Origin of the sequence: Burkholderia sp. AU31624, assembly GCF_020420065.1 — a bacterium.
Classification (GTDB): Bacteria; Pseudomonadota; Gammaproteobacteria; order Burkholderiales; family Burkholderiaceae; genus Burkholderia.
This window is the reverse complement of sequence record NZ_JAIZRT010000003.1, coordinates 112,617-166,885: the sequence shown is the minus strand read 5'-3', so window position 1 is coordinate 166,885 and position 54,269 is coordinate 112,617. Positions and strand designations below refer to the sequence as shown.

The following is a 54,269-nucleotide window of genomic DNA, read 5'->3' as shown; positions in this document are numbered from 1 at the left end:
CAACCTGTTGTTCCCGGTGTTCGTGATCGTGATCGCGCGCTTCCACCTGAACGCCGATATCTGGCTGTCACCGCTGATCGTGCTCGGCACGCAGTGGTATATCCTGTTCAACGTGATTGCCGGCGCGACGTCCTACCCGAACGACTATCGCGAAGCCGCGACGAACTTCCGCATCCGTGGCTGGCAGTGGTGGCGGCAGGCGATCCTGCCCGGCATCTTCCCGTACTACGTGACCGGCGCGATCACCGCATCGGGCGGCGCGTGGAACGCGAGCATCGTGTCGGAAGCCGTGCAGTGGGGCAATACCAAGATCGAGGCGCACGGCCTCGGTGCCTATATCGCGCAGACCACCGCCGCCGGCGATTTTCCGAAGATCATCCTGGGCATCGCCGTGATGTCCCTGTTCGTTACCCTGTTCAACCGCCTGCTGTGGCGTCCGCTGTATGCCTTCGCCGAAGCGAAGCTGCGGCTCGACTGAGACCGATTGAGAGCGAAACGCGATGCACAATCCGAATGCTGTAAACGCCCCCGTCCAGACGAACCAGCCGCCGCGCCTCGGCGAGGAAATCCTGCGTGTCGATCACGTCTGTCGCGGCTTCAACAAGACGCAGGGCGAACTGCTCGTGCTCGACGATGCGAACCTGTCGCTGCGCGAAGGCGAGATCGTCGGGCTGCTCGGCCGTTCCGGCTCGGGCAAGTCGACGCTGCTGCGCATCATCGCCGGGCTGATCGAGCCGACCGGCGGCGAGGTGACCTATCTCGGCCAGCCGCTGCGCGGCCCGGCCGAAGGCGTCGCGATGGTGTTCCAGACCTTCGCGCTGTTCCCGTGGCTCACGGTGCTGCAGAACGTGGAAGCCGGCCTCGAGGCGCTCGGCGTCGGCGCACGCGAGCGGCGCGAGCGCGCGCTGGCCGCGATCGACCTGATCGGTCTCGACGGCTTCGAGAACGCATACCCGCGCGAGCTGTCGGGCGGCATGCGCCAGCGCGTGGGCTTTGCGCGCGCGCTCGTCGTCGATCCGACCATCCTGCTGATGGACGAGCCGTTCTCCGCGCTCGATGTGCTGACCGCCGAGACACTGCGTACCGACCTGCTCGATCTGTGGACGCAGGGCCGCATGCCGATCAAGTCGGTGCTGATCGTCACGCACAACATCGAGGAAGCGGTGTTCATGTGCGACCGGATCCTCGTGCTGTCGTCGAACCCGGGCCGCGTGATCGCCGAGATCAAGGTGCCGTTCAAGCATCCGCGCAACCGGCTCGACCCGGCGTTCCGCAAACTCGTCGACGACATCTACGCGAAGATGACGGCCCGCCAGACCGGCGAGGCGACGAAGAAGGGGCTGGAGCTCGGCAGCTGGCTGCCGCAGGTGTCGACCAACCTGATGGCCGGCCTGATCGAAACGCTTGCGATGGCGCCGTACCACGGTCGCGCGGACATGCCGGAAATCGCGCGCACGTTGCATCTGGAAGTCGACGACCTGTTCCCGATCGCCGAAGTGCTGCAGTACCTCGGCTTTGCCGACGTGCGGGAAGGGGACGTGTTCCTGACGCCGCCGGGGCGCGTGTTCGCGGAATTCGGCACGCAGGAGCGCAAGCTGATGTTCGCGGATCACCTGCTGAAGCACGTGCCGCTCGCCGCGCGGATCAAGAAAGTGCTGAACGAGCGTCCGGGCCATCGTGCGCCGCGGGTGCGCTTCGAGCAGGAGCTGGAGGATTTCCTGTCGGACGGCGCCGCCGAGGAGACGCTCGACGCGGTGATCGACTGGGGCCGTTACGGCGAGATCTTCTCGTACAACGACCAGACCGAGATTTTCAGTCTCGAGGACGTCGAGTCCTGATCGACGTGCCGGGCCGCGTGGCCCGGCATGCGTGTGCGCCGCGCGTCATGCGCGGCGTATCGCGCGATTACTGCAGATTCCCCCACCGGTCGACCGCCGGTTCCGCCGACGCCCATTTCCAGTGCGTGCCTTGCTGGCACGCATTCGCGAAATACCAGTCGGCCTTGTCGCCATCCTTCACCGAGAACGCGAATTCCTTGCAGATCGCGAGCGCCGACGCGTACGCGCGCGTGACGCGCACTTCGCCTTCGCCGTTTTCGAGCGGCAGCGTGTTCTTCACCTTCCACGGCTTCACTTCGCCGACGGCCAGGCTGCCGGCCGTCTTCGCGATCGCGTCCTGCTGGTTCTGATGGAGCTGTTTCATCGTGCGGTTGACGGCTTCGTCGGTCGCGGCCTGCACGGCAATCCCGACGCCGACGCCGACCGCCGGGTTCGCGGTGACGAGGCCCGTCGCCGCGCCGGCGAGGGCGCCGCTCGCCGCGCCGACCGACCCGCAGCCCGACAGCGTGGCCGTTGCCGCGCACAGCGCGCCGATGGCCGCGATACGGAGCGCGACGCTCATTGCAGCGCACCCCAGCGTTCGGTCGCCGGCTCGGCCGATGCCCATTTCCACACGGGGCCGTCGCGGCAGATCGTGGCGACGTAGAAGGCCGATTGCGCGGCTTTGTCGGGTTTCGCGGGCGTATCGACCGCGAACACGATTTCCTTGCAGTCGAGCGGGCCGATGCTGATCATCCGGCTGACCGTCACGCGACCCTGCTCGTCGTCCTCGATCGGGAACGAGTGGTGCGTCGACCACGGCGCCACGCCGCCCACGTCGAGCGGGCCCGCAGCCTTCGCGATCTGTTCCTGGGTGTAACGGTGTGCGACCCGCTGCGAGTACTGGACGCCCGCCCGCGCCCCGGCGACGGCGCCGAGGCCGATGCCCGTCGCAACGGCGGCGTTGTTGGTGACCTTGGAGGCGATCGCGGCGCCCGCGATACCGGCGCCGGCAGTTGCGCCTTCGCTGTACAGCGAGTTGCAGCCCGATAGCAGCGCGGCCGTGGCGATGATGGCCAGCACGACGCGCGCCGGCGTGGCCCGGCGCGGCGATTCGAAACGAATGTTCATCCCTGAGTGCAAGTCCTGTCTGGGTGAGCGGCGACGCGTGCACGCCCTGATGCCGCGTCATTGTTTCGCAATTGTCATAGGAAAACTGCAAAGCTTTGACAAATCGCCGTGCGGCGGGCCGCGTGCGCGCGAGCGGCGTTATTGTCGGATAGATGCTTGCGGAGGGGTCGAAACGTTACAAATTGAAGGTAATTGTTACCTTCGGATGCGATCAGGCGACCTAGACTGTTGTGCTATGGAATGTTTCTACGACGGCCTCGGGCCGCGCCGCATATGAGACACCCAGCTATGCGCCGTTCGAAACGGCTATCACCTCGGCCGCCTGACGGGGCGGCCGTGCGTCCGGAAGACCGCCCGCGTCCGCGGACCGACGCGCCATCGGCGCCGCCGCCGGGCGCGCCCGACGACACGCCGTCGGACGGCGATCACAACCAGGGCGGCGCCCGCCCGGAAGGGCTCGACTATCAACGTGACCTCGGTCAGGAGCAGGACGCGTGATTCCGTCGTAGCCGCATTCCACCACCGTATTTCATTGCAATTCTCGGAACTGAGTCGCCGCACGGCCGCCTTCGGGCCGCCGTGTCCGCTTTGGCGCGCGCCGCGCGCCAGCCAATCGAATCGAGGAGGGGAAGTCGCATGAGCAGATTGATCGTGGTATCGAACCGTGTCGCCGCCGGCGAGGACACGCGCCCGAGCGCGGGTGGCCTGGCGGTCGGCGTGATGGACGCGCTGAAGGAAACGGGCGGCGTCTGGTTCGGCTGGAACGGCGAGATCGTCGACGCACCCGACACCGCGCCCGCAATTCAGCGGGACGGCAACGTCACCTACGCGACGGTCGGGCTGACCCGGCGCGACTACGACCAGTACTACCGCGGTTTCTCGAACGCGACGCTGTGGCCTGTGTTCCATTACCGCGGCGATCTCGCGCGCTTCGACCGCCAGGAGTACGCGGGCTATCTGCGCGTGAACGCGATGCTCGCGAAGCAGCTCGCCGCCTTGTTGCGCCCCGACGACCTGATTTGGGTGCACGACTATCACCTGTTGCCGTTCGCGCATTGCCTGCGCGAGCTCGGCGTGAAGAACCCGATCGGCTTCTTCCTGCACATTCCGTTTCCGTCGCCCGACATGCTGCGGCTCGTGCCGCCGCACGAGGAACTCGTGAAGTTCATGTGCGCGTACGACGTCGCGGGTTTCCAGACCGAGGCCGACAAGCAGGCGTTTACCGACTACATCGAGCGGCGCGGGATCGGCGCGGCAAGCGACGACGGGATGCTGCACGCGCATGGCCGCGTCGTGAAGGTCGCCGCCTATCCGATCGGCGTGCATCCCGACGCGATCGCGCAGGCGGCCGTCCAGTACGGCACGCGCAAGCCGGTGAAGATGCTGCGCGAGGCGCTCGACGGCCGTAAGCTGGTGATGAGCGTCGACCGCCTCGATTATTCGAAGGGGCTCGTCGAGCGCTTCCAGTCGTTCGAGCGGATGCTCGCGAACGCGCCAGGCTGGCAGGGGCGTGTGTCGCTCCTGCAGATCGCACCGCCGACGCGTTCCGACGTGAAGACCTATCAGGACATCCGCGAAACGCTCGAGGGCGAGGCCGGCCGCATCAACGGCCGCTTCTCGCAGCTCGACTGGACGCCGATCCAGTACCTGAACCGCAAGTACGAGCGCAACCTGCTGATGGCGTTCTTCCGGATGTCGCAGGTGGGCTACGTGACGCCGCTGCGCGACGGGATGAATCTTGTCGCGAAGGAGTACGTCGCGTCGCAGGATCCGGCCGATCCGGGCGTGCTCGTGCTGTCGGAGTTCGCGGGCGCGGCAGCCGAGTTGACCGGCGCGCTCCTCGTCAATCCGTACGACCTGTCGCAGATGGCGGAGGCGCTCGAGCGCGCGCTGTCGATGCCGCTCGCGGAGCGGCAGGCGCGCCACGAGGAGAACCTCGCGCGGCTGCGCGCGAACGACCTGTCGGTCTGGCGCGATACGTTCGTTGCCGACTTGCGCAGCGTCGCGGCGGCCGCGTCGGTCACGCGGCGCGCGGGCCGGCGGGTTGCGCATGCGTGAGGTCGTGCAGGCGCCCGGCGCCGCCGCCGATGCGGGCGAGGAAGCCACACGCCGCTTCTTTATCGTCACCGGTGGCCCGGGCTCGGGCAAGAGCACATTGCTCGACGCGCTCGAACGCGCCGGTTTCTCGCGCTCGCAGGAAGCCGGTCGCGGCGTGATCCGCGACCAGATGGCGATCGACGGCCAGGCGTTGCCGTGGCGTGATCCGGCGGCGTTCGCCGAGCTGATGCTGAGCTGGGAGATGCGCTCGTACGATCTCGCGCGCCACGCGCGCGGGCCCGTATTCTTCGATCGCGGCGTGCCGGACGTGGTCGGCTATCTACGGCTGACAGGGCTCGCGGTGCCCGCGCATGCGGAAGCCGCGGCCCGCCGTTTCCGCTACCACCGGCGCGTGTTCATCGCGCCGCCGTGGCCGGACATCTATGCGCAGGACACCGAGCGCCGGCAGGATTTCGCGGAAGCCGTGCGCACCTACGACGCGATGGTCGAGTGCTACACGTCATATGGCTACCGGCTGATCGAACTGCCGCGCGACAGCGTGCAGGCGCGCGTGCGCTTCGTGACGGACGCGCTCGACGCGGCATGACGGGCGGGACCGAGGACGGTGAGCGATGTGTCAGGTCGCCGTGTCCGGCCGCGGCGACGTGATGCGCAGCATGCTGACGACCGCGGCCACCGCCGCGAATGCCGCGGCGACATAGAGCGCGATCGTCGGCCCGCGGTCCGGCACGAGCCCGAAAATCAACGCGACGAGCGCGGCGCCGAGCGTCTGCCCGGTCAGCCGCGCGGTGCTCAGCATGCCGCCCGCGCCACCGCTGCGTTCGCGCGGCGCCGACGACAGCATCGCGCGGTTGTTCGGCGACTGGAACAACCCGAAGCCCGCACCGCACAGCGCCATCCGCCACACGATGTCGACGGTGCCCGGGTGCGCGCCGATCGTCGCGAGCGACAAGAGCCCGGCCGCGAACAGCGCGAGCCCGATCCCGCCGAGAATGCCGGCTGAATAGCGATCCGACAGCACGCCCGCGAGCGGCGCGGCGAATACGATCACGAGCGGCCACGGCGTCATGTACAGGCCCGTCTCGACCTGCGAGAAGCCGAGCGAATTCTGCAGCCAGAACGGCAGCGCGACGAACGCGAGCATCTGCGACGTGAACGACGCCGTCGACGTATAGACCGACAGCGCGAACATCGGGATGCGCATCAGGTCGACCGGCAGCAGCGGCGCCGGCTGCGACAGCTGGCGCTTCACGAAGAAGTAGCCGACGACGAACGCGACGGCCAGCTCGGCCGCGACGTACGCATGGCTTTCGCCATGGCCGAGCCCGTCCACGGCCGTGATCAGCAGCCCGAACACGCACGCGTTCATCAGCGCGCTCGCGAAATCGTACGGCGCATCGTGCAGCGGGTTGGCCGGCAGCGCGCGCAGGCTGCCGAATACCGCGGCGATGCCGATCGGCACGTTGACCGCGAACAGCCATGGCCACGATGCGAACGACAGGATCGCGGATGCGACCGTCGGCCCGATCGCCGACGACAGCGCCACCACCATCGCGTTGATCGACAGCCCGCGCCCGAGCATCGACGACGGGTAGATCATCCGCACGAGCGCGGCGTTGACGCTCATGATGCCGGCCGCGCCGAAGCCCTGGATCACGCGCATCACGGCCAGCATCGGCAACGAGCCGGCGAGCGCGCAGCCGAGCGACGCCGCGGTGAACAGCGCGAGCCCTGCGATGTAGATGCGGCGATAGCCGATGCGCTCGCCGAGCGACGCGAGCGGCAGCAGCGTGATCGTGACCGCGAGCTGGTACGCGTTGACGATCCAGATCGAGGCGGCGTCGGATGCGTGCAGGTCGCGCGCGATCGTCGGCAGCGCGACGTTCGCGATGGCGCCGTCGAGCACGGCGAGCGTGATGCCCAGTGCGACGCAGACGATCGCCCAGTAGCGTTGCGGAAGCGGCAGGCCGGTATCGGCGTTCATGGCGGGAGCAGAGGCGTGGTTGTCCGCGCGCCCGGTTGCCGGTTGCGTGCGCAACCATGCGCAAGGGTGGAGGCGGCGATGAGCGGCCCGGCCGGCGCAACGGCACCGGAGCGGGGCCGGTCGAGTGTATCACCGGGCCGCATCGCGCGACGCCGGCGCTCAGCCTTCGAAGTCGAGGCCGCCGAGCCGCACGAGCGGGTCGGCCTGCGTGCGCGACAGGAGATCGATGTCGCGCGCGCTCTGCCATGCCCCCAGCTTTTTCGGCAGCGCGGCGAGGTAGTGCTCGAAGCGTTGCGGGCCGTCCGGCTCCATCAGCCGCTCGATTTCGTCGGTGTCCCAGGTCAGTTCGAGGTTCAGCGGATGGTCGAAGCCGCTGACGTGCTCGTGCGGCGCGCTGCGGATCTGCACGCGCGTCGGGTGCCCGTGGCCGCCATACGGGACGACGTTGGTCAACACGTGTTCGGCGAAGAAGGCGGCGATCGCCTGTGCGATGCGCGGGGCGAATTCGGTATCGAAACGGCGGGCGGTTTCCGGCTGCATGACGGCGTCTCCTGTATGCCGAAAATCGTAGCACGGCGACGGCGCATTTCGATGGGCGTGATACCGGTAATCGCGCGTTACCACTTGCTGCATCTATTACGGCCGCAAGCCGCCACAATGCATCGCATCCAGTACCACTTCGCGTGGGAGTCCATCATGAAAAAAATTGCCGCAGTGTGTGTCCTCGCCGGTTCGCTTGCCGTGGCAGGCCCGGCGTCCGCGCATGGTCGCGACGGTGGCGCCGTCATCGGCGCGTTGATCGGCGGCGCGGTGCTCGGCGCGATCGTGACGTCCGCGATGAATCCGCCCGTCGCGTATCAGGCGCCCGCGTACCAGGCGCCGGCCTATCAGCCGCCGACGTACTACCAGGCGCCCGCGTACCAGCAGCCTGCGTATCCGACCTACCAGCAGGCGCAGTACCAGGACGACGGCCCGAACTATTGCTACGACCGCTACCAGCGCGCGTATGTGTGCGGCGCGCCCGTCTCGGGTGGCTACGCGCAGCCGGCCGGCTGGTGAGCAGGCTGACGCTCGAAGCGTGAGCAGGCGGCGGTGGCGCCGTTCGCTTCACCGCACCGAACGACAAAAAGGCCCTCGCTTCGTGCGAGGGCCTTCGTCTTTTGCGCGGCCGTCCGTTGGTCTGCGTGACGCGTCGGCCATCGTGGCGCGCGGCACGCGGATACAAACGGTTGCAAATGCGCGTCAGTGGCGATGGCCGCCGCCTCCGCCGCCATCGTTCCAGTCGCCACCGCGGTGTCCGCCGCCGCGCCCCCAGCCGTTGCCGCGGTTGCCGCGATCGCCGTCCCAGCGATGGTAGTCGCGCCGGCCGCGATCCCAGTCGCGTCCGCCGCCACCGCCCCAGATATTGACCGTGCCGTACACGGGCGACGGGGCGTACGCGTAGCCGGGATCGGAATAGTAGGGCTGCCCGTAGCCATAGCCGTATCCGGCGTCCGGGGCGACGACGCAGCCGGCCAGCAGTGTGGCGACGCCGGCGGCAGCAATGAGCTTCAGCATGATGTTCTCCGTTGGTTCCCGTATAAGTACCGCGCAAGGGGATTGCCAGCTGTTTGCAATTGTGTCGTCAAATTACAGCCGCGTAAGGTCGTGTGACGGAAGTGTTAGCATCCGGGGCTCATTTTGTTTTTCAGGAGTACATCGATGAAATTCGCGATCCGGGCCGCACTGGCCGCCTTCTGCGTGACGACAGCCGCCGCCTGCGTGGCGGGGCCCGCTTCGGCGCCCGCCGTGACTGCCGAGTCGATCAAGATGTTTCCGCAGGCAGCGTCCGGCCAGCAGCGCGTCGTGATCGCGCTGCCCGCGCTCGAGAACGAAGGCGATGCGCGCGTCGAGCTGATGATCGGCAAGACGCTGCAGACCGACTGCAACCAGCAGTGGTTCGGCGGCGAGCTGACCGCCGAGGACGTGAAGGGCTGGGGCTATACGTACTACCAGCTCACCGACGTGAAGGGGCCGGCCTCGACGCTGATGGCATGCCCGGGCCAGGCGCCGCAGCAACGGTTCGTGCAGGTGCGCGGTGACGGCCAGCTGCTGCGCTACAACAGCCGCCTGCCGCTCGTCGTCTATGTGCCGGACGGCTTCGAGGTGCGCTATCGCGTGTGGCATGCGTCGAAGGACGTGCAACACGCGGCAAAGCAGTAACGTTACGGCGCGGCCGCGGCGTCCTGCCGCTACGCGTCGCCTCTACCGACGAGCGCTGGCCATGCGGCCAGCGCGGCTTGCGCGACGGCCTCCAGATCGCGACGGTTCGCACCGTCGCGCGCCTGGATCGACATCCCCTGCTGGACCGTCACGTAGTACCGCGCGATTGCATCGAGGTTCGCTTGTGCGGCGATCTCGCCGGTCTCGACCCCTTGCCTGAGACGTTCGCGCAGGTTCTCGACCGTGCGTTCGCGCATCGCGATCAGCGTTTGCCGGACCGTATCGGAACGTTCGGCCGGATGCAGTGCCGACAGCACGATCAGGCAGCCGGCCGGCTTCGAGCGCCGCGTGAACACGCGTGCGGTATCCATCAGGTAGTTCCGTACGGCGTCGTGCGCGCTGCCGGCCTGTTCGACGCCCCCCCAGATTTCCCGTCCCTCCGTTGCGCTGTAATGCTCGAGCGCCAGCCGGAACAACGCTTCCTTGCTGCCGAACGCCGCATACAGGCTCGGCGACGCGATGCCCATCGCGGCCGTCAGGTCGGCCATCGACGCGCCTTCGTAGCCGAGGCGCCAGAACACCTCCATCGCGCGATCCAGCGCCGCTTCCTTGTCGAAGCTTCTCGGTCGGCCCCGTTCAGCCATTGCGTCCGTTCCTTCATCGATTTCTGTATCGATCGATAAATTAAATCAATTGACTGTGTCGCGCAACTTGCCACATTCTGTGTCGGTCGTTACATAAATGAGGAAAGGAACCGACATGAACCGACTTCAGGGCAAGCGTGCACTCATCACGGGCGGCAGCCGCGGCATCGGGGCGGCGATCGCGAAACGGCTGGCGGCCGAGGGCGCGGACGTCGCGATCACCTATGAGAAATCGGCGGAGCGGGCGCAGGCCGTCGTCGCCGGCATCGAGGCGCTGGGCCGCCGCGCCGTTGCGATCCAGGCCGACGGCGCCGATCCGGTGGCCGTGCGCGACGCGGTCGATCGTGCGGCGGAGGCGTTCGGCGGTCTCGACATTCTCGTCAACAACGCGGGGATTTTCCGGGCCGGCGCGCTGGACGACCTCACGCTCGACGATATCGACGCGACGCTGAACGTGAACGTGCGCGCGGTGATCGTCGCGTCGCAGGCGGCGGCGCGGCATCTCGGGGAGGGCGGGCGCATCGTGTCGACCGGCAGTTGCCTCGCCACGCGCGTGCCCGATGCGGGGATGAGCCTCTATGCGGCGAGCAAGGCCGCGCTGATCGGCTGGACGCAGGGGCTCGCGCGCGATCTCGGTTCGCGCGGCATCACGGTCAACATCGTGCATCCGGGGTCGACGGATACCGACATGAACCCGGCCGGCGGTGAGCATGCCGATGCGCAGCGCTCGCGGATGGCGATCCCGCAGTACGGCAAGGCCGACGACGTCGCGGCGCTCGTCGCGTTCGTGGTCGGGCCGGAAGGGCGGTCGATCAATGGCACCGGGTTGACGATCGATGGCGGTGCGAACGCGTGAGTGCGTGAATGCCGACGCCCGGCGTGATTGTTCGACCGGGCGGCGTTGCGTTCGCTATCGGCAGCCGAGCCGGTGATGCTCGGTTTCGAGATCGGCGCGCTTGTCGTAAGCGCGCAGCTCGTTGCGCGGCTTGCCGTCCGGGCCCATTCCGCGCACGACCTTCTGGCCGCGGTCGGGGGCGTGCGTAACGGCGTCGATCCCGGCGGCCAGTTCGCGGCAGCGTGCGTCGGGGGAGGGGTTTTCCGCGTGCGGGGCTGCGGCATTCGTGATGTTGGCGATGCCGGGGCTGACGTAGCGCGGCTTCGCGGGTGCGGTAAGGGTGTCGGCGGCGTTTGCCGTGCCGGCCATCGCTGAAAGCGCGGCGAGTGCCGCAATCGCTCGAATCATTGCGGGAGTCCGGATGCTGAAGAAGGTTCGGAATTCTACGCAATATGGGGCGCAGGGCCGTGGCGATCCGGTGAGATGCGATCGTGTGTCGCAGGGGACGTCGGCGGCTGAATGCTCCTCGACCCGTATGTGATGCTGGCGGGCCTTGAGCACGCAGCAGTGCATGCGGAAAGCAAAAAGCCCGCTTGCTTTCGCAGAGCGGGCTTCGGTATTGGTTGCGGGGGTAGGATTTGAACCTACGACCTTCGGGTTATGAGCCCGACGAGCTGCCAGACTGCTCCACCCCGCGGCGCGAAGTGTACTAGGGCTGATGTGGAGAGTCAACGATCTTTGATCGCGAGTCGAACGGAACCCTCGGTTTGCCGAGCGCGACGATTCGATTTGGCGTGTGCGTTGATTGCTTGTGCTTCCCGATCGGCTTCAACGTCAGGCGCTTTTCGTCGCCGCCGTTGCGGTATTTGATCGTGGGAAAGTGGATGAGGCCATGAGGATGGCTGGTCCCCCCGACAGGAATCGAACCTGTATCTAGCGCTTAGGAGGCGCTTGTTCTATCCATTGAACTACGGGGAGCGCCATGTCCGGGGAAACGCAGAAAAACGCGAACCGGACGGCAGTGTGGACAGCGCGCAGAGTATAGCAAACGCGCGGCGCGTCGGCGGGGCGGAATGCACGACGACGCGCGTGATCGCGCAATCAGCCGCGATCGGAAATCAGCGCGTCAGCGAATCAGAAATCGACGACGACGAAATCTTCCTTGCCCACGTCGCACAGCGGGCAGCGCCAATCGGCGGGAATGTCGGCGAAACGGGTGCCAGCCGGAATGCCTTCGTCGGGCAGCCCTTCCGCTTCGTTGTAGACCCACCCGCAAATCAGGCAGACCCAGCTCTGGTATTCGGTTACTTCGCTCATGTAGCGCTCGGGAAAATGGAAATCCGGTGATGCCGTCCGCAGCTTGGCCGGCGGACGAAAGGCGCAATGGTACCGGAATTTCGTCGAACGGCTCCACAACGTCGTTTTAAACGTACGCATCGCGAACAACGCAACCGAGACACGCCTGCCGTGCGTGCGGTGTATGCTTCCGAGGCTGTCCAATCATAAGGAGAATGCGATGCTGAACAGAAAGTGGATCGCAGGTGCGGTATGCGTGGCGGCGATGGCCGTGTCGACGATGGCGCGGGCCGAGGCGCGCGTGTATTTCGAAGCGCCGAGCGAGGGAGCGACGGTGTCGAACCCGGTGCATGTGAAGTTCGGGCTCGAAGGAATGGAGCTTCGACCGGCCGGCGACATGACGCCGAATACCGGCCATCATCACCTGCTGATCGACGGCCGGCCGATTCCGAAGGGCGACGTGATCCCCGCGAGCGAGCGTTCGCTGCACTTCGGCAAGGCGCAGACCGAGACCGAAATCAAGTTGCCGCCCGGCCAGCACACGCTGACGCTGCAGTTCGGCGACGGCATGCACCGCTCGTACGGCCCCGAATTGAGCTCGACGATCACGGTCAACGTGAAGTAATCGCATGTGCCGCGTACGGACGCCCGAGGCGTCCGGCGCGGAATGGTCGATCGGCCGGCCGCAGGCGTCCGGTCGACGCAGGCGTTTTGCCCGGAACGCATGCCCGGCGTCCGCGACCGGAAGCCGGGCGCACCCGGCGTGCCATCGAAGCGCATTGTGTCGATGCGCGTCGAGCGACGCCCCGCCTGCCGGCCGCCAAAAGCACGTTCCAACCCGCCTCCCCACCCGTTTGCCGGCCTTATCCGTCCGGCCATGCCGGTAACGCCGCCCGCGACCGGTACAATGGGCGCTTCCGATTCCTCTCTTCGCCGTCTCCCCATGTCGCTCTATTCCATTTCCGGCGCGCAGCTCGCGTTCGGTCACGTCGCGTTGCTCGATCACGCGGATTTCTCGCTGGAAGCCGGCGAGCGCGTCGGCCTGATCGGCCGCAACGGCGCGGGCAAGTCGTCGCTGCTGAAGATCGTCGCCGGGCTCGCGAAGCCCGACGACGGGCTGGTCACGCGCCAGCAGGAACTCGTGACCGTCTACGTGCCGCAGGAGCCCGAATTCGAGCCGGGCGCGACGGTGTTCGAGGCAGTCGCATCGGGGCTCGCGCACACACGCGAACTGCTCGAGGAATACGATTCGATCGCGCACCGTCTCGCGGATATCCCCGAAGGCGCCGAGCACGATGCGCTGCTCGCGCGGATGAACGCGCTGCAGTCGTCGCTCGATGCGCACGACGCGTGGAGCTGGCGCACGCGCGTGTCGATGACGCTCGCGCAGATCGGCCTGGCGGACGTCGATGCCCCCGTCGATGCGTTGTCGGGCGGGATGCAGAAGCGCGTCGCGCTGGCGCGCGCACTGGTGCTGCAGCCCGACGTGCTGCTGCTCGACGAACCGACCAACCACCTCGACTTCGACGGCATCCGCTGGCTGGAAGAACTGCTCGTCGCGCAGCGCGCGGGCCTGTTGTTCATCACGCACGATCGCGCGTTCCTCGACCGTGTCGCGACACGCATCGTCGATCTCGACCGCGGCCGGCTGCTGTCATACCCGGGCAATTTCTCCGCGTACCAGACGCGCAAGGCACAGCAGCTCGAAATCGAGCGCGTGGAAAACGAGAAGTTCGACAAGCTGCTCGCGCAGGAAGAAGTGTGGATCCGCAAGGGCGTCGAAGCGCGCCGCACCCGCAGCGTCGGCCGCATCGCGCGGCTCGTGCAGATGCGCAACGAGCGCGCGGAGCGCCGCAACACGCTGGGCAACGTGAAGCTGGATGTCGCGCAGGGCGAGAAGTCCGGCAAGATCGTCGCGGAGCTGACCGACGTGACGAAGCGCTACGGCGGCCGCGCGGTCGTCGATCGCTTCTCGACGACGGTGATGCGCGGCGACAAGATCGGCTTCATCGGCCCGAACGGCGCCGGCAAGACGACGCTGCTCAAGCTGATTCTCGGCGAACTGAAGCCCGACGAAGGCACGGTGCGCATCGGCACCAACCTGCAGGTCGCCTATTTCGACCAGATGCGCGCGCAGCTCGACCAGGAGAAGAGCCTGGCGGATACGATCAGCCCCGGCAGCGAATGGGTCGAGATCGGCGGCGTGCGCAAGCACGTGATGAGCTATCTCGGCGATTTCCTGTTCGCGCCGGAACGCGCGCGTTCGCCGGTGAAGTCGCTGTCGGGCGGCGAGCGCAACCGGCTGCTGCTCGCGCGCCTGTTCGCGCGTCCGGCCAACGTGCTGGTGCTCGACGAACCGACCAACGACCTCGACATCCAGACGCTCGAGCTGCTCGAGGAACTGCTGGCCGACTATGACGGCACGGTGCTGCTCGTCAGCCACGATCGCGCGTTCCTCGACAACGTCGTGACGTCGGTGATCGCGGCCGAGGGCGACGGCAAGTGGCGCGAATACGTGGGCGGTTTCAGCGACTGGCAGATCCAGAGCGCGCGCGCGGATCAGCTCGCGCAGCAGGAAGCCGCGAAGCGTGCGGTCAAGGAAGCCGCGCCCGTCAAGGAAGAGGCGGCGAAAAGCGCCGCGGGCCGCAACACGCAACGCACGGTGAAGCTGTCGTTCAACGAGCAGCGTGAGCTTGATGCGCTGCCGGAGAAGATCGCGGCACTGGAAGAGGAGCAAAAGACGATCAATGCGCGGCTCGAGGACGGCTCGATTTTCGCGAAGGATCCGCAGGAAGGCACGCGCCTGACCGAGCGATTCGCGGCGATCGACGACGAATTGCTCGAAGCGCTCGAACGGTGGGAAACGCTCGAAGCGAAGCGCAAGCCCGCGTAAAACGCAGGCGCGTCGCGCGGCCGGCGGGCCGCTGCGCGCGATTCCGCGATTGGCGTGCCACGCGGAACCAGTAAAATACCGCGCGTCCCGGGCAGCGCAGCGCACGCCGCGCGCCCGCTTTCGGAGCAGTCCAAGCACACCGTTGTTTCGATTCGCTTTTTTACGGAACTCAACGTTTTGTCCACGACGTTATCCACACGAGGTGTGGACAACGTCCCGATGAATGACGAAATTCAGCGCCTATGTCAACGAAGAAACCCAGCGCGGCCTATAGCGAAGCATCGATCAAGGTGCTCAAGGGTCTCGAGCCGGTCAAGCAGCGGCCCGGCATGTACACCCGTACCGAGAATCCGCTGCACATCATCCAGGAAGTCATCGACAACGCGTCCGACGAGGCGCTTGGCGGCTACGGCAAGCAGATCACGGTCACGCTGCACGCCGACCAGTCGGTATCGGTCGAGGACGACGGCCGCGGCATCCCGTTCGGCATGCACCCTGAAGAGGGCGTGCCGGTCGTCGAGATCGTATTCACGCGCCTGCACGCGGGCGGCAAGTTCGACAAGGCCGCGGGCGGCGCCTACACGTTTTCGGGCGGCCTGCACGGCGTCGGCGTGTCGGTGACGAACGCGCTGGCCACGCGCCTCGACGTGACGGTCTGGCGCGACGGCAAGATCGCGGAACTCGGCTTCGCCGAAGGCGACGTGGTGAAACCGCTCGCGACGCAGGGCGCGGGCCGCGGCGAGAAGAAATCCGGCACGCGCGTGCAGGTGTGGCCGAATCCGAAGTATTTCGATTCGCCGAACCTGCCGCTTGGCGAACTGCAGCGCCTGCTGCGCTCGAAGGCCGTGCTGCTGCCGGGCGTCGAGGTCGTGCTCGTCAACGAGAAGTCGGGCGAGCGCCAGACGTGGAAGTATGAAGACGGCCTGCGCGGCTACCTGCTCGACGAAATGAACGGCAGCGAGCTGCTGATCCCGCTGTTCGAAGGCGAGCGCTTTGCCGATTCGCGCTCTGGCGACGACACCTTCGCCGAAGGCGAGGGCGCGTCGTGGGTCGTCGCATGGAGCGAGGAAGGCTCGCTCGTGCGCGAGTCGTACGTGAACCTGATCCCGACGCCGGCCGGCGGCACGCACGAATCCGGCCTGCGCGACGGTCTCTACCAGGCAGTGAAAAGCTTCGTCGAACTGCACAACCTGCAGCCGAAGGGCGTGAAGCTGCTCGCGGAAGACGTGTTCGCGCGCGTGTCGTTCGTGCTGTCCGCGAAGGTGCTCGATCCGCAATTCCAGGGGCAGATCAAGGAACGCCTGAACAGCCGCGACGCGGTGAAGCTCGTGTCGTCGTTCTCGCGTCCGGCGCTGGAGCTGTGGCTGAACCAGCACGTCGAGCACGGCAAGAAGCTCGCCGAACTCGTGATCAAGCAGGCGCAGGCGCGTACGCGCGCGGGCCAGAAGGTCGAGAAGCGCAAGAGCTCGGGCGTCGCGGTGCTGCCCGGCAAGCTGACCGATTGCGAGACGGAAGATATCGCGCGCAACGAGCTGTTCCTGGTCGAGGGCGACTCGGCAGGCGGCTCCGCGAAGATGGGCCGCGACAAGGAATACCAGGCGATCCTGCCGCTGCGCGGCAAGGTGCTGAACACGTGGGAAACCGAGCGCGACCGCCTGTTCGCGAACAACGAGGTGCACGACATCTCGGTCGCGATCGGCGTCGATCCGCACAGCCCGGATGAAAGCGTCGACCTGTCGAACCTGCGCTACGGCAAGATCTGCATCCTGTCGGACGCGGACGTCGACGGTTCGCACATCCAGGTGCTGCTGCTCACGCTGTTCTTCAAGCATTTCCCGCAACTGATCGAGCGCGGCCATGTGTGCGTCGCGCGCCCGCCGCTGTTCCGCGTCGACGCACCCGCGCGCGGCAAGAAGGCCGCGCAGAAGCTTTATGCACTCGACGAAGGCGAACTCGAGGCGATCCTCGACAAGCTGCGCAAGGACGGCGTGCGCGAGACGCAATGGAGCATCAGCCGCTTCAAGGGTCTCGGCGAAATGAGCGCCGAGCAGCTGTGGGATACGACGATGAACCCCGATACGCGCCGCCTGATGCCGGTGAAGCTCGGCGAGCTCGACTACGAGGCGACCGTCGCACGCATGACGATGCTGATGGGCAAGGGCGAGGCAGCCGCGCGGCGCGGCTGGCTCGAGGAAAAGGGCAACGACGTCGAAGCCGACATCTAAGCCGAACACCTGCGCGGCCGGGATTGACGCCCGGCCCGGCCTCACGCCACTTACGAATACGGAATTCAGATGGACGACAACACTTCCGATCTCTTCGCCAGCTCCGATGCACCGGACGCCGACGCGCTGACGCTCGGCAACTACGCGGAGCAGGCGTATCTCAGCTACGCGGTCAGCGTCGTGAAGAGCCGCGCGCTGCCCGACGTGTGCGACGGCCAGAAGCCGGTGCAGCGCCGGATTCTCTACGCGATGAACGAAATGGGCCTCGGCCCGGACGCGAAGCCGGTGAAGTCGGCGCGCGTGGTCGGCGACGTGCTCGGTAAATACCACCCGCACGGCGACCAGTCGGCATACGACGCACTGGTGCGTCTCGCGCAGGATTTCTCGCTGCGCTACCCGCTGATCGACGGGCAGGGCAACTTCGGCTCGCGCGACGGCGACGGCGCGGCGGCGATGCGATACACCGAAGCTCGCCTCACGCCGATCGCGAAGCTGCTGCTCGACGAGATCGACCAGGGCACGGTCGACTTCATGCCGAACTACGACGGCTCGTTCGAGGAGCCGAAGACGCTGCCGAGCCGCATGCCGTTCGTGCTGCTGAACGGTGCGTCGGGCATCGCGGTCGGTCTCGCGACCGAAATCCCGTCGCACAACCTGCGCGAAGTCGCGGGCGCGGCGGTCGCGCTGATCCGCAATCCGAAGCTCTCGCACGCGGAGCTGATGAACCTGATTCCCGGCCCGGATTTCCCGGGCGGCGGGCAAATCATCTCGAGCGACACCGAAATCGCGGCGGCCTATGAAACCGGCCGCGGCAGCCTGAAGGTGCGTGCGCGCTGGAAGATCGAGGATCTCGCACGCGGCCAGTGGCAGCTCGTCGTGACCGAGCTGCCGCCGAGCACGTCGGGCCAGAAGGTGCTCGAGGAAATCGAGGAGCTGACGAACCCGAAGCTCAAGCTCGGCAAGAAGACGCTGACGCCCGAGCAGCTCAACACGAAGAAGGCGATGCTCGACCTGCTCGACGCGGTGCGCGACGAGTCGGGCAAGGAAGCGGCGGTGCGGCTCGTGTTCGAGCCGAAGTCGCGCACGATCGACCAGACGGAATTCGTGAACACGCTGCTCGCGTACACGAGCCTCGAGTCGAACGCGACGCTGAACCTCGTGATGATCGGCGCCGACGGCCGGCCGGGCCAGAAGGGCCTGCTGACGATCCTCGACGAGTGGGTGAAGTTCCGCCAGCTGACGATGACGCGCCGGTGCCGTCATCGTCTCGCGAAGGTCGACGACCGCATCCACATCCTCGAAGGGCGGATGATCGTCTTCCTGAACATCGACGAGGTGATCCGCATCATCCGCGAGTCGGACGAGCCGAAGGCCGCGCTGATGAGCGCGTTCGGGCTCAGCGAACGGCAGGCGGAAGATATTCTCGAAATCCGGCTGCGCCAGCTCGCGCGGCTCGAGAAGATCAAGATCGAGAAGGAACTCGAAGCGCTGCGCGACGAGAAGGCGAAGCTCGAGGAACTGCTCGCGAACGAAAGCGCGATGAAGCGGCTGATGATCAAGGAGATCGAGGCCGACGCGAAGCAGTACGGCGACGATCGCCGCACGCTGATCCAGCAGGAGAAGCGCGCGACGTTCGAGGCGAAGGTGGTCGACGAGCCGGTCACGGTGGTCGTGTCGCAGAAGGGCTGGGTGCGTGCGCTGAAGGGCCACGGGCTCGACCCGGCCAGCTTCTCGTTCAAGGCCGGCGACCATCTGTACGCGGCGTTCCAGTGCCGCACGCCGGATCGCCTGATCGCATGGGGCAGCAGCGGCCGCGTGTACTCGGTGGACGTGTCGATCCTGCCGGGCGGGCGCGGCGACGGCGTGCCCGTCACGTCGCTGATCGAGCTCGAATCGGGCTCGCACCTGATGCACTACTACGCGGCGCCGGCCGACCAGCAACTGCTGCTCGCGTCGAGCAACGGCTTCGGCTTCCTCGCGAAGGTCGGCGACATGGTGAGCCGCGTGAAGGCCGGCAAGGCGTTCATGACGATCGATGCGGGCGCGGTGCCGCTCGCGCCGATGCCGGTGCTGCCGAACGCGACGCAGGTCGCGTGCCTGTCGAGCGGCGGCCGCCTGCTCGTGTTCGGGATGGACGAGATGAAGACGCTGTCCGGCGGTGGTCGCGGCGTGATCCTGATGGCGCTCGACGACAAGGAAACGCTCGTGCAGGCGCTCGCGATCGATCCGGCCGGCGTCGTGCTGATCGGCACCGGCCGCGGCGGCAAGGCGATGGACGAGACGCTGTCGTATGCAGGGCTGGCGCCGCACGTCGGCAAGCGCGCCCGCAAGGGCCGCGCGCCGGACACGAAGCTCAAGGTCGTCAGCGAACTGCGTCCGCTGCTCGGCTGACGCTGCGCACGTTCGGTCGCCCGGTTCAGCCGCGATCGAAGGCCGCACCTCCGCTTCGGCGGACGTGCGGCCTTTTCTTTTGGAGGGGGATTCGGGTAAGCAAGCGTGGCGCTGTCACGCGGAACTTGCAAAATAATGTGAAATCGCGCCTGGGGTCTGAACCGCTCGGCGACAATCCGGTCGAATGTCGCTCGATGCCGCGTGCGACGCGGCCGTTCGCCGCATCCCACTCCTCACAGGATTGCCGTCATGTCCCATGCTGTCTCCGTCGCGCTGTTTCTTCATCTGCTGGCCGTCGCCGTGTGGGTGGGCGGGATGGTCTTCGCCAACTTCTGCCTGCGTCCGGCGCTGTCCGACCTGTCGCCGCAGCTTCGGTTGCCGCTGATCGAAGGCGTGTTCGGCCGCTTCTTCAACTGGGTCTCGGGTTCCGTGATCGTGATCCTGCTGACCGGCGGCTTCCTGTTGGTGGAATTCGGCGGCGCGCACGCGACGTGGTCGCTGCACGCGATGGCCGGGCTCGGCGTCGTGATGATGCTGATCTTCGGGCATATCCGGTTCGCGCTGTTCCCGCGCATCCGTCGTGCGGTGCAGGCGCAGAAGTGGCCGGACGGCGCGCGCGCGGTGAATACGGTGCGCCTGCTCGTGCTCGTGAACCTCGTGCTCGGCGTCGTCACGATCGGCGCGGCGGTGTTGTCGCGCGGTTTCTGATTGACCGCAGCCGGCCGGCCCGCGCGCAGCCGCGGGTGCGCCGGCAAGCGCCGCTACGCGGCCAGCATCGCATCGAGCAGCCATGAGCCGACCGGGCCGAGCGGCCGGTTGCGCGACCAGACCGCATCGACCCGTACACGGCGCGGCCAGCCGCGCGCACGCAGTTCGCACAGGCGATCGCGCGCGAAGTGGTCGACCATCCAGCGCGGCAGTTCGGCCCAGCCGAACCCCAGCACGGCCATCTCCAGCAGCATCAGGTAGCTCGGCGCCAGCCAGTGCTGCGTGCCGACGACGATCCGGTCGTCGGCGCCGCGGCCTTCCGTTTTCACATAGGTATTGAGGCGCAGTTCGCGCACGTCGCGCAGCGCGGCGTGCGGCACGTCGGCGTCGCCGTATTCGGCGAGCGCGTGCGTGCGGCCGACGAACAGCCCGATTTCCGATTCCTCCGCAATCGTCGCCGCGCCGATATCGGCCGGGTAGGCCGCGCGCGCGGCCATCAGCCCGAGCTGCGCGCGCCCCTGCTGGATCAGGTCGAGCACGTCTTCGTGCTCGGCGATCTGGCATTCGAGCTCGAGCGCCGGGAAGCGCCGTTCGAGCGCCATCAACGTTTCCTCGTAGCGCTTCGACTGGTACGTATCGGACACGACGAGTGTCAGCCGCGCTTCCTCGCCACGCGCGAGCCGCGCGGCCGTGCGGTCGATCGCCGCGCCGGCTTCGAGCGCGCGCTGGACTTGCGGCAGCAGCGCGCGCCCGGCATCGGTCAGGGTCGGCGCCCGCGTCGAGCGGTCGAACAATTGCACGCCGAGATCGATCTCGAGGTTCGCGATCGCCTCCGACACGGTCGACTGGCGCTTGCCGAGCTTGCGCGCGGCGGCCGTGAACGAGCCGAGCAACGCGGCTTCGGCGAAGGCGAGCAGGGCTTCGGGGGCGTGGCGCATGCGGCGCTCCTGGTGGCGATATATCGGTGAAACCGATGATATCAAACTGGAATCATACGGTTACGCCGATCAAAATGGCGGCCATGAACGAAGTAGACGAATCGGAGGGAATCATGAAACAGGTCAACAAAACGGTAACGGAACGGCTGCTGCATGCACTGACGTTCGAGCTGGTCGCGATCGCGCTGTGCGCGCCGATCGGCGCGTGGCTGCTCGACATGCCGGTGTCGCACGTCGGCGTGCTGACGGTGATGGTGTCGCTGATCGCGATGGCGTGGAACATGGCGTTCAATACGCTGTTCGACCGCTTCGAGCGGCGCGCGGGGCTGACCCGCACGCTCGGCATGCGGATCGCGCATGCGGTCACGTTCGAGCTCGGCCTCGTCGCGATGGTGGTGCCGGTCGCCGCGTGGTGGCTGAACGTGAGCCTCGTCGAGGCGCTGTTGCTCGACCTCGGCATCGTGCTGTTCTTCCTGCCTTACACGTTCTGCTTCAACCTCGCTTACGACGCGCTGCGCGCCCGCTGGATGGCACGCCGGGTCGCGGTGCAGGCAGGTTGAGGACGGGCTGGACGGGCGAATGCCGGTAGAACCCGGCGGGGCGGTGGTCGCCGCCCGTCAGCGCGCGGCGGCCAGCAGCCACACGCCGCAAGCCACTGCGACCGTGCCGTACACGGCATAGACGGGCACCTTGAAGCGCGCGAAGCACAGCGTCGCGAAGGCGCCCGTCAGCCAGTAAACGGGGTCGACGGGTTCGCGGTACAGGATCCTCACGACGGCGACGACGAGAAAACCCGTGGTCGCCGCACGCAGCAGGCGCATTCCGTGCTCGAAGCGCGAATGGCGCTTGAGCCGGGACAGGTGGTTCTGCGCAAACACGACGAGGCATCCCGACGGAATGAACAGCGCGGCCGTCGCGAGCAGCGCGCCGACCCAGCCGTCGGTCAGGTAGCCGAGAAACGGGACGACGTTCAGCAACGGCCCCGGCGCGACTGGGGACAGCGCGAACGCCAGCGTGAAGTCGTGATCGGAGATGCCCGTCGCGGGCGTGACGAACAGCGTCTTGAGCACGGGCAGCGCGGAAAAGCCGCCGCCGAACAGCGTCATGCCGGCACCGGCGAGACGCGGCCACAGCAACGTCGCCTGGTAATCGCCGGGCAGCGGCACCGCGAACAGCGTGACGAGCACGCCGAGCAGCACGAGCAGGTTGCGGTCGCGGGTCGACAACCTGAAATCGACCGCGTCGCGTTGCGGCGGCCCCGTGAGCCAGCCGGCCGCGAATGCGGCGAAGAGAATCCCGACGAAGGCGGCCGGATTATGTGCGAAACCGAGCAGAATCGTCGACAGCGCGGCGATCAGTTGCTCGCGCCGTGTGCGCGCGAGCGAGCGCAGCTGCTTGACCCACGTGACGCCGATCAGCGCGGCGAGCACCATCCCGAAGTGATTGATCAGCATCGGCGCGGCGAGCGAGCGCACGAGTGGCGTGCGATAGAAGATCGCGAACAGCGTCATCAGGATGGAAAACGGCAGCACGCTCGCGATGCCGGCGATCCACGCGCCGATGCGGCCGTGCAGGATCTGGCCGACCTGCACCGCCACGTTGCAGCCGACGGGGCCCGGCACCAGCCAGGCCAGCGCGACGAGGTCGCCGAATACGTTGGGCTCGATGCGCTTCAGCCGCTCCACGTAGTGGCGTTCGAGCTGCGCCATCATCGACAGCCCGCCCCACGAGACCGCCGAAATGCTCGCGACGACCTTGAACAGGTCCCACAGGGAAGCCTGCGCCTGTTCGATATCAGCGGTCGCTTCGATTTCGACGGTAGTCATGTTGGTGGTGTGAGCGCGGGGCCCGATCTCTCGCGTGTGGCCATGCCGGCGGCCCGCCGACACGTTGGCCCTCCCAATTGTCCGCCGCGCACCGTGACACTGCCATGCGCGAAAACGCTAGTTCACGAACTAAACAATCGGATCGGAAAACGAAACAGTGACGGCGCGCGCAACGCGCGCCGCGGTGCGCTTACGCGCCCGTGCTGCCGGTCGCGCGATGCGCGATCACGTTCGGCGCGTCGCCGCGCACGCCGAAGCGTGCGATCAGCGCGGGAATCGCGTCGGCCGGCACCGGTCGCGAGAACAGGAAGCCTTGCGCCTCGATCTCGCCGAGCGCGGCGAGCCACGTGATCTGCTCCTCGGTTTCCGTGCCTTCGACGACGACGGTCAGGCCGAGCGAGCGCGCGAGATGCACGATCGACGACACCATCACGCACACGCTGCGATCGTTCGGAATCGCCTGCACGAACGAGCGGTCGACCTTCAGCGTGTCGACGGAGAAGCGGTGCAGGTACGACAGCGACGAATAGCCGGTACCGAAATCGTCGAGCGCGATTCGGATGCCGAGCTTCTTCAGCGCGACGATCTTCTCGGACACGAGCTCCGGATATTCCATCATCGCGGTCTCGGTGATCTCGATCTCGAGCCGGTTCGCGTCGATGCCGGTGTCCTGTAGCGCCTGCGAGATCGTCTCGATCAGGTCGCCGCGCCAGAACTGCACCGGCGAGATGTTGACCGCGAGCGTCAACGTGTCGTGGCCGTCGTCGCGCCAGCGCGCGATCTGCTCGCAGGCGGTGCGGATCACGAAGTCGCCGATCGGCACGATCAGGCCGGTCGATTCGGCGATCGAAATGAATTCGTTCGCGGAGATGACGCCGTGCTCCGGATGATCCCAGCGCGCGAGCGCCTCGAAACCGGTGATGTGGCGGTGCGTGAGGTCGATCTTCGGCTGGTACGCGAGGAACAGCTGCCCCTCGGCGAGCGCGACGCGCAGTTGCTGCTCCCAGCGCATCAGGTGGTCGGCGCGGTGCGACAGGTGCGGCGCATAGAACTGGTAGCAGTTCTTGCCGGCGTCCTTCGCGCTGTACATCGCGAGATCGGCCTTCTTCAGCAGGTCGATCTCGCTCTCGTTCGCCACCGTGTGCAGCGCGATGCCGATGCTCGCATGCAGCACGAACGAGCTGCCGCGCACGTCGAACGGTTCGCCGAACATCCGGATGATCGCTTCCGCGAGCCGCACCGCGCGCCGCTCCACGTCGTCGCCCTTCATCACCACGACGAATTCGTCGCCGCCGATGCGCGCGAGCGAGCCTTCGTCGCCGACCGCATCGGACAGGCGCGACGCGGTCATCTGCAGCACGATGTCGCCGGCGTTGTGGCCGAGCGTGTCGTTGACGGTCTTGAAGTTGTCGAGATCGATGAACAGCAGCCCGAGCCGCGACAGGCTCGCCGGCATCGACACGTCGTTGCGCAACCCGCGCAGCGTCGCATAGCGGTTCGCGAGGCCGGTGAGCAGGTCGTACTCGGCGAGCTGCGTCATTTCGCGCTCACGGCCGAGCAGCTTGCCGATCAGGCCCGTCGCGACGCCGAAGAACGCGAGCATCGCGAGCGTGATGAAGCTCGTCATCAGCAGGTAGACGTTGCGTGTGTGGTAGTAGTCCGCGAATTCCTCGGTTTGCGACAGCCCGACCATCACCGCGAGCGGGTAGCCGTCGAGGTGGCGGTACGACACGATGCGCGTCACGCCGTCGATCGGGTCGATGATCGTGCCCGTCACGCGCTCGGCGATCGGGTAAACACCCGACGCGGAAAACGCGCCGGGCGCGTTGCTGACCGAGCCCGTGCGCCGCGCGAGCACCGCGCCGGTATCCGACACCACCGCGATCACGCCTTCCTTGCCGATCGCCGCGTTGTTGTAGAAGTCGTTGGTGAAGTAGCTCGGGTCTTCCGACACGACGACGATGCCCGCGAAGCTGCCGTCCGGGTTGTTCAGGCGCCGTGTCATCTGCAGCGTCCAGTGGCTCGACACGCGGCCGAGTACGGGCTTGCTGATGAACAGGCGGTCGTCGTTGTGCGCGAGGTGGACCTTGAAGTGCTCGCGGTCGGACAGGTTGATCGGCTGCGGATGCAGCTCGGCCGTGTTCGCGAACAGGATGCCCTTCGCGTTGACGAGCGACACCTGGATCAGCGTGTCGCTCGGCACGACGCCTTTCTCGACGGCGCTGGCGAGGTTGAAGCGGGCGGGCGACTTCTCGAATTCGAACTTGACGAAGCGGGTGATCTGGTCGACCTGGTGGATCGCCTTGACCGTATGCTGCTCGAGCGCGGAGGACAGGATCGCCGCGGAAGCCGCTGCTTCCTTGTACGCGCTGTCCTTTTCCACCGACAGACGCGCGATGATCACGGCCCACAGCAGCGCGAGCGCCAGCATCCCGAGCAGCGGGATCGCAAATAGCGCACGCCGGCGCGATTTGCGCGGCGCGCGTAGCGGCCGGGTCGGCGGCGTATGGTTGGACCGGGCGGAGCTCATCGAAGCGGGTGGCGTCCTGCTCGCGTGCGCCATCCGTCTGGATGGCTGATTATTGGTCGGGGTTGTCCCGACGTCTGTTCGTTCGCGGGACACGCAACCATGGACAGACCTCCGAAACAACGGATTAGGCCCGATATTACTGGTTGGAACGTTTTTGCGATAGTTGGGCGAATCGTAGGGGGCGCCGGACGGGCCGGCGCCATCGCACATCGCGAAATGTCAGGCGGGTGACAGGAAAGTGCCGTCGACGACGGTGACGACCTGGCCGCCGATCCAGGTGGTGCCGTCTTCGTCATAGCTGACGAAGACGCGGCCGTCGCGGCCGATCGCCGTACCCTGGCGGGCCGTATACGACTGACCGGGGCGGCGTCCCTGCCGCGTCAGCAGCCCGGCGAGCGCGGCGTTCGCGCTGCCGGTGACGGGATCCTCGCCGAAGCCGAAATTGCCGCCCGTCATCAGGCAGCGGATTTCGAACGTCGCGGGGCCGCCTTCCGCGTGCGGCGCGTAGACGGCGACGCCGTCCGTGCCGTAGCGGTGCGTGAGCGCCGCCAGCGCGGCCGGATCGGGCGTCAGGCCGATGCAGGCATCGGCCGACTTCAGCCGCACGACCAGCCATGGCGCGCCGTTGTCGACCGCGCACGGCTCGGCATCCAGGTCGAGCGCGTCGCTGCGCAACGCGGCAGCCAGCGCCGCGTAGTCCGAGCGGTCGAGCGGCGTGACGCGTGCCGGCGGCGCGGCGAACGCCCAGCCGTCGGCCTGCTCGCGCAGCGCGACCCGGCCGACCCCGCACTGCTGGATCAGCCGGCCCGGCGTGCGCGGCCGCGCGCCGCTTTCCAGGAAGGCATGCGCGGTGCCCAGCGTCGGGTGGCCGGCGAACGGCAGTTCGCCCTCCGTCGTGAAGATCCGGACGCGGTAGTCGGCTTCCGGATCGGTCGGCGTGCAGAGGAACGTCGTTTCCGACAGGTTCGTCCAGCGGGCGATTGCCAGCATGTCGTCGTCGCCGAGCGAATCGGCGTCGAACACCACGGCGAGCGCGTTGCCCTTGAACGGCACCGACGTGAACACGTCGACCTGCTTGAAACGGACGAGACGGCCACGCATCGTGCTGCGTTCGTTACGCAACTTCGGCGATCAGCTCGATCTCGACGCACGCGCCGAGCGGGATCTGCGCGACGCCGAATGCCGAGCGCGCGTGCTTGCCGGCGTCGCCGAACACTTCGGCGATCAGTTCCGACGCGCCGTTCGTCACGACGTGCTGTTCGGTGAAGTCGAGCGTCGAGTTGACGAGGCTCATCAGCTTGACGATGCGCGTGACCTTGTTCAGGTCGCCGGTGTGCGCGTGCAGCGTCGCGAGCAGGTCGATCGCGATCGAGCGGGCGGCGGCCTTGCCGTCTTCCGTCTGCAGATCCGCGCCGAGCTTGCCGGCCCAGACCTTGCCGTCCTTCTTCGCGATGTGGCCCGACAGGAACACCGTGTTGCCGGTTTGCGCGCTCATCACGTAGGCGGCGGCCGGTGCGCCGGCGGTCGGGAGCTCGATGCCGAGCGACTTCAGCTTGTCGTAGACGTTAGCCATGGATTTGATTCCTCGTAGAGAGTCGTGACAGGAAAAAAGGGGATCAGAGACGTTCGCGCAGCAGCTTGCCGAGGCGCGCGACGCCTTCCTCGATCTTCTCGGGCGGCACCGTCACGAACGACAGCCGCAGCGTGTTCTGCTGCGCGTTGTCCGCGAAGAACGGCGCGCCCGGCACGAACGCGACGTGGTTGTCGACGGCCGTGGCGAGCAGCTTCATGCTGTCGATCTGCGCCGGCAGGTTCACCCAGATGAACATCCCGCCTTCCGGGCGGTTCCACGTGACGCCTTCCGGCATGTGGCGCTCGAGTGCGCCGAGCATCGCGTCGCACTGCGCGCTGTACAGCTCGCGGATCGTCGGGATGTGCTCGTCGAGGAAACCGTCCTTGATCACTTCGTGCGCGATGCGCTGCGTGAGCGTCGGCGTGTGCAGGTCGGTGGCCTGCTTGGCCTGCACGAGCTTGAAGTGGAGTTCCTCGGGCGCAATGATGTAGCCGATCCGCAGGCCCGGTGCGAGCACCTTCGAGAACGTGCCGAGGTGCACGATGTGATCGGGCGCCATCGACAGCATCGTCGGCAGCGGCTCGCCGCGGTAGTTCAGCGCGCCGTACGGATCGTCTTCCAGCACCGGGAACGGGCTCGACTGTGCGAACGCGGCAAGCGCGCGGCGGCGCTCGACGGGCAGGCGGCGGCCGGTCGGGTTCTGGAAGTTCGGCTGCGCGTACAAGAGGCGCGCGCCTTGCGTGAGTTCGGGCGTGAGGCCGTCCGGCAGCAGGCCCTGCTCGTCGGTCGGCACCTGCACGTAGCGCGGCTCGTACAGCGAGAACGACTGCAGCGCGCCGAGGTAGGTCGGGGTTTCGACGAGGATCGGGCTGCCCGGATCGACGAGCGCCTTGCCGAGCAGGTCGAGCGCCTGCTGCGAGCCGGTCGTGATCAGCACCTGCGACACGCGCACGCTGTAGCGCTCGGCGATCCATTCGCGCAGCGGCAGGTAGCCTTCGGTCGCGCTGTACTGGAGCGCGGCGGCCGGCGCGTCGCGCAGCACGCGATCGGCCGCCGCGCGCATGCGCTCGGCCGGGAACGTGGCAGGGGCGGGCAGGCCGCCGGCGAACGAGATGACCTCGGGGCGTTCCGTGACCTTCAGGATTTCGCGGATGGCAGAGCTCGTCAGCTTGCGTGCGCGTTCGGAAAGCTGCCAGTGCGGCGGATGCAGGTCGCTCGGATTCATAGTCTCCTCGTTCGGATATCGTGGTCAGTCAAGAAAGGTCGTTCGGGCAAATCGCGTCGACGCCGCCGGGTGGGCAGGCACGAGCGCGATCGAGCCTTCGCGGCCGGGTGGGCAAACCGATCAGGCAAAACGTCCATTATGGCGCAGCTGTTCAGCCGGCGCGAGCCGGTTGCGCGGCGGTGGCGACCGCCGAGCGGCGCCCGAGCACCACGGTGGCGATCACCGCGGCCGCGAACAGCCACGTCGACGGCGTCACCGTTTCGCCGAACAGCAGCGCGGAAAGGGCAATCGTGAAGAAAATCTGCAGCAGTTGCACCTGGCCGACGCGCGCGATGCCGCCCATCGCGAGCCCCGCGTACCACGCGAAAAAGCCGATGAATTGCGAAAAGAGGGTCACGTAGCCGAACGCGAGCCACGTGCGCAGCGCGAGCGGGCCCGGATGCGCGGCATGCTGCGTCCACGCGAGCCAGCCGACCGGCAGCACGAGGAACGGCGCGGACACGACGAGCGCCCAGCAGATCACCTGCCAGCCGCCGATCTGGCGCGCGAGCCGCGCGCCTTCCGCATAACCGAGCGCACCGATGCCGACCGCGACGAGCATCAGCGCGTCGCCGGCCTGCACCGTGCCGCCGCCGTCGCGCAGCGCGAACGCGATCACGAGCGCGCTGCCGGCCACCGCGCTGGCCCAGAACGCCTTCGACGGCCGCTCGTGCGACAGCCAGGCCGCATACAGCGCGACGAACAGCGGCTGCAGGCCGTTGACCACCGCGCCGTGCGAAGCCGGTACGGTTTTCATCGCCCATGCGGAGAACACCGGGTACGCGATGATCACGCCGAGCGACGTGGTCGCGAGGCTTTTCAGCTGCGCGCGGGTCGGCAGCGGCTCGCGGCGCCACCACAGCAGCAGGCCGGCCGGCACCGCGGCGGCGAGCGCGCGGCCGAGCCCGTTGAGCAGCGGATGGAGTTCGGAGACGACGATCCGCGTCATCGGCAGCGTCAGGCTGAAGATCATCACGCCGATGAGGCCGAGCAGCATGCCCCGGGTTTCGCGCGAATTCATGAAGTGGGTGTCTCCGTGTTGCCGGTATTAGATGTAGTCGGGGGCGGCGTGGCGCTCAGCGCAGCGTGCGTGCGCCCTGCGGCGTGTCGAATTCGGCGACCAGCGCGGGCGGGCCGTCGATGGTTTCGAGGTCGAGCAGGTGGGCGGCGCCGAGCCAGTCGAGCTGTTCGCGGAGCGCGTCCGCGCGCGGGTGGGCGCCCTTGAGCGCCTTCAGCGCGATGCCGTCGCCCGGCAGCGATTCGGCCGGGTGGCGCGCGCTGTCCCACTGGATCAGCGAAGGCAGGAGGCCGTCGCCCGCGCCTTGCCATGCGGGGAACGCGCCGTCGTCGGGCACGGTGAGGCCCCAGCTCAGGTCGCCGCGCCGCATCGCGACGACCGGCGGGATGCGCGCCGGGTACTGGCTCTGCCACAGCGCGAGCTGGCGCGGACGATCGACCCGCGCGACCCAGTGCGCGAGAAACGGGCCTTGCGCAAGCCGCGCGTGCATGGCCGGATCGTCGAGCCCGAACAGCCGCGCGTGCGGCGGTTCGGCGCCGGCGTTCGGTGCAGGCGCATCGGGATCGATCGCGATCACTTCGAGGTAGAGCCCGCCCCACACGCCGAACAGCGCATTGTGGGTCCGCATCAGCGGGTGGCGGCCGCCGCCGGCAGGTTCGATGCCGAGCGCGTCGGCGACGTGGCGGACGCCTTCGTCGAGCGTGCGCGCGGCGATCACGAGATGGTCGAGTGTCAGGGAGCGGGCTGGCATGAACGTCGGTCGGAAAGCGAAAGTGTCATGGTGGGCAGGCGATGCGCCGGGCGGTGGCCGGACCGGCCGGCATACCGGCCGCGATGCGGGCCGGTAGGCGCGGTGCCAGGTGCGGCGGGGCCGGAACGGTGGCCGCACGGTCGCCATTCCGGTCAACTGTAATCGTCGCTACCGGCACAGTAACGGTACAATCGGCGCGATAGCCTTCGGTACAGTTGGAGCTGCCGCCCATGTCCACCGTCCCACTCGCCCAGATTCCCGTGCCGCACGACACGGCCACGCTCACGCTCGTCGACCAGCTTGTCCAGTGGGCGCGACGGCGCATCGACGAACGCGTGTTCCGGCCCGGCATGCGGATGCCGTCGATCCGCAAGCTCGCGCTCGACAAGAGCGTGTCGCGCTTCACCGTCGTCGAGGCGTACGAGCGTCTCGTCGCACAGGGTTACCTCGACTCGCGGCGCGGCTCGGGCTTCTACGTGCGCGAGCGCACGGCCGCCGGCCCGCAGCCGGCCGACGGCGTCGCACGCGTGGCCGAGGCCGCGCCGGTGCACAACACGATCGACGTCGTCTGGCTGCTGCGCAACATGCTGCATACCGTCAGCCCGGAAAAGGGGCCGGGTCTCGGCTATCTGCCGGGCCGCTGGCTCGACGGCGAACTGATCACCGGCGCGCTGCGCGCGCTCGGGCGGCAGTCCGGCGCGCAGATGCTCGGCTTCGGCACCGCGCAGGGCTTCCTGCCGCTGCGCCAGCAACTGCAGACGCGCCTCGCCGAAGTGGAGATCGGCGCGAAGCCCGAACAGATCGTGCTGGTGTCGGGGATCACGCAGGCGATCGACCTGATCGCGCGGATCTACGTGAAGCCCGGCGATGCGGTGATCGTCGGCGATCCGGCCTGGTTCCAGATGTTCGGGCGCTTCGCGGCGCAGGGCGCGCAGCTCGTCGGGATGCCGTACACGCCGGACGGCCCCGATCTCGACGCGCTCGAAACGCTCGTCCAGATGTGGCGGCCGAAGATGCTCGTGATCAATTCGGTGCTCCAGAACCCGACCGGCACGTCGCTGTCGGCCGCGCAGGCGTTCCGGATCCTGAAGCTCGCGGAGGCATACGACTTCCTCGTCGTCGAGGACGACGTGTACGGCGACCTGTGCCCGCCGAGCTATCCGGCCACGCGCCTCGCGAGCCTCGACCAGTTGAAGCGCGTGATCTACCTCGGCAGCTATTCGAAGACGCTCGCGGCGAACCTGCGGGTCGGCTATGTCGCGTGCGCGCCGGAGATCGCGAAGGCGCTCACCGACCAGAAGATGCTGGTGGGGATGACGACGCCCGAGCTCAACGAGCGCGTGCTGTACAAGATCCTGACCGAAGGGCATTACCGGCGCCACGTCGAGCGGCTGCGCGCGCGGCTCGACGGCGTGCGCGACAAGACCGCGCGGATGCTCGAGCGCACGGGGCTCGGCCTGTTCACGATGCCGGCGGCCGGGATGTTCCTGTGGGCCGACACGGGCGTCGATTCGGACGCGCTCGCGGCGGTCGCGCACGAGGCCGGTTTTTTGCTGACGCCGGGCAGCCTGTTCTCGCCGCAGCAATCACCGTCCACGTGGATGCGCTTCAACGTCGCGAACTGCGGCGATCCCGCGTTGCCGGCGCTGCTGTCACGCTATATCGATTCCGCCGTGCGCCGCGCATCGTGACGCGGCGCGGCACGCCCGCCCTTGAAATCGGGCGTGCCGCCTCCAGATACGCGCGCAAACCGCTAGCGCCGGGCGGTCGTCTTTCACGGGCCGGCCGGCATCGCGCGCCGGGCGCTCGCGGCACCCCATTCAAGTTCAAGTAAGAGGAAACAGCATCCATGGCACATGAAACGATGAGCTTTCAGGCAGAGGTCAAGCAACTCCTCCACCTGATGATCCATTCGCTCTACAGCAACAAGGAAATCTTCCTGCGCGAACTGGTGTCGAACGCGTCCGACGCGGCCGACAAGCTGCGTTTCGAAGGGCTCGCGGACAACGCGCTGTACGAGAACGATCCGAACCTGCGCATCCGCATCGGCTACGACAAGGCCGCGCGCACGATCACGATCGACGACAACGGCATCGGCATGAGCCGCGACGAAGCGATCGCGAACCTCGGCACGATCGCGCGTTCGGGCACCAAGGAGTTCTTCACGAAGCTGTCCGGCGACCAGCAGAAGGATGCGGCGCTGATCGGCCAGTTCGGCGTCGGTTTCTACTCGGGCTTCATCGTCGCCGACAAGATCACGGTTGAAACGCGCCGCGCGGGCCTGCCGGCGAGCGAAGCCGTGCGCTGGGAAAGCGCGGGCGAGGGCGATTTCACGATCGACGCGATCGAGCGCGCGCAGCGCGGCACGACGATCACGCTGCACCTGCGCGAAGGCGAGGACGACCTGCTGTCGTCGCACCGGCTGAAGTCGATCATCCAGAAGTATTCCGACCACATCGCGCTGCCGATCCTGATGCAGAAGGAAGAATGGGATCAGGAAAAGGGCGAGATGGTCCTGAAGGACGAGGACGAGACCGTCAACCAGGCGAGCGCGCTGTGGACGCGGTCGAAGAGCGACGTCACCGACGAGCAGTACACGCAGTTCTACCAGCACATCGCGCACGACCACCAGGATCCGCTCACGTGGACGCATAACCGCGTCGAGGGCCGCAGCGAGTACACGCAACTGCTGTTCGTGCCGTCGCACGCGCCGTTCGACCTGTGGAACCGCGATTACCGCGGCGGCCTGAAGCTGTACGTGAAGCGCGTGTTCATCATGGACGACGCCGAGCAGCTGCTGCCGCAGTACCTGCGCTTCGTGAAGGGCGTCGTCGACTCGGCCGACCTGCCGCTGAACGTGTCGCGTGAAATCCTGCAGGAAAGCCGCGACGTGAAGGCGATCCGCGAAGGCGTGACGAAGCGCGCGCTGTCGATGCTCGAAGAGCTCGCGAACGCGGAAGAGGATGCCGGCAAGGAGAAGTACAAGACGTTCTGGAGCGCGTTCGGCCAGGTGCTGAAGGAAGGCCTCGGCGAGGATCACGCGAACCGCGAGCGCATCGCGAAGCTGCTGCGCTTCGCGTCGACGCACGGCGACACCGACGCGCAGGACGTGTCGCTCGCCGACTACGTGTCGCGCATGAAGCCCGAGCAGAGCAAGATCTACTACGTGACCGCCGATACGTGGCAGGCCGCGAAGAATAGCCCGCATCTGGAAGTGTTCCGCAAGAAGGGCGTCGAGGTGCTGCTGCTGACCGACCGCGTCGACGAATGGATGCTGTCGTTCCTGCACGAATTCGACGGCAAGCCGCTCGCGAGCGTGGCCCGCGGCGATCTCGATCTCGGCGAGCTGAACGACGAGGAGAAGAAGGCGCAGGAGCAGGCGGGCGAGGCGATCAAGCCGGTCGTCGAGAAGATGAAGGAAGCGCTCGGCGACAAGGTGAAGGAAGTTCGCGTCACGTTCCGTCTGACCGATTCGCCGTCGTGCCTCGTCGCGGACGACAACGACATGAGCGGCTACCTGCAGCGCATGCTGAAGGCGGCCGGCCAGAACGCGCCGGCGATGCAGCCGATCCTCGAGATCAACCCGGAGCACGCGCTCGTGAAGCAGCTGAATGCCGACAGCGCCGATTTCGGCGACTGGTGCCATCTGCTGTTCGACCAGGCGCTGCTCGCCGAAGGCGGCATGCTCGACGATCCGGCAAGCTTCGTGAAGCGGACCAACGCGCTGCTGCTGTCGCGCGCCGCGTGAACGCGCGGATGCGATTCGACGGCGGTCAGGCCGGCTGGCGCGAGACGCCGCGGCCTGGCTGCACGCTCGATCAGCGTGACTGGTTGACGCGCGGCGGATCGCTGACCGCGCACCTCGCGCGGCTCGGCCGCGTGAACGTGCGCGTGACGCGCGAGGCCGTCGACTGTCCGTGGTTCGACGAGCCGGACGCGCTCGCCAGTGCGCCGCGCGCGCCGATGTGGGTGCGCGAGGTGATCCTGTCGGTCGACGGCATGCCGTTCGTCGCCGCGCACAGCATCGCGCCGCTCGCGGCCAGCAAGGGTGTGTGGCAGGCGATGCGGCGGCTGCGCACGCGGCCGCTGGCGGAGCTGCTGTACAGCGATCCGCAGGTCGAGCGTTCGGCGCTCGTCAGCCGGCGCGTGATCGCCGGCCATCCGTTGTATGCGCTGGCCACCCATGCGCTTGGCGGCGCGCGTGCGCCGCATTCGTTCGCCGCGCGGCGCTCGGTGTTCCAGCGTCACGGCAAGCCGTTGATGGTCACCGAGTGCATGCTGCCGGCGCTGTGGCGCCATCTCGATGCGCACGGCGACGGGCCGCGCTCGGGCGGGCCAGGCGGAGGCGCGTGATGTTGCGCGGGTTTCCGCCGGTGGTCGCTGCGAATACGCACACGATGATCCTCGGCAGTTTTCCGGGCGAGGCGTCGCTCGATGCCGCGCAGTACTACGCGCATCCGCGCAACCAGTTCTGGCGGCTGCTCGGCACGGTGCTCGGCGAGCACGGGCTGCACGAGTTCGCGTACGACGCGCGGCTCGAGCGTGTGCTGTCGCACGGGATCGGGATCTGGGATGTCTTGGCCGCGTGCCATCGCGAGGGCAGCCTCGATTCGGCGATCCGGCATGCGAAGCCGAACGATTTCGCGTCGTTGCGCGAGCATGCGCCGTTGCTCAAGCGCGTGTGTTTCAACGGCAAGACGGCGGGGCGGTTTGCGGAGGTGATCGGCGCGGCGGGGTACGACACGCTCGTGCTGCCTTCGTCGAGCCCGGCGAATGCGATGCTGACGTTCGAGCAGAAGCTTGCGCAGTGGCACGGGATTCGTGCCTGACGAATGGACGGATCGTCGCTTATTCGTCCTTGCCCCAGCGCCATGTCGGCTTTTCGCCTTTCAGCCAGCACACGATCGTGAGCGCGGCCACCAGCCCCACGATGCATGCCGCGAACGCCAGCGGTGATTGGGCGGGCGACACGTGCGTCGCAACCGCCACGATCCCGATCATGAAGAGCAGCAGGACGACCCAGCCTTGCCACGCGACCGGCAACCCCCATCCCCAGCCGTAGCGTTTCGCCGGAAACCAGATCGTCTTGTGGTGCGAGGCCATGTGGCTCCTCGTTGTCTGATGATTGTTACGCTGACTTTTTGTTAGCGAGCGTGTCGCTGGCGGGCACTCATCGTATCGAGCAGGCGTTCCAGCCGTGCGAGCGCGTCGGATGACGAAACGTACTCGCCCGTGCGTCGCGCCTCGTCGCGCGATGCAATGCCGCGTGCGATGAACGCGCTTTGAAGCCGGCGATACGCGATGCCGTCGCGGATTGATTGCTCGACGAAGCTCGACAGCGTTTCGCCGCCACGCAGGACGCGTTCGGCAACGGCGAGCAGTTCGGGTTCGATGGGGATGGGCTGACAAACGGTGGTCTTCATCGGGCGACTTCCACAAACACGATTTCAATGCATTGTCGTCCACGCGCAGCGATTGTGCACGTGACAGGCCAACGGTACGCAGTGGTGGATCGTTTCCGACAGCGACTATCGTCCCGCCAATGCTATCCTCTCGTCCGCTAAAACCAGCTTCACCCAGCGAGATTCACACATGACCCGACTGATCAAGCGCGCGTCCGCCGAGGCGCGCGCGTCCAAGCGCAGCAAGCCGTCCGCGTACAACGGCTCCGAAAAACTCCAGCCGCCGCGATTGAAGCGCCGCCCGGACATCGACGAGCACGACGACGTGCCCGTGCTCGAAGCGCCGCGCAAGCCGCGCTTCGCGCCCGTCACGTTCTCGGAAGAGGGCGGCGTGCGCTTCCTGCACTTCGGTACCGAATGGGTGCAGGGCGCGATGCGGATCTCGAAGCCGCTGCATATCGAACTCGAATACGCGCAGCAGATGATGGCGTGGCTGCTGTTCCTCGAAACGCCCGAGCGGATCGTCCAGCTCGGGCTCGGCACCGGCGCGCTGACCAAGTTCTCGCACCGCTTCCTGTCGCACGCGAAGGTCGAGGCCGTCGAGCTGAACCCGGCCGTGATCGTCGCCGCACGCACGATGTTCGCGCTGCCGCCCGACGATGCGCGTCTCGCCGTGCACGAAGCCGACGCCTGGGATTTCGTCAACGACCCGGCCAACCGCGGCACGACGGGCGCGATCCAGATCGACCTGTACGACGCGACCGCGCGCGGCCCCGTGCTCGACAGCGTCGCCTTCTACCGCGCGGTGCGCGGCTGCCTCGCCGATGCGGGCATCGCGACGATCAACCTGTTCGGCGATCATCCGAGCTTCGTGCGCAACATGAAGCACCTGAACGCGGCGTTCGATCACCGCGTGATCGCGCTGCCGGAAGTGCATGACGGCAACCGGATCGCGATCGCGTTCTCGGGCCCCGCGCTCGACGTGTCGTTCGCGCAGCTCGACGAACGCGCGAAGCTGATCGAGGACACGCTGAAGCTGCCCGCGCGCAAGTGGGTGAAAGCCTTGAAAGAAACGACCGGCGCACGCGACACTGCGTTCGCGATCTGACGCTTCATGCACCGGCGGCATGCCGGTGCAACCACGCGTCAAGGGGCGGATCACCTCGGGTTCGCCCCTGCTTGACCGCGTGCGAGCGGCTCCTATACTGGCGCGAAGCCAGGGGAGCCGCAGCCTACCCGTTTTGCGCTCCTCTCGGCGCCGTACCCGCTCAACAAGATCGATAACCGGGAAAGATGAGGAGACGTCATGGCTCACGATGCCGACGCCAACCGGGCCGCCAAGCGCTGGCTCTGGCTGCTGGTACTGCCGCTGATTGCGATGGTCTGGGTACCGTCGTACAGCAAGATCGAACCGCAATGGTTGGGTTTTCCGTTTTTCTACTGGTACCAGCTGCTTTGGGTCTTCATTAGCGCGGTGATCACCGCGTTCGTGTACTTCAAGACCAAGAACGCGTGGAAGGCGAGCGGCCCGCAGGGAGGTGCGCGATGAATCTCGGCGCAACCTTCGTCTTCGTGCTGCTGTTCATCGGCGTCACGATCATCGGTTTCCTGGCCGCGAACTGGCGGCGCGGCGATCTCGCCCATCTCGACGAATGGGGCCTCGGCGGCCGCCGCTTCGGCACGATCGTCACATGGTTCCTGCTCGGCGGCGACCTCTACACGGCCTACACGTTCGTCGCGGTGCCCGCGCTCGTGTTCGGCGCGGGCGCGATGGGCTTCTTCGCGCTGCCCTACACGATCCTGATCTATCCGTTCGCGTTCGTCGTGTTTCCTAAGCTGTGGAGCATCGCGAAGCGGCACGGCTACGTGACGTCCGCCGACTTCGTCAACGCGCGCTACGGCAGCCGGATGCTCGCGCTCGCGATCGCTGTGACGGGCATCGTCGCGACGATGCCGTACATCGCGCTGCAGCTCGTCGGCATCGAGGTGGTGATCGGCGCGCTCGGCTTCGACACGACCGGCTTCGTCGGCGACCTGCCGCTGATCATCGCGTTCGCGATCCTCGCCGCGTACACGTACACGTCGGGCCTGCGCGCGCCCGCGATGATCGCGATCGTCAAGGACATCCTGATCTACATCACGATCGCCGCGGCGGTCATCGTGATCCCCGCGAAGCTCGGCGGCTTCGGGCACATCTTCGCGAGCGTGCCGCCCGCGAAGCTGCTGCTGAAGGCGCCCGACGCGATGAGCCTGAACGGCTACAGCGCGTACGCGACGCTCGCGATCGGCTCGGCGCTCGCGCTGTTCCTGTATCCGCACTCGGTGACGGCGATCCTGTCGTCGTCGTCCGGCAACTCGATCCGTCGCAACATGGCGATGCTGCCCGCGTATTCGTTCGTGCTCGGCCTGCTCGCGCTGCTCGGCTACATGGCGCTCGCATCGGGCGTGAAGGACATGCCGCAGTACGCGCCGTACTTCAAGGCGTTCGGCCCGAACTTCGCGGTGCCCGCGCTGTTCCTTCAGTATTTCCCGTCGTGGTTCGTCGGCGTCGCGTTCGCGGCGATCGGCATCGGCGCGCTGGTGCCGGCGGCCATCATGTCGATCGCGGCCGCGAACCTGTACACGCGCAACATTCACCGCGAGTTCGTGAACCGCAACATGTCGCACGAGCAGGAAACGCACGTCGCGAAGCTCGTGTCGCTGATCGTGAAGGTCGGCGCCGTCGCGTTCATCCTCGGGCTGCCGCTGACCTACGCGATCCAGCTGCAGCTGCTCGGCGGGATCTGGATCATCCAGACGCTGCCGGCGATCGTGCTCGGCCTGTACACGCGCGTGCTCGACCATCGCGGCCTGCTGGCCGGCTGGGCGGCCGGCATCGTATGCGGCACGTGGATGGCGATCTCGCTGAAGCTGGCCGGATCGATCTTCACGATCCACCTGTTCGGTCTCGCGATTCCCGGCTACGCAGCCGTGTGGTCGCTGGTCGTGAACCTGGTGGTGGCGGTGGTGGTGAGCGTGCTGGTGCGCGTGATGGGCATGGCGCATGCGGAGGATCGCACGCGGCCGGAGGATTATCTCGACGTGGTGGAAGGCTGACGCCGCCTGCACGGCCACGCAATGAAAAAGCCCGCCACCGGCAAGGTGGCGGGCTTTGTTTTTCGCGTTATCCCTGCGCGCGCTCCGCGAGGTTCTCGCGCTGCGACAGGTCTTCGACGTTGACCATCCAGTGCACGCCGAAACGATCCTTCGCCATCCCGAAGCCGAGCGCCCAGAACGTCTTGCCGAACGGCATCGTCACTTCGCCGCCGTCGGCGAGCGCATTGAACAGCTTCTGGCCTTCCTCGACCGTCGCCGGGTTCAGCGACAGCGAATAGCCGGCGTGCACGCCGCCGCCGGGCTGGCTGCAGTCGCCGTCCGAGCACATGATCATCGACTCGCCGATCGTGAAGCTCGCGTGCATCACCTTGTCGGCCATCTCCGGCGTCATCGGATAGTCGGGATTCGGCGGCGCGTCCTTGAAGTGCATCTTGAACATCGTCTTCGCCCCGAGTGCCTTTTCGTAGAACTGAAGGGCTTCGTCGGCGCGACCGTAGAACGTCAGGTACGGTTGGACTTGCATCGTTGTCTCCTGTATTGAGGGGACCGGCCTGCGCTTCCGCGCGGGTTCGGCGTCGTACAAGACTGACTGGGAAAGGGGGCCTCGGGAAGCGGCCGACGCACCCGTGACGTGGATTGTAGTGCGCGTGCTTGACGATGGAATGAAAATAAAAACGGCCGCGAACATGACGTTCGCGGCCGTGTGCGGCGTGCGTGCTGACGGCTGTTGCCAGTGTTGCTGACAGCCGCTGACGCTTGTCGTGGCTCAGCGGCTCAGCGGCTCAGCGGCTCAGCGCAGCGAGTCGATCAGCTTCTCGAGCTTCACCGCATCGGCGGCGAATACGCGGATGCCCTCGGCGAGCTTCTCGGTCGCCATCGCGTCGTCGTTCAGCTGGAAGCGGAACGCGGCCTCGTCGATCGCGACACGCGCGGCGGGCTTGTCCTGCAGCGCTTCCGGCGACAGCTTGCGCGTGACCGTTTCGTTGCTGTCCTGCAGCTTCTGCAGCAAATCGGGACTGATCGTCAGCAGGTCGCAGCCGGCGAGTTCGGTGATCTGGCTGGTCGTGCGGAAGCTCGCGCCCATCACTTCGGTCGTGTAGCCGAACGTCTTGTAGTACGTGTAGATGCGGCGCACCGACTGCACGCCCGGATCGTTCGCACCGCCGTCCTTCTCCTCATTCCACTCGGCGCCGGCCTGCTTCTTGTACCAGTCGTAGATGCGGCCGACGAACGGCGAGATCAGCTGCGCGCCGGCTTCCGCGCAGGCGGCGGCCTGCACGAGCGAGAAAAGCAGGGTCATGTTGCACTTGATCCCTTCCTTCTGCAGCACTTCGGCCGCGCGGATGCCTTCCCACGTCGACGCGAGCTTGATCAGGATGCGCTCGCGGCCGATGCCGGCTGCTTCGTACAGCTTGATGAGTTCGCGGCCCTTGTCGATCGAGCGCTGCGTGTCGAACGACAGGCGGGCGTCGACCTCGGTCGACACGCGGCCCGGGATCAGCTTCAGGATCTCGGTGCCGAATGCGATCAGCAGGCGGTCGATGATGAAATCGGTGCTTTCGTTGCGATGATCGCGGACGGTTTTCTCGAGGATCGGCTTGTACGCATCCTTCTGGACGGCCTTCAGGATCAGCGACGGGTTCGTGGTCGCGTCCTGCGGCTGGTATTGCGCAAGCTGCTGGAAATCGCCCGTGTCGGCGACGACGGTCGTGTACTGCTTCAGCTGGTCGAGTGCGGTAGTCATGGCGATTCGGAAGAAGGGCGCAAGGCGCCGGGTTCTCACGGGCCGCGCGAACGCGGCGGCGAAGCGAGGCGGCGCCGGGCACCGCCTCCGATCCGCTATTCTAGGCCCGATTCGTGTCGGGCACGTTCCGGCGTGTCCGATGGCCGCAGCGGCGGGCGCCGTGCCGCGTCACGCGGGGCGGCGCGCGTTCAGGATCACCTGCGTGACGATCCCCGCGACGAGCCCCCAGAATGCCGAGCCGATCGACAGCAGCGTGAGGCCCGACGCGGTGACCATGAACGTGACGAGCGCGGCTTCGCGCTGCTTCACCTCCTGCATCGCGTTCGCGAGGCCGCTCATGATCGAGCCGAACAGCGCGAGCGCGGCGACCGACACGACGAGCGCCTTCGGCAGCGCCGCGAACAGCGCGGCGATCGTCGCGCCGAAGATCCCCGCGACCAGGTAGAACGTGCCGCACCACACGGCGGCCGTGTAGCGTTTCGCGCGATCCTCGTGCGCTTCCGGGCCGGTGCAGATCGCGGCCGTGATCGCCGCGAGGTTGACGCCGTGCGAGCCGAACGGCGCGAGCAGCAGCGACGCGAGGCCGGTGGTTGCGATCAGCGGCGACGACGGGGTCTGATAACCGTCCGCGCGCAGCACCGCGATGCCCGGCACGTTCTGCGACGCCATCGCGACGACGAACAGCGGAATGCCGATGCTGACGATCGACGCGATCGAGAACGCGGGCATCGTGAACACGGGCTTCGCGAACGCGATGTGAAAGCCGCTGAAGTCGAGCAGGCCGAGACCGCCGGCGACTACCGTGCCGACGATCAGCGTCGTGACGATCGCATAGCGCGGCGCGAGCCGCTTGATGATCAGGTAGGTGAAGAACATCGCGAGCACGAGCGCCGTCTGGAACTGCGCGGCGCGGAAGATCTCGATGCCGATCTCGAACAGGATGCCCGCGAGCAGCGCGGCTGCGATGCCGGCCGGAATCTTGCGCATCAGCGTGTCGAACAGCCCGCTCACGCCGACGGCCGTCAGCAGCACCGCGCAGACGACGAATGCGCCGATTGCCTCGGGGTAGGGCACGCCGGGCAGCGAGGCGATCAGCAGCGCGGCGCCGGGCGTCGACCACGCGACGACGACGGGCGCGCGAAAGCGCAGCGACAGGCCGATCGTCGTCAGCGCCATGCCGATCGACAGCGCCCAGATCCACGACGAGATCTGCGCATCGGTGAGGTGGGCGGCGCGGCCGGCCTGGAACATCAGCACGAGCGAACTCGTATAGCCCGTCATCATCGCGACGAAGCCGGCGACGAGGGCCGAGACGGACGTATCGGCGAAAAAGCGGCGGCCGCCGGCGCGGCTGGCGCTCGCGGTGGGCGAGGGGTTCATGCTATCTCCGGGGGGAGGCCGCTCGGGCGCGGCCTTCGTGTCTGGGTGGGGGCGTTACTTGCTGAGTGCGCGCATCGCGGTTTCGAGGCCCGCGAGCGTGAGCGGATACATGCGATGGCCGAGCAGGTCGCGGATCACCGCGACCGACTGCCGGTATTCCCATAGCCGTTCGGGCTCGGGGTTCAGCCATGCATGATGGGGGAACTGGTCGGCGAGGCGGCGCAGCCACACGGCGCCGGCTTCCGGGTTGTTGTACTCGACCGAGCCGCCGGGCTGCAGCACTTCGTACGGGCTCATCGTTGCATCGCCGACGAAGATCAGCTTGTAGTCGGGCGTGAACTTGTGCAGCACGTCCCACGTCGCGGTTCGTTCCGAGTGGCGGCGGCGGTTGTTCTTCCACAGGTGGTCGTACACGCAGTTGTGGAAGTAGAAGAACTCGAGGTGCTTGAATTCGGCCTTCGCGGCGGAGAACAGCTCTTCGGTGCGCTTGATGTGATCGTCCATCGAGCCGCCGACGTCGAGCAGCATCAGCACCTTCACGTTGTTGTGGCGCTCGGGCACCATCCGCAGGTCGAGCCAGCCCGCGTTCGCGGCGGTGCTGCGGATCGTGCCGGGCAGGTCGAGCTCCTCGGCGGCGCCTTCGCGCGCGAAGCGGCGCAGCCGCCGCAGCGCGACCTTGATGTTGCGCGTGCCGATCTCGACGGAATCGTCGTAGTCGCGATACGCGCGTGCTTCCCACACCTTCACCGCGGTGCGGTTGCCGTTCGACGGGCCGCCGATGCGTACGCCTTCCGGGTTGTAGCCGCCGTGCCCGAACGGCGACGTGCCGCCGGTGCCGATCCACTTGTTGCCGCCTTCGTGGCGCTCCTTCTGCTCGTCGAGCAGTGCCTTCAGGCGCTCCATCAGCTTGTCGAGCCCGCCCATCGCCTCGATCTGCGCCTTCTCTTCCGGCGACAGCTCGCGCTCGAGGCGCTTCTCGAGCCAGTCGAGCGGAATGTCGAACGCTTCGGACGGCAGCGCGGACACGCCGTGGAAATACGCGCCGAACGCCTGGTCGAACTTGTCGAAGTACTGCTCGTCCTTGACGAGCGTCATCCGCGCGAGGAAGTAGAACGCGTCGATCGACGGCGAGATCAGCCCGGCCTTCAGCGATTCGAGCAGCGTCAGGTATTCCTTCACCGAGACGGGCAGCTTGGCTGCGCGCAGCGCGTAGAAGAAATTGAGCAGCATGGCCGGGCCTTCGCGGGTGAGAGAGGATTACCGGTTGTGCCGGTTCATGTAGACGAGCCGTTCGAGCAGGCTCAGGTCCTGCTCGTTCTTCAGCAGCGCGCCCGCGAGCGGCGGCACGATCTGCTTCGCATCCACGCCGCGCAACTGGTCGGCCGGGATGTTCTCGGCGAGCAGCAGCTTCAGCCAGTCGAGCAGCTCGGACGTCGACGGCTTCTTCTTCAGGCCCGACACGCCGCGCAATTCGAAGAAACTCTCGAGCGCCGCGCGCAGCAGCTCCTCGCGAATGTCCGGGAAATGGACCGCGACGATCTTCTGCATCGTCGCCGGGTCGGGAAACTGGATGTAGTGGAAGAAGCAGCGGCGCAGGAACGCGTCGGGCAGCTCCTTTTCGTTGTTCGACGTGATGATGACGAGCGGGCGGTGCTTCGCGCGGACCGTTTCCCGTGTTTCGTACACGTGGAACTCCATCCGGTCGAGCTCGCGCAGCAGGTCGTTCGGGAATTCGATGTCGGCCTTGTCGATCTCGTCGATCAGCAGCACGCTCGGGTGCTCGGCATCGAACGCCTGCCACAGCACGCCCTTGACGATGTAGTTCGAGATGTCCTTCACGCGCGCGTCGCCGAGCTGCGAATCGCGCAGCCGCGACACGGCGTCGTATTCGTACAGGCCCTGCTGCGCCTTCGTGGTCGACTTGATGTGCCACTGCAGCAGCGGCATGTCGAGCGCGGCGGCCACTTCCTCGGCGAGCATGGTCTTGCCGGTGCCGGGCTCGCCCTTGATCAGCAGCGGGCGTTGCAGCGTCAGCGCGGCATTGACCGCGAGCTTCAGATCGTCGGTGGCGACGTAGTGCGAGGACCCTTCGAAACGCATGGCGGCGCTCTTCTCAATCGGGGAAAAAAACCCAGTATAAGTCAGAAGGGCTGTCCGGTTGGGCCACGCCCGCGTATCGTTGCGGGGCTGTGGCGGGGCGAACCGGGGTGCCTTGTGGACGCGTTCCCCGCCGACGCGGTACAATCTGGCCGTTTTTTTTGGCCTGCGTGGCGACCTGATAAGCATAACGGCGCGGGCCGTTGCCGCTTCGGCGCCAGTTTCCCCTCAAGCTAGGTTACAAGAGCTATGAACAAATTCGTCGGCAAACACGTCGTTGTCGCAGCGCTCGTGGCGCTCGCGGGCAGCGCGCAGGCGGCCGGTGTGGTCGGCAACCCGAAGGACGGGGCGAGCAAGGCCGCCATGTGCATCGGTTGCCACGGCATCCAGGACTACCGCGCGGCGTACCCGGAGGTCTACCGGGTGCCTGTCCTCGGCGGCCAGAACCAGCAATATCTCGAGAACGCGCTGAAGGCCTATCGCAAGAAGGATCGTCACTTCCCGTCGATGAATGCGATCGCCGGTTCGCTGACGGACCAGGACATCGCGGATCTGGCGGCGTACTACGCCGTCCAGAAGGCCGACACGAAGGACAATCCCTACAAGTAAAGCGCGCGCCGCCGATCTGACCGGCGGGACAGGAGCATTCATGAACAACGCATTCAAGACGGCGGCGGTTGCACTGGCGGCCGGCCTCGCGATCGGTACCGCGCACGCGGCGGACACCACGAAGGGCAAGGAACTGGTCGAATCGCACAACTGCGCCGCCTGCCACGGCGCGCAGATGAACAAGCCGATCAACGCCGAATATCCGCGCCTCGCCGGCCAGCACGCCGACTACCTCGTGTGGGCGATGCGCCAGTACCAGATGGGCCTCACGAATCCGCTGCTCGGTCGCAACAACGCGATCATGCAGGCGCAGGTGCAGAGCCTGTCGGTCAGCGACATGAAGGACATCGCGGCCTACATCGAGTCGCTGAAAGAAACCGATCTCGTGTTCAAGAAGTAAGCGCGACGGGCCCGACGGGCTCGCGCAGCAAAAATACCCCGCCGAGGCGGGGTATTTTTTTGTCCGCGCGCCGGCGCCCGTGGGCCGGCGCCGCGGCGCTCAGTCGCGCGATGCGCGACGCAGGATGCGCTGCAGGTACGCGTCGGTATCGGGCGGCGTGCTCGTGCGCTGGGCTTCCCAGATCGTCTCGCCGAGGCATTCCATGATCACGTGCTGCGCGTCGTGGGTCGAGTCGAGCTTGGCCGCGAGCTTGTCGTGCGCGGCGCGGATGCCGGGCGGCTGGTCGATCGACAACTGCTCGCTGATCGCGAGATGCATCGACAGGTGCAGGAACGGGTTCGTGCGGCCTTCCTCGGGCGTGTACTCGCGCGCAGTCGCGCCATCGGCGTCGGCGAGTTCGTCGTGGTATTCGGGATGCTCGACGATCCAGTCGGCTGCCATCGCTTCCAGCGGCGTCAGGATCTCGCCGGCGCGCTGCTTGCGCCAGGTCTCGGTGAAAAAGCGACGCACTTCGTCGCGGCTTGGATTGAACATGGTGGGGAAACGTCGTGATTCGGACGGCGTGGTGCCGCGTCGCGCATTGTACGCCGGGTCGGCGCACGGCGCTGGCGGCGGGCGGGAGCGGGCTGTGCGTTGGCCCGCCGGGCGAGCAGGTGCGCAGGCTCAGGGCGCCGGCCGGTCGCCTGCGCCCTGAGCCTGCGACCGGGAACGGGTAAGCGCGGGCTAGGCTCGCCGCCGCCGCGCCGTTACACTCCGACGATTTCCGTCGCCACGCCGCTCGCGCCCGTCTCGTCATGACCGCTACCGCCCACCCGTCGTCCGCCGCCCTGCAGGGCACGCTCTATGTCGCGCTGTCCGCCGCCGCATTCGGCGCGATGGCGATCTTCGGCCGCTACGCGTATGCGGCCGGTGTCGACGTGCTCGGGCTGCTGATCGTGCGTTTCGCGATCGGCGGCGCGGTGCTCGCCGCGATTGCACGGCATCGCCGCGTCGCGTGGCCGCGCGGGCGCGCGCTCGCGCCGCTCGTGGCGATGGGCGCGCTCGGCTACGTCGGGCAGTCGTTCTGCTATTTCAGCGCGCTGCAGCATGCGCAGGCGAGCCTCGTCGCGCTGCTGCTGTACCTGTATCCGGCGTTCGTCACGCTGCTGGCCGCGTGGTGGCTCGGCGAGCGCCTCACGCGCGCGAAGGCCGTCGCGCTCGTGCTGTGCGTCGCGGGTTCGGCGCTGATGGTCGGCGGCGGGCACGGCGAGCCGCTCGGGATCGCGCTCGCGCTGGCTGCCGCGGTGATCTATTCGCTGTACATCGTCGGCGGCACGAAGGCGACGCGCGGCGTCGATCCGCTCGCGACCACCGCGATCATCTGCCTGTCGGCCACCGCGACGCTCGTGGCGATCGCCGTCGTGCGGACCGCCGCGTTCGGCGCGCCGCCGCGCTGGCCCGCGACAGCCGGCGGCTGGGCGTCGATGCTCGCGATCGCACTCGTGTCGACGGTGGCGGCGATGCTCGCGTTCTTTGCCGGCCTCGAACGGCTCGGGGCCGCGCGCACGTCGATGCTGTCGACGCTCGAACCGGTCGTGACGGTCGCGCTTGCGGCGCTGCTGTTCGGCGAAGCGTTGTCGCCGCTGCAGTGGGCGGGTGGCGTCGCGATTCTGGCTGCCGTGCTGGCGCTGGTGCGCGCGGGCGGCGCGGCGGCAGACGACGCGACGGCGACGTCCAACGCGTAAGTCGGGAAGGGGGAAAGCGGGGCGGCAGCGCGGGTGGCGATGCGCGATCGTGGTTGCGGTTTGCCGGCCGATCAACGGCCGACGGGGCGCGCGTCGTCCGCCCGGCCGCCTGGCGCCGGGCGGCCTGCGGCCTGTCAGCCGCGGTGGCGCATCACTCGTTCGGCGGCGGCGTCTTCGGCCGGAATTCGCACAGCGGCTCGATCGCGCAATGCCAGCATTCGGGCTTGCGGGCCTTGCACACGTAGCGCCCGTGCAGGATCAGCCAGTGATGCGCGTCCTGCAGGAATTCCTTCGGCGTGAACTTCTCGAGCGCGGCCTCGACGGCGCGTACGTCCTTGCCCGGCGCGAGCCCGGTGCGGTTCGCGACGCGGAAGATATGCGTGTCGACCGCGATCGTCGGCTGGCCGAACGCGGTGTTCAGCACGACGTTCGCGGTTTTGCGGCCGACGCCCGGCAGCCCTTCGAGCGCTTCGCGATCGGCCGGCACCTCGCCGTCGTAGCGGTCCAGCAGGATCCGGCACGTCGCGACCACGTTCTTCGCCTTGGTCCGGTACAGGCCGATCGTCTTGATGTACTCGGTGACGCCTTCTTCGCCGAGTGCGACGATTTGTCGCGGGGTGTTCGCGACCGGAAACATCTTCCGCATTGCCTTGTTGACCGATACGTCGGTCGCCTGCGCGGACAGCATCACGGCGATCAGCAACTCGAACGGCGTCGAGTATTCGAGCTCGGTGGTCGGATGCGGATTGAGGCTCTGCAGCGTTTCGTAGATCGCGCGTCGTTTGCTGGCGTTCATGGAGCGTTCGGGTCGGGCGGTGCGGACGGGCCATCCGGGCCGTCGTTGCCTGCGTCGTTCTTTTCGTCGTTGCCGCTCGCGGCGGCCGCCTCGGCGTCGCGTTGGGCCTGCTGTTCGGCGAGCCGCTTGCGGCGCGCCTCGGCCGCGTCGATCTGCGCCTGGACGGCCGCGCTCACGCCTTCGGTGTTCTTCGGCCCGGCGCCTTGCCCGGACAGCTCTTCCTTCTTCTTGCGCGCGCGTTCGAGCGCGGCGGCGATGATCGCGCGCTTCTTCGCTTCGGCGTCGTCCGCGGGTGCGGCGGCCGGCGCGGCGGATGGCGTTTCCGCCTGTGCCGCAGCCGGTTTCGCGGCGCTCGCCGCGCGGCGGGCGGCCGCGCGCGCTTCGGCGGCCTCGCGTTCGCGGCGCTGGCGCGCGAGCCGCAGGTCATGGTGCTCGCGTGCGGCGTCGGCCTGCTCCTGCGACCACGCGTCCCAGCCGGTGCGTTCGCCGGTCACCGGCAGCATCGCGATACAGTCGACCGGGCAGGGCGGCACGCACAGGTCGCAACCGGTGCACTGCGACTCGATGATCGTGTGCATCTGCTTCGGCGCGCCGACGATCGCGTCGACCGGGCATGCCTGCATGCACAGCGTGCAGCCGATGCACAGGCTTTCGTCGATGAAGGCGACCGCGCGCGGATGCTCGCTGCCGTTGACGGGGTTCAGCGGAATCACCGGTTTGCCGAGCAGGCTCGACAGGCGCGCGATGCCTTCGGCGCCGCCGGGCGGGCACTGGTTGTAGTTCGCCTCGCCGGCGGCGATCGCCTCCGCGTACGGGCGGCAGCCGTTATAGCCGCACTTCGTGCATTGCGTCTGGGGAAGCAGATCTTCGATGCGATCTGCGAGTGTTTTGGAATCGGTCACGGTGACAACGGGCGCAGCGGCGCCGAATGGCTCTCGGCCGCGTCGGGCGCGGCCGGAAAGGTTTGCCAAAGCTCGATTATCGCCGATTTCCCGCATTGCGCTGGACGCCGTCTGTGCGCATAATCGAACCGCTTTTTTGCAGGGGCTCAGCAGGAGGGCGGCCGTTCGCGGCGCGCCCGTTCCAGGGCGGCCGGCGCCAAGGCGGTGGGGGTGCCGGTCCGGATCAAGCGGCTCACATAGCAAAACGCCACCATGAATCAGCCAAAAATCAAAAGAGATCCTGAAGGTACGCGCCGCCGCATCCTGATGGCGGCAGCCGAAGAGTTCGCGAGTGGAGGGCTGTTCGGCGCGCGCGTCGACCAGATCGCGCGCCGGGCCGAAACCAACGAGCGCATGCTCTATTACTACTTCGGCAGCAAGGAACAGCTGTTCACGGCGGTGCTCGAACACGCGTTCTCCGCGCTGACCGAGGCCGAGCGCGAGCTCGATCTCGACGGCGTCGCGCCGGTCGAAGCCGTCACGCGGCTCGCGCATTTCGTTTGGGACTACTACCGCGACCATCCGGAACTGCTCAGGCTCATCAACAACGAGAACCTGCACGAAGCGCGCTACCTGCACAAGTCGACGCGGATCCGCGAGATGATGTCGCCGATCGTCGCGAAGCTCGGCAACGTGCTGACGCGCGGCCAGAAGGCCGGGCTGTTCCGCACCGACGTCGATCCGCTGCGCTTCTACGTGACGCTGTCGGGGCTCGGCTACTACATCGTGTCGAACCGCTTCACGCTTGCCGCGACGCTCGGCCGCGACTTCACCGATGCCGACGAGCGCGCGGAGATGGTCCGGATGAACACCGAAGTGCTGCTCGCCTATCTGCTGCGGCGCTGATGCGCTGACCGCGCCGAAGCGGGCGCCCGATGTAAAAACGCCGCCGTGCGCAGGCAACGGCGGCGTTTTTTCGTCGGAACGCGGTGCGTCAGGCGGCCTTGCGCGTGCGCACGGCTTTTGCGCGCGGGCTGACGGCGGCGGCGCGTTTCGCGGCCGGTGCGGCCTTGGCGGGGGCGGCGGCCTTCGCCGGCGCCTTCGCGCGCGTGCGCTTCGCCGTGGTGGCGCGCGTCGTTTCGGCCGGTGCGTCGCCGGCCGGCACGGCGGCGAGCGTCTTGGCGGCCGGCGTTTCCGGGACATCCTTCGTCGCACCGTGCTTCGGCTCCGGTGCATGCTCGCGGATGAAATCGCGCAGCTGCGGATAGATGATCGTGCGCCAGCGGCGGCCCGAGAAAATCCCGTAGTGACCGCACTTCTCGGCGGTCAGGCTGCGGCGCTGGTCCTGCGGGATGCCCGTGCACAGCTCGTGCGCGACGTGCGTCTGGCCGCTGCCCGAGATGTCGTCGAGTTCGCCCTCGATCGTCATCAGCGCGGTGTGCCGGATGTCCTGCGGACGCACGCGCTCGCCTTCGACATCCCACGTGCCTTCGGCCAGGCGGAACTCCTGGAACACGACGCGGATCGTCTCGAGGTAATACTCGGCGGCCATGTCGAGCACCGCGTTGTATTCGTCATAGAAGCGGCGGTGCGCTTCGGCGTCGTCCTCGTCGCCGCGCAGCAGGCTCTGGTAGAAATCCCAGTGCGATTGCGCGTGCCGCTCCGGGTTCATCGCGACGAAGCCCGTGTGCTGCAGGAAGCCCGGATACACCTGGCGGCCTTCGCCCGGATAGTTCGCCGGCACCGTGTGGATCACGTTGTTCTCGAACCATGCGGTCGAGTGCTGCGTGGCGAGCGAGTTCACCGACGTCGGGCTGCGGCGCGCATCGATCGGGCCGCCCATCATCGTCATCGTGAGCGGCGTGTCCTCGCCGCGGCTCGCCATCAGCGAGATCGCCGCGAGCACCGGCACCGTCGGCTGGCACACCGAGATCACGTGCAGGTTGCGCGCGCCGATGTGACGGATGAACTCCTGGATGTACGCGATGTAGTCGTGCAGGTGGAACGGGCCGGTCTCGACCGGCACCATCCGTGCGTCGATCCAGTCGGTGATGTAGACCTTGTGATCCTGCAGCAGCGTGCGCACGGTGTCGCGCAGCAGTGTCGAGTGGTGGCCCGACAGCGGCGCGCAGACCAGCACGACCGGTTCGTCCTTCAGTTGCGTGACGGCGTCGGCGTCGTCCGAATAGCGCTTGAAGCGCAGCAGCCGGCAGAACGGCTTCTCGACGATCGTCTGCTCGACGATCGGGATGTTGTGGCCGTCCTTGACGATCTGATGAATGTTGAATTCGGGCTTCTCGTAATCCTTGCCGAGCCGGTACATCAACTCGTACGCGGCGGCCATCCGCGTCGCGCCCGGCATCAGCGAGAACGGGCTGGACGGATTGGCGAACGATTTGGAAGCGGCCTGGGCCCAGGCCGTCAGCGGGCTCAGCATGGCGCGCTGGAATTCGTGCAGTTGGTAAAGCATGCAGACTACTCCCGCGTGGGGGACGGAGCGCAAGGGCGGCGTGGGGCGTCGCGGCGTGCCGTGTGGGTCAGCGACCGGCCATGTTGCATTGCAGCCGGACAATCGCGTCGATCATATCGGACAACGATGGGTGGTGCAATGCAACATTTCCCCGATTTTTCATCAAAGTTTTGCGATTTGACGTTATCTGACCAAGCCGCTCGCGCCCCCGTTCAGCGCCCCGTCGCCACGGCCGGCGCGGGCTGGCCGGCCGCGCGCGCCATCGCGTCCTCGTGGTGCATCAGGTTCATCGCGGTATGCACCAGCGCCACGTGCGAGAACGCCTGCGGGAAGTTGCCGACGAGCCGCCCGGCCACCGGGTCGTACTCCTCCGCGAGCAGCCCGAGGTCGTTCGACAGCGCGAGCAGCCGGCTGAACAGGCGGTGCGCGTCGTCGATCCGGCCCAGCAGCGCATAGTTGTCGACCAGCCAGAAGCTGCACGCGAGAAACGTGCCTTCGCCGGGCGGCAGGCCGTCGTCGTAGTCGGTCGTGCGGTAGCGCATCACGAGCCCGTCGTGCAGCAACTCCCGCTCGATTGCCTCGACCGTGCCGACGATGCGCGGATCTTCCGGCGGCAGGAAGCCGAGCAGCGGCATCAGCAGCACGCTGGCGTCGAGCTCGTCGCTGCCGTAGCTCTGCGCAAACGCCCGTTTGCTTTCGTGCCACGCGTTGGCGCACACGTCGGCATGGATCTGGTCGCGCAGCGCACGCCAGCGGTCGAGCGAGCCGGGCAGCCGGAACATCTCCGCCGACTTGATCGCGCGGTCGAACGCGACCCACGCCATCACCTTCGAGAACGTGAAATGGCGGCGGCCGCCGCGCGTTTCCCAGATGCCTTCGTCGGGCTCCTGCCAGATCTTCTCGAGATGGTCGAGCAGCGCGCACTGCACGGACCAGACCGTGTCGTCGGCCTGCAGGCCGCCCACCCGGGCGAGGTGCAGCGCGGCCATCACCTCACCGAACACGTCGAGCTGGAGCTGGTTCGCGGCGCCGTTGCCGATGCGCACCGGCTTCGAGTCCTGGTAGCCGGGCAGCCAGTCGAGCTCCATTTCCGGCAGCCGGCGTTCGCCGGCGATCCCGTACATGATCTGGATCTGCTCGGGCGAGCCGGCCATCACGCGGCCGAGCCACGTGCGCCACGCGCGCGCCTCGTCGTAGTAGCCGCCGCGCATCAGCGCGAGCAGCGTGATCGTCGCGTCGCGCAGCCAGCAGTAGCGGTAGTCCCAGTTGCGGTTGCCGCCGATCTTCTCGGGCAGCGACGTGGTCGGCGCGGCGACGATGCCGCCGGTCGGCTCGTACGCGAGCGCCTTCAGCGTGATCAGCGAGCGGCGCACGGCCGCCGCGTAGCGGCCCTGCACCTGGCAGCGGCCCGACCATTCGAGCCAGTAGTTCTCGGTGCGCGCGAGCATCGACAGCGGATCGCGCGCGGGCGGCAGCCGCAGGTGCGACGCCGCATAACTGAGCGAGAACGGCACGCGCTCGTCCGCGCTCACCGTGAATTCCGCGAGCGTGTGGAGATTCTTGCCGGTGAGCGGCACCGGCGTGCGCAGCACGACGGTGTCGGGGCCCGCGATCGCCTTCATGCCGTCCTCGCGGGTCAGCTGCGTGACCCACGGGATCGAGAAGCCGTAGTCGAAGCGCAACACGAGCTCCATGCGCATCTTCATCGTGCCGTGGCGGCCGACGACGATCCGCACCAGTTCGGACCAGCCGTTGCCGGGCGGCATGAAGTCGACCACGGTGACGGCGCCGTCGGCGCTTTCGTAGTCGGTTTCGAGAATCAGCGTGTCGCCGCGATAGCGGCGCGTCGTGTGCGTGATCGCGGCGTCGGCGGCCGGCGCGAGCAGCCAGCGGCCGTGCTCGGGGGTGCCGAGAAGCGCCGCGAAGCAGGCGCCCGAATCGAAGCGGGGCCAGCACAGCCAGTCGACGGAGCCGTCTTTAGCGATCAGCGCGGCAGTATGGCCGTCGCCGACGAGGGCGTAGTCTTCGATCAGGGCAGGCATGGGCAGGCGATCCTTGGGTATTCGAGTTCACAATGCGGACGGCGGCGGCCAAGGCTTCACGCGCTGGCACCGCGCCCCGTATACTCGGCCGGGCGGCGGAGCGCATGAACGGCCGGCGTTTCGTCCTATCTCAACACTTGAAGCGACTCGATGCAAGGAGGATTCAATGCCCAACCGTTTACGCGAGCGTGACGCACGCGCTTCGACACGAGGGTTCCCGCTTAGGCTCGCTCACTGGATGAAAGGTTTCGCGATCGTGCTTTCCCTTTCCGCGACCCACGCATTCGCGCAGCAATCGCCCGCCCCGGCCGACGGCGTCTACAACCTGCTCGTCGGCACCTATACGGGGGGCGGCAGCGACGGCATCTATGTTTACCGCTTCGATACGAAAACCGGCAGCGTCGCGCCCGTGTCGTCGGCGAAGACCGTGAATCCGTCGTATCTGTTGCCGAGCCGCGACGGTCGCACCGTCTACGCGGTCAACGAACTGCCCGGCGACGACGGGCCGGCGACCACGCGCGGCGGCGTCAGCGCATTCCGCTTCGACGCGAAGACGGGCGCGTTGAGTTTCATCGACCGCGTGTCGTCGGAAGGGAACGATCCCTGCTATCTCGCGCTGTCGCCCGACGGCAAGTACCTCGTGACCGCCAACTACTCGGTCGCGAAGGATCCGGGCGGCAGCTTCGCGGTGTTTCCGCTGCGCGACGACGGCGCGGTCGGCCAGGCCGCGCTGACCGTGCACCATGAAGGCACGGGGCCCGTGAAGGGCCGCCAGGACGGCGCGCACGTGCATTCGACGGTGTTTTCGCCGGACGGCCGTTACCTGTTCGTGCAGGATCTCGGCGCCGACAAGATCTACGGCTACCGCTACACGGTGGACGGCAGCCGCGGGCTGATCAGCCCGACCGACACGCGCTACACGCCGGTGAAGGCGGGCTCGGGCCCGCGCCACATGGTGTTCGGCGCCGACGGCCGGTATGCGTACGTGACGAGCGAGCTCAACGCGTCGGTCGAGGTGTTCGGCTACCACGACGGCAAGCTGACGCCGGTCGAGACCGTGTCGATGACCGCGCCGGGCTTCAAGGGCAAGGTCGGCGGCGGCGCGATCCACCTGTCGCCGGACGGCCGCTTCCTGTACGTGAGCAACCGCGGCGACGCGAACGACCTGGTGATCTACGCGGTGAACCAGGCCGACGGCCGGTTGAAGCAGGTCGGCCGCCAGTCGAGCCTCGGCAAGACGCCGCGCGAGTTCCTGATCGATCCGACCGGCAAGTGGCTGATTGTCGGCAACCAGGACAGCGATACGTTCTACGTGTTCAGCCGCAATGTCGAAACGGGGCAGCTCGGCCCGAATCCGCAGAAGGTGGCGGTCGGCAAGCCGGTCGACTTCAAGCTGGTGCCGGTGCTGTAAATGAAAAAGGGCGCTGCGATGCAGCGCCCTTCGTTTTTGGGGCCGCCGGTTTCCCGGCGCGCCCGTATCGGTTGCCGGCGGCCGACCGGTTGCAGCGCTCAGTCGGCCGCGGCCGGCACGAGTACCTCGCGGC

55 protein-coding genes and 2 tRNA genes (2 of these 57 cut by a window edge) are annotated in these 54,269 nt (G+C 67.3%); 26 read left to right on the top strand and 31 right to left on the bottom strand.

Features of this window, described 5'->3' with window-relative positions; genetic code table 11:
- Positions 1-478: the end of an ABC transporter permease gene (locus tag LGM89_RS11075; protein WP_089495407.1), read on the top strand. 1,280 nt of this gene lie to the left of the window's left edge; 478 of the gene's 1,758 nt are visible here — the last part of the coding sequence; its start codon lies beyond the left edge, outside the window; it ends in the stop codon at positions 476-478.
- A gap of 22 nt (positions 479-500) precedes the next feature.
- A complete protein-coding gene (locus tag LGM89_RS11070) occupies positions 501-1,838 on the top strand; it encodes an AAA-associated domain-containing protein (RefSeq protein WP_011352844.1) in 1,338 nt (445 codons plus the stop codon).
- Between the two features lie 67 nt (positions 1,839-1,905).
- Here LGM89_RS11070 and LGM89_RS11065 read toward each other — a convergent pair whose 3' ends face one another.
- A complete protein-coding gene (locus tag LGM89_RS11065) occupies positions 1,906-2,400 on the bottom strand; it encodes a hypothetical protein (protein WP_089495406.1) in 495 nt (164 codons plus the stop codon).
- On the bottom strand, positions 2,397-2,948 hold the full coding sequence (locus LGM89_RS11060; protein WP_089495405.1) for a hypothetical protein: 552 nt from the start codon (positions 2,946-2,948) through the stop codon (positions 2,397-2,399). The genes LGM89_RS11065 and LGM89_RS11060 overlap by 4 nt, the downstream gene beginning before the upstream one ends.
- A gap of 288 nt (positions 2,949-3,236) precedes the next feature.
- Between LGM89_RS11060 and LGM89_RS11055 the strand changes: the two genes are divergently transcribed.
- The 3 genes from LGM89_RS11055 to LGM89_RS11045 all read left to right on the top strand — a co-directional run bounded on the left by LGM89_RS11055 (position 3,237) and on the right by LGM89_RS11045 (position 5,592).
- Positions 3,237-3,446 (top strand): hypothetical protein, encoded by a 210-nt coding sequence (locus LGM89_RS11055; protein WP_089495404.1) that lies wholly within the window; start codon positions 3,237-3,239, stop codon positions 3,444-3,446.
- 138 nt (positions 3,447-3,584) lie between these two features.
- Complete coding sequence (gene otsA / locus LGM89_RS11050) at positions 3,585-5,006, top strand: alpha,alpha-trehalose-phosphate synthase (UDP-forming) (protein ID WP_226273054.1); 1,422 nt, start codon at positions 3,585-3,587, stop codon at positions 5,004-5,006.
- The gene (locus LGM89_RS11045) at positions 4,999-5,592 is read left to right on the top strand and encodes an AAA family ATPase (protein WP_089495402.1); all 594 of its coding nucleotides are present in this window, start codon (positions 4,999-5,001) and stop codon (positions 5,590-5,592) included. Before otsA ends, LGM89_RS11045 begins: the two co-directional genes overlap by 8 nt.
- A 30-nt stretch (positions 5,593-5,622) precedes the next feature.
- On the opposite strand, the gene LGM89_RS11040 is transcribed toward LGM89_RS11045, so the two are convergent.
- Positions 5,623-6,990 carry an MFS transporter gene (locus LGM89_RS11040; RefSeq protein WP_089495401.1) on the bottom strand — a complete coding sequence of 456 codons (1,368 nt, stop codon included), beginning with the start codon at positions 6,988-6,990 and terminating at the stop codon, positions 5,623-5,625.
- A gap of 159 nt (positions 6,991-7,149) precedes the next feature.
- Positions 7,150-7,530: a DUF5594 family protein gene (locus LGM89_RS11035; RefSeq protein WP_089495400.1), complete on the bottom strand. Its 381-nt coding sequence runs from the start codon at positions 7,528-7,530 to the stop codon at positions 7,150-7,152.
- A 117-nt stretch (positions 7,531-7,647) separates the two neighbouring features.
- Here LGM89_RS11035 and LGM89_RS11030 point away from each other — a divergent pair, with 117 nt between their 5' ends.
- Positions 7,648-8,049 carry a hypothetical protein gene (locus tag LGM89_RS11030; protein WP_011352835.1) on the top strand — a complete coding sequence of 134 codons (402 nt, stop codon included), beginning with the start codon at positions 7,648-7,650 and terminating at the stop codon, positions 8,047-8,049.
- Positions 8,050-8,232: 183 nt separating this feature from the next.
- Here the strand turns inward: LGM89_RS11030 and LGM89_RS11025 are convergent, their stop codons facing one another.
- Positions 8,233-8,547: a hypothetical protein gene (locus LGM89_RS11025; protein ID WP_039368492.1), complete on the bottom strand. Its 315-nt coding sequence runs from the start codon at positions 8,545-8,547 to the stop codon at positions 8,233-8,235.
- A 144-nt stretch (positions 8,548-8,691) separates the two neighbouring features.
- Between LGM89_RS11025 and eco the strand changes: the two genes are divergently transcribed.
- Complete coding sequence (eco, locus tag LGM89_RS11020) at positions 8,692-9,192, top strand: serine protease inhibitor ecotin (protein ID WP_089495399.1); 501 nt, start codon at positions 8,692-8,694, stop codon at positions 9,190-9,192.
- Between the two features lie 29 nt (positions 9,193-9,221).
- On the opposite strand, the gene LGM89_RS11015 is transcribed toward eco, so the two are convergent.
- Positions 9,222-9,836 carry a TetR/AcrR family transcriptional regulator gene (locus tag LGM89_RS11015; RefSeq protein WP_089495398.1) on the bottom strand — a complete coding sequence of 205 codons (615 nt, stop codon included), beginning with the start codon at positions 9,834-9,836 and terminating at the stop codon, positions 9,222-9,224.
- 115 nt (positions 9,837-9,951) lie between these two features.
- Between LGM89_RS11015 and LGM89_RS11010 the strand changes: the two genes are divergently transcribed.
- Positions 9,952-10,692, top strand: a complete 741-nt coding sequence (locus tag LGM89_RS11010; protein WP_089495397.1) for an SDR family NAD(P)-dependent oxidoreductase — start codon at positions 9,952-9,954, stop codon at positions 10,690-10,692.
- 54 nt (positions 10,693-10,746) lie between these two features.
- Here the strand turns inward: LGM89_RS11010 and LGM89_RS11005 are convergent, their stop codons facing one another.
- The 4 genes from LGM89_RS11005 to LGM89_RS10990 all read right to left on the bottom strand — a co-directional run bounded on the left by LGM89_RS11005 (position 10,747) and on the right by LGM89_RS10990 (position 11,988).
- Positions 10,747-11,079, bottom strand: a complete 333-nt coding sequence (locus LGM89_RS11005; RefSeq protein WP_226273053.1) for a hypothetical protein — start codon at positions 11,077-11,079, stop codon at positions 10,747-10,749.
- A gap of 212 nt (positions 11,080-11,291) precedes the next feature.
- Positions 11,292-11,368 (bottom strand) — tRNA-Met (locus LGM89_RS11000).
- Between the two features lie 206 nt (positions 11,369-11,574).
- A tRNA-Arg gene (locus LGM89_RS10995) sits at positions 11,575-11,649 on the bottom strand.
- Positions 11,650-11,805: 156 nt separating this feature from the next.
- Positions 11,806-11,988: a rubredoxin gene (locus tag LGM89_RS10990; RefSeq protein ID WP_006478164.1), complete on the bottom strand. Its 183-nt coding sequence runs from the start codon at positions 11,986-11,988 to the stop codon at positions 11,806-11,808.
- A gap of 199 nt (positions 11,989-12,187) precedes the next feature.
- Between LGM89_RS10990 and LGM89_RS10985 the strand changes: the two genes are divergently transcribed.
- The 5 genes from LGM89_RS10985 (at position 12,188) to LGM89_RS10965 (ending at position 20,184) form a co-directional block, all read left to right on the top strand.
- Positions 12,188-12,592, top strand: coding sequence for a DUF4399 domain-containing protein (locus tag LGM89_RS10985; protein ID WP_089495394.1), 405 nt, complete (start codon positions 12,188-12,190; stop codon positions 12,590-12,592).
- 282 nt (positions 12,593-12,874) lie between these two features.
- Positions 12,875-14,860: an ATP-binding cassette domain-containing protein gene (locus LGM89_RS10980; protein ID WP_373452542.1), complete on the top strand. Its 1,986-nt coding sequence runs from the start codon at positions 12,875-12,877 to the stop codon at positions 14,858-14,860.
- Between the two features lie 242 nt (positions 14,861-15,102).
- A complete protein-coding gene (parE, locus tag LGM89_RS10975; RefSeq protein WP_089426056.1) occupies positions 15,103-17,085 on the top strand; it encodes a DNA topoisomerase IV subunit B in 1,983 nt (660 codons plus the stop codon).
- Between the two features lie 69 nt (positions 17,086-17,154).
- Positions 17,155-19,476, top strand: coding sequence for a DNA topoisomerase IV subunit A (parC, locus tag LGM89_RS10970; protein ID WP_089495392.1), 2,322 nt, complete (start codon positions 17,155-17,157; stop codon positions 19,474-19,476).
- A 249-nt stretch (positions 19,477-19,725) separates the two neighbouring features.
- Positions 19,726-20,184, top strand: coding sequence for a CopD family protein (locus LGM89_RS10965; RefSeq protein WP_039370342.1), 459 nt, complete (start codon positions 19,726-19,728; stop codon positions 20,182-20,184).
- Positions 20,185-20,237: 53 nt separating this feature from the next.
- Here the strand turns inward: LGM89_RS10965 and LGM89_RS10960 are convergent, their stop codons facing one another.
- The gene (locus tag LGM89_RS10960) at positions 20,238-21,122 is read right to left on the bottom strand and encodes a LysR family transcriptional regulator (protein ID WP_039370345.1); all 885 of its coding nucleotides are present in this window, start codon (positions 21,120-21,122) and stop codon (positions 20,238-20,240) included.
- Between the two features lie 113 nt (positions 21,123-21,235).
- Here LGM89_RS10960 and LGM89_RS10955 point away from each other — a divergent pair, with 113 nt between their 5' ends.
- A complete protein-coding gene (locus LGM89_RS10955; RefSeq protein WP_071334964.1) occupies positions 21,236-21,682 on the top strand; it encodes a multidrug/biocide efflux PACE transporter in 447 nt (148 codons plus the stop codon).
- Between the two features lie 57 nt (positions 21,683-21,739).
- On the opposite strand, the gene LGM89_RS10950 is transcribed toward LGM89_RS10955, so the two are convergent.
- The 7 genes from LGM89_RS10950 to LGM89_RS10920 form a co-directional block, all read right to left on the bottom strand.
- Positions 21,740-22,948 carry a chromate transporter gene (locus tag LGM89_RS10950; RefSeq protein ID WP_089495389.1) on the bottom strand — a complete coding sequence of 403 codons (1,209 nt, stop codon included), beginning with the start codon at positions 22,946-22,948 and terminating at the stop codon, positions 21,740-21,742.
- A 190-nt stretch (positions 22,949-23,138) separates the two neighbouring features.
- Positions 23,139-25,478: an EAL domain-containing protein gene (locus tag LGM89_RS10945; RefSeq protein WP_226207099.1), complete on the bottom strand. Its 2,340-nt coding sequence runs from the start codon at positions 25,476-25,478 to the stop codon at positions 23,139-23,141.
- Positions 25,479-25,697: 219 nt separating this feature from the next.
- On the bottom strand, positions 25,698-26,579 hold the full coding sequence (locus LGM89_RS10940) for a PhzF family phenazine biosynthesis protein (RefSeq protein WP_226273052.1): 882 nt from the start codon (positions 26,577-26,579) through the stop codon (positions 25,698-25,700).
- 13 nt (positions 26,580-26,592) lie between these two features.
- Positions 26,593-27,051: a RidA family protein gene (locus tag LGM89_RS10935; protein WP_011352811.1), complete on the bottom strand. Its 459-nt coding sequence runs from the start codon at positions 27,049-27,051 to the stop codon at positions 26,593-26,595.
- A 43-nt stretch (positions 27,052-27,094) separates the two neighbouring features.
- On the bottom strand, positions 27,095-28,276 hold the full coding sequence (locus LGM89_RS10930) for a PLP-dependent aminotransferase family protein (protein WP_047852437.1): 1,182 nt from the start codon (positions 28,274-28,276) through the stop codon (positions 27,095-27,097).
- A 151-nt stretch (positions 28,277-28,427) separates the two neighbouring features.
- On the bottom strand, positions 28,428-29,336 hold the full coding sequence (locus LGM89_RS10925; RefSeq protein WP_226273051.1) for a DMT family transporter: 909 nt from the start codon (positions 29,334-29,336) through the stop codon (positions 28,428-28,430).
- Positions 29,337-29,391: 55 nt separating this feature from the next.
- On the bottom strand, positions 29,392-30,084 hold the full coding sequence (locus LGM89_RS10920) for a VOC family protein (RefSeq protein WP_089495384.1): 693 nt from the start codon (positions 30,082-30,084) through the stop codon (positions 29,392-29,394).
- A gap of 230 nt (positions 30,085-30,314) precedes the next feature.
- Here LGM89_RS10920 and LGM89_RS10915 point away from each other — a divergent pair, with 230 nt between their 5' ends.
- The 4 genes from LGM89_RS10915 (at position 30,315) to LGM89_RS10900 (ending at position 34,913) form a co-directional block, all read left to right on the top strand.
- Complete coding sequence (locus LGM89_RS10915) at positions 30,315-31,775, top strand: PLP-dependent aminotransferase family protein (RefSeq protein ID WP_089495383.1); 1,461 nt, start codon at positions 30,315-30,317, stop codon at positions 31,773-31,775.
- A 158-nt stretch (positions 31,776-31,933) separates the two neighbouring features.
- The gene (gene htpG / locus LGM89_RS10910; RefSeq protein ID WP_089495382.1) at positions 31,934-33,832 is read left to right on the top strand and encodes a molecular chaperone HtpG; all 1,899 of its coding nucleotides are present in this window, start codon (positions 31,934-31,936) and stop codon (positions 33,830-33,832) included.
- 8 nt (positions 33,833-33,840) lie between these two features.
- Entirely contained in the window at positions 33,841-34,437 is a 597-nt protein-coding gene (locus LGM89_RS10905; protein ID WP_226273050.1) for a chorismate--pyruvate lyase family protein, read from the top strand.
- Complete coding sequence (locus LGM89_RS10900) at positions 34,437-34,913, top strand: DNA-deoxyinosine glycosylase (protein WP_089431546.1); 477 nt, start codon at positions 34,437-34,439, stop codon at positions 34,911-34,913. Before LGM89_RS10905 ends, LGM89_RS10900 begins: the two co-directional genes overlap by 1 nt.
- A gap of 19 nt (positions 34,914-34,932) precedes the next feature.
- Here the strand turns inward: LGM89_RS10900 and LGM89_RS10895 are convergent, their stop codons facing one another.
- Both LGM89_RS10895 and LGM89_RS10890 read right to left on the bottom strand, forming a co-directional pair.
- Entirely contained in the window at positions 34,933-35,187 is a 255-nt protein-coding gene (locus tag LGM89_RS10895; RefSeq protein ID WP_226273049.1) for a hypothetical protein, read from the bottom strand.
- Between the two features lie 41 nt (positions 35,188-35,228).
- A complete protein-coding gene (locus tag LGM89_RS10890) occupies positions 35,229-35,507 on the bottom strand; it encodes a YlcI/YnfO family protein (protein WP_226207095.1) in 279 nt (92 codons plus the stop codon).
- A 169-nt stretch (positions 35,508-35,676) separates the two neighbouring features.
- Between LGM89_RS10890 and LGM89_RS10885 the strand changes: the two genes are divergently transcribed.
- The 3 genes from LGM89_RS10885 (at position 35,677) to mctP (ending at position 38,582) form a co-directional block, all read left to right on the top strand.
- Positions 35,677-36,594, top strand: a complete 918-nt coding sequence (locus LGM89_RS10885; protein WP_089473331.1) for a spermidine synthase — start codon at positions 35,677-35,679, stop codon at positions 36,592-36,594.
- 198 nt (positions 36,595-36,792) lie between these two features.
- Entirely contained in the window at positions 36,793-37,035 is a 243-nt protein-coding gene (locus LGM89_RS10880; protein WP_011352801.1) for a DUF3311 domain-containing protein, read from the top strand.
- A complete protein-coding gene (gene mctP, locus LGM89_RS10875) occupies positions 37,032-38,582 on the top strand; it encodes a monocarboxylate uptake permease MctP (protein ID WP_226273048.1) in 1,551 nt (516 codons plus the stop codon). The genes LGM89_RS10880 and mctP overlap by 4 nt, the downstream gene beginning before the upstream one ends.
- A gap of 67 nt (positions 38,583-38,649) precedes the next feature.
- On the opposite strand, the gene LGM89_RS10870 is transcribed toward mctP, so the two are convergent.
- From LGM89_RS10870 to LGM89_RS10850, 5 genes are all read right to left on the bottom strand, one after another.
- Complete coding sequence (locus LGM89_RS10870) at positions 38,650-39,105, bottom strand: VOC family protein (protein WP_089426037.1); 456 nt, start codon at positions 39,103-39,105, stop codon at positions 38,650-38,652.
- Positions 39,106-39,372: 267 nt separating this feature from the next.
- The gene (tal, locus tag LGM89_RS10865) at positions 39,373-40,326 is read right to left on the bottom strand and encodes a transaldolase (RefSeq protein ID WP_089473329.1); all 954 of its coding nucleotides are present in this window, start codon (positions 40,324-40,326) and stop codon (positions 39,373-39,375) included.
- A 168-nt stretch (positions 40,327-40,494) separates the two neighbouring features.
- The gene (locus tag LGM89_RS10860; protein WP_226273047.1) at positions 40,495-41,706 is read right to left on the bottom strand and encodes a benzoate/H(+) symporter BenE family transporter; all 1,212 of its coding nucleotides are present in this window, start codon (positions 41,704-41,706) and stop codon (positions 40,495-40,497) included.
- Positions 41,707-41,760: 54 nt separating this feature from the next.
- Positions 41,761-42,936, bottom strand: a complete 1,176-nt coding sequence (locus tag LGM89_RS10855) for a vWA domain-containing protein (RefSeq protein ID WP_034190734.1) — start codon at positions 42,934-42,936, stop codon at positions 41,761-41,763.
- Positions 42,937-42,963: 27 nt separating this feature from the next.
- Entirely contained in the window at positions 42,964-43,806 is an 843-nt protein-coding gene (locus tag LGM89_RS10850; protein WP_089426034.1) for an AAA family ATPase, read from the bottom strand.
- 246 nt (positions 43,807-44,052) lie between these two features.
- Between LGM89_RS10850 and LGM89_RS10845 the strand changes: the two genes are divergently transcribed.
- Together LGM89_RS10845 and LGM89_RS10840 are read left to right on the top strand one after the other, a co-directional pair.
- Entirely contained in the window at positions 44,053-44,412 is a 360-nt protein-coding gene (locus LGM89_RS10845; RefSeq protein ID WP_011352793.1) for a c-type cytochrome, read from the top strand.
- A 40-nt stretch (positions 44,413-44,452) separates the two neighbouring features.
- On the top strand, positions 44,453-44,812 hold the full coding sequence (locus tag LGM89_RS10840) for a c-type cytochrome (RefSeq protein WP_011352792.1): 360 nt from the start codon (positions 44,453-44,455) through the stop codon (positions 44,810-44,812).
- A 99-nt stretch (positions 44,813-44,911) separates the two neighbouring features.
- Here the strand turns inward: LGM89_RS10840 and LGM89_RS10835 are convergent, their stop codons facing one another.
- Positions 44,912-45,346 carry a DUF1841 family protein gene (locus LGM89_RS10835; RefSeq protein WP_011352791.1) on the bottom strand — a complete coding sequence of 145 codons (435 nt, stop codon included), beginning with the start codon at positions 45,344-45,346 and terminating at the stop codon, positions 44,912-44,914.
- A 260-nt stretch (positions 45,347-45,606) separates the two neighbouring features.
- Here LGM89_RS10835 and LGM89_RS10830 point away from each other — a divergent pair, with 260 nt between their 5' ends.
- Positions 45,607-46,536 (top strand): DMT family transporter, encoded by a 930-nt coding sequence (locus tag LGM89_RS10830; RefSeq protein WP_089495375.1) that lies wholly within the window; start codon positions 45,607-45,609, stop codon positions 46,534-46,536.
- Positions 46,537-46,687: 151 nt separating this feature from the next.
- On the opposite strand, the gene nth is transcribed toward LGM89_RS10830, so the two are convergent.
- Together nth and rsxB are read right to left on the bottom strand one after the other, a co-directional pair.
- A complete protein-coding gene (nth, locus tag LGM89_RS10825; RefSeq protein ID WP_042976184.1) occupies positions 46,688-47,332 on the bottom strand; it encodes an endonuclease III in 645 nt (214 codons plus the stop codon).
- Complete coding sequence (gene rsxB, locus LGM89_RS10820) at positions 47,329-48,330, bottom strand: electron transport complex subunit RsxB (RefSeq protein ID WP_226273046.1); 1,002 nt, start codon at positions 48,328-48,330, stop codon at positions 47,329-47,331. Before rsxB ends, nth begins: the two co-directional genes overlap by 4 nt.
- A gap of 156 nt (positions 48,331-48,486) precedes the next feature.
- On the opposite strand from rsxB, the gene LGM89_RS10815 reads away from it, so the two are divergent.
- Positions 48,487-49,119, top strand: a complete 633-nt coding sequence (locus LGM89_RS10815) for a TetR family transcriptional regulator (protein ID WP_039370405.1) — start codon at positions 48,487-48,489, stop codon at positions 49,117-49,119.
- A gap of 88 nt (positions 49,120-49,207) precedes the next feature.
- Here LGM89_RS10815 and LGM89_RS10810 read toward each other — a convergent pair whose 3' ends face one another.
- Together LGM89_RS10810 and LGM89_RS10805 are read right to left on the bottom strand one after the other, a co-directional pair.
- Positions 49,208-50,683: a polyhydroxyalkanoate depolymerase gene (locus tag LGM89_RS10810; protein ID WP_226207089.1), complete on the bottom strand. Its 1,476-nt coding sequence runs from the start codon at positions 50,681-50,683 to the stop codon at positions 49,208-49,210.
- Between the two features lie 212 nt (positions 50,684-50,895).
- The gene (locus tag LGM89_RS10805) at positions 50,896-52,725 is read right to left on the bottom strand and encodes a glycoside hydrolase family 15 protein (RefSeq protein ID WP_226207088.1); all 1,830 of its coding nucleotides are present in this window, start codon (positions 52,723-52,725) and stop codon (positions 50,896-50,898) included.
- Positions 52,726-52,891: 166 nt separating this feature from the next.
- Between LGM89_RS10805 and LGM89_RS10800 the strand changes: the two genes are divergently transcribed.
- A complete protein-coding gene (locus LGM89_RS10800) occupies positions 52,892-54,136 on the top strand; it encodes a lactonase family protein (RefSeq protein ID WP_089495371.1) in 1,245 nt (414 codons plus the stop codon).
- A gap of 98 nt (positions 54,137-54,234) precedes the next feature.
- On the opposite strand, the gene LGM89_RS10795 is transcribed toward LGM89_RS10800, so the two are convergent.
- A protein-coding gene (locus LGM89_RS10795) for a DNA translocase FtsK (RefSeq protein WP_226273045.1) crosses the window boundary here: on the bottom strand, positions 54,235-54,269 show its 3' portion. 4,675 nt of this gene lie beyond the right edge of the window; 35 of the gene's 4,710 nt are visible here — the last part of the coding sequence; the start codon falls outside the window, past its right edge; its stop codon occupies positions 54,235-54,237.

What these genes read in the sequence shown, in the direction of transcription:
- LGM89_RS11070 (WP_011352844.1), top strand. Translation starts at nt 501, where the DNA reads ATGCACAATCCGAATGCTGTAAACGCCCCCGTCCAGACGAACCAGCCG.
- LGM89_RS11065 (WP_089495406.1), bottom strand. Translation starts at nt 2,400, where the DNA reads ATGAGCGTCGCGCTCCGTATCGCGGCCATCGGCGCGCTGTGCGCGGCA.
- LGM89_RS11060 (WP_089495405.1), bottom strand. Translation starts at nt 2,948, where the DNA reads ATGAACATTCGTTTCGAATCGCCGCGCCGGGCCACGCCGGCGCGCGTC.
- LGM89_RS11055 (WP_089495404.1), top strand. Translation starts at nt 3,237, where the DNA reads ATGCGCCGTTCGAAACGGCTATCACCTCGGCCGCCTGACGGGGCGGCC.
- otsA (WP_226273054.1), top strand. Translation starts at nt 3,585, where the DNA reads ATGAGCAGATTGATCGTGGTATCGAACCGTGTCGCCGCCGGCGAGGAC.
- LGM89_RS11045 (WP_089495402.1), top strand. Translation starts at nt 4,999, where the DNA reads ATGCGTGAGGTCGTGCAGGCGCCCGGCGCCGCCGCCGATGCGGGCGAG.
- LGM89_RS11040 (WP_089495401.1), bottom strand. Translation starts at nt 6,990, where the DNA reads ATGAACGCCGATACCGGCCTGCCGCTTCCGCAACGCTACTGGGCGATC.
- LGM89_RS11035 (WP_089495400.1), bottom strand. Translation starts at nt 7,530, where the DNA reads ATGCAGCCGGAAACCGCCCGCCGTTTCGATACCGAATTCGCCCCGCGC.
- LGM89_RS11030 (WP_011352835.1), top strand. Translation starts at nt 7,648, where the DNA reads ATGCATCGCATCCAGTACCACTTCGCGTGGGAGTCCATCATGAAAAAA.
- LGM89_RS11025 (WP_039368492.1), bottom strand. Translation starts at nt 8,547, where the DNA reads ATGCTGAAGCTCATTGCTGCCGCCGGCGTCGCCACACTGCTGGCCGGC.
- eco (WP_089495399.1), top strand. Translation starts at nt 8,692, where the DNA reads ATGAAATTCGCGATCCGGGCCGCACTGGCCGCCTTCTGCGTGACGACA.
- LGM89_RS11015 (WP_089495398.1), bottom strand. Translation starts at nt 9,836, where the DNA reads ATGGCTGAACGGGGCCGACCGAGAAGCTTCGACAAGGAAGCGGCGCTG.
- LGM89_RS11010 (WP_089495397.1), top strand. Translation starts at nt 9,952, where the DNA reads ATGAACCGACTTCAGGGCAAGCGTGCACTCATCACGGGCGGCAGCCGC.
- LGM89_RS11005 (WP_226273053.1), bottom strand. Translation starts at nt 11,079, where the DNA reads ATGATTCGAGCGATTGCGGCACTCGCCGCGCTTTCAGCGATGGCCGGC.
- LGM89_RS10990 (WP_006478164.1), bottom strand. Translation starts at nt 11,988, where the DNA reads ATGAGCGAAGTAACCGAATACCAGAGCTGGGTCTGCCTGATTTGCGGG.
- LGM89_RS10985 (WP_089495394.1), top strand. Translation starts at nt 12,188, where the DNA reads ATGCTGAACAGAAAGTGGATCGCAGGTGCGGTATGCGTGGCGGCGATG.
- LGM89_RS10980 (WP_373452542.1), top strand. Translation starts at nt 12,875, where the DNA reads ATGGGCGCTTCCGATTCCTCTCTTCGCCGTCTCCCCATGTCGCTCTAT.
- parE (WP_089426056.1), top strand. Translation starts at nt 15,103, where the DNA reads ATGTCAACGAAGAAACCCAGCGCGGCCTATAGCGAAGCATCGATCAAG.
- parC (WP_089495392.1), top strand. Translation starts at nt 17,155, where the DNA reads ATGGACGACAACACTTCCGATCTCTTCGCCAGCTCCGATGCACCGGAC.
- LGM89_RS10965 (WP_039370342.1), top strand. Translation starts at nt 19,726, where the DNA reads ATGTCCCATGCTGTCTCCGTCGCGCTGTTTCTTCATCTGCTGGCCGTC.
- LGM89_RS10960 (WP_039370345.1), bottom strand. Translation starts at nt 21,122, where the DNA reads ATGCGCCACGCCCCCGAAGCCCTGCTCGCCTTCGCCGAAGCCGCGTTG.
- LGM89_RS10955 (WP_071334964.1), top strand. Translation starts at nt 21,236, where the DNA reads ATGAAACAGGTCAACAAAACGGTAACGGAACGGCTGCTGCATGCACTG.
- LGM89_RS10950 (WP_089495389.1), bottom strand. Translation starts at nt 22,948, where the DNA reads ATGACTACCGTCGAAATCGAAGCGACCGCTGATATCGAACAGGCGCAG.
- LGM89_RS10945 (WP_226207099.1), bottom strand. Translation starts at nt 25,478, where the DNA reads ATGAGCTCCGCCCGGTCCAACCATACGCCGCCGACCCGGCCGCTACGC.
- LGM89_RS10940 (WP_226273052.1), bottom strand. Translation starts at nt 26,579, where the DNA reads ATGCGTGGCCGTCTCGTCCGTTTCAAGCAGGTCGACGTGTTCACGTCG.
- LGM89_RS10935 (WP_011352811.1), bottom strand. Translation starts at nt 27,051, where the DNA reads ATGGCTAACGTCTACGACAAGCTGAAGTCGCTCGGCATCGAGCTCCCG.
- LGM89_RS10930 (WP_047852437.1), bottom strand. Translation starts at nt 28,276, where the DNA reads ATGAATCCGAGCGACCTGCATCCGCCGCACTGGCAGCTTTCCGAACGC.
- LGM89_RS10925 (WP_226273051.1), bottom strand. Translation starts at nt 29,336, where the DNA reads ATGAATTCGCGCGAAACCCGGGGCATGCTGCTCGGCCTCATCGGCGTG.
- LGM89_RS10920 (WP_089495384.1), bottom strand. Translation starts at nt 30,084, where the DNA reads ATGCCAGCCCGCTCCCTGACACTCGACCATCTCGTGATCGCCGCGCGC.
- LGM89_RS10915 (WP_089495383.1), top strand. Translation starts at nt 30,315, where the DNA reads ATGTCCACCGTCCCACTCGCCCAGATTCCCGTGCCGCACGACACGGCC.
- htpG (WP_089495382.1), top strand. Translation starts at nt 31,934, where the DNA reads ATGGCACATGAAACGATGAGCTTTCAGGCAGAGGTCAAGCAACTCCTC.
- LGM89_RS10905 (WP_226273050.1), top strand. Translation starts at nt 33,841, where the DNA reads ATGCGATTCGACGGCGGTCAGGCCGGCTGGCGCGAGACGCCGCGGCCT.
- LGM89_RS10900 (WP_089431546.1), top strand. Translation starts at nt 34,437, where the DNA reads ATGTTGCGCGGGTTTCCGCCGGTGGTCGCTGCGAATACGCACACGATG.
- LGM89_RS10895 (WP_226273049.1), bottom strand. Translation starts at nt 35,187, where the DNA reads ATGGCCTCGCACCACAAGACGATCTGGTTTCCGGCGAAACGCTACGGC.
- LGM89_RS10890 (WP_226207095.1), bottom strand. Translation starts at nt 35,507, where the DNA reads ATGAAGACCACCGTTTGTCAGCCCATCCCCATCGAACCCGAACTGCTC.
- LGM89_RS10885 (WP_089473331.1), top strand. Translation starts at nt 35,677, where the DNA reads ATGACCCGACTGATCAAGCGCGCGTCCGCCGAGGCGCGCGCGTCCAAG.
- LGM89_RS10880 (WP_011352801.1), top strand. Translation starts at nt 36,793, where the DNA reads ATGGCTCACGATGCCGACGCCAACCGGGCCGCCAAGCGCTGGCTCTGG.
- mctP (WP_226273048.1), top strand. Translation starts at nt 37,032, where the DNA reads ATGAATCTCGGCGCAACCTTCGTCTTCGTGCTGCTGTTCATCGGCGTC.
- LGM89_RS10870 (WP_089426037.1), bottom strand. Translation starts at nt 39,105, where the DNA reads ATGCAAGTCCAACCGTACCTGACGTTCTACGGTCGCGCCGACGAAGCC.
- tal (WP_089473329.1), bottom strand. Translation starts at nt 40,326, where the DNA reads ATGACTACCGCACTCGACCAGCTGAAGCAGTACACGACCGTCGTCGCC.
- LGM89_RS10860 (WP_226273047.1), bottom strand. Translation starts at nt 41,706, where the DNA reads ATGAACCCCTCGCCCACCGCGAGCGCCAGCCGCGCCGGCGGCCGCCGC.
- LGM89_RS10855 (WP_034190734.1), bottom strand. Translation starts at nt 42,936, where the DNA reads ATGCTGCTCAATTTCTTCTACGCGCTGCGCGCAGCCAAGCTGCCCGTC.
- LGM89_RS10850 (WP_089426034.1), bottom strand. Translation starts at nt 43,806, where the DNA reads ATGCGTTTCGAAGGGTCCTCGCACTACGTCGCCACCGACGATCTGAAG.
- LGM89_RS10845 (WP_011352793.1), top strand. Translation starts at nt 44,053, where the DNA reads ATGAACAAATTCGTCGGCAAACACGTCGTTGTCGCAGCGCTCGTGGCG.
- LGM89_RS10840 (WP_011352792.1), top strand. Translation starts at nt 44,453, where the DNA reads ATGAACAACGCATTCAAGACGGCGGCGGTTGCACTGGCGGCCGGCCTC.
- LGM89_RS10835 (WP_011352791.1), bottom strand. Translation starts at nt 45,346, where the DNA reads ATGTTCAATCCAAGCCGCGACGAAGTGCGTCGCTTTTTCACCGAGACC.
- LGM89_RS10830 (WP_089495375.1), top strand. Translation starts at nt 45,607, where the DNA reads ATGACCGCTACCGCCCACCCGTCGTCCGCCGCCCTGCAGGGCACGCTC.
- nth (WP_042976184.1), bottom strand. Translation starts at nt 47,332, where the DNA reads ATGAACGCCAGCAAACGACGCGCGATCTACGAAACGCTGCAGAGCCTC.
- rsxB (WP_226273046.1), bottom strand. Translation starts at nt 48,330, where the DNA reads ATGCGGGAAATCGGCGATAATCGAGCTTTGGCAAACCTTTCCGGCCGC.
- LGM89_RS10815 (WP_039370405.1), top strand. Translation starts at nt 48,487, where the DNA reads ATGAATCAGCCAAAAATCAAAAGAGATCCTGAAGGTACGCGCCGCCGC.
- LGM89_RS10810 (WP_226207089.1), bottom strand. Translation starts at nt 50,683, where the DNA reads ATGCTTTACCAACTGCACGAATTCCAGCGCGCCATGCTGAGCCCGCTG.
- LGM89_RS10805 (WP_226207088.1), bottom strand. Translation starts at nt 52,725, where the DNA reads ATGCCTGCCCTGATCGAAGACTACGCCCTCGTCGGCGACGGCCATACT.
- LGM89_RS10800 (WP_089495371.1), top strand. Translation starts at nt 52,892, where the DNA reads ATGCCCAACCGTTTACGCGAGCGTGACGCACGCGCTTCGACACGAGGG.